Below are 46,074 nucleotides of genomic sequence, written 5' to 3'. Positions count from 1 at the left end.
CCGCGCGGCACCAGGTCGCCGCCGCAGCCCGCCAGCACGGCCGCCGTCAGGGCCGCAAGACCCGTGCCGCGAAGGATCGCATTCCCCCAAACCCGCTCGATCATGACGGCATGATTTACCACGTCCGGCTGGCCCAAGGGTTAACGGCCGACTCGTTTCATCGCATGCAGACATTCGGCTTGACTCTTTGGCCGGAAACTTTAGGGCGGCCGACGGGCCACGCGGTCCCAACGCCGCGCGTGCTCTCTGCAAGGAGAAGCATAACATGACTGATACGACCGCCGCAGACGCCACCATTGCGCCTACCGCCAAGCCCGCAACCAAGCCGGCTCGCCCCTATTTCTCTTCCGGTCCCTGCGCCAAGCCTCCGGGCTGGAGCGCCGACAAGCTGAGCGCCGAATCCCTCGGCCGCTCGCACCGCGCCAAGATCGGCAAGACCCGCCTCGCCTATTGCATCGACCTGATGCGCGAACTGCTGAACCTGCCCGAAACCCACCGCATCGGCATCGTCCCCGGTTCCGACACCGGCGCCTTCGAAATGGCGATGTGGACGATGCTGGGCGCCCGCCCGGTCACGACCCTGGCCTGGGAAAGCTTCGGCGAAGGCTGGGTGACGGACGCCGCCAAGCAGTTGAAGCTCGACCCCACGATCATCCGCGCCGACTATGGCCAGTTGCCCGACCTGAACGGTGTGAACTTCGCCCATGACGTGCTGTTCACCTGGAACGGCACGACCTCCGGCGTGCGCGTGCCGAACGCCGACTGGATTCCCTCGACACGCGAAGGCCTGACCTTCGCCGACGCCACCAGCGCGGTGTTCGCCTACGAAATCGACTGGACCAAGATCGACGTCGCCACCTTCTCCTGGCAGAAGGTGCTGGGCGGGGAGGGCGGCCATGGCGTGCTGATCCTCGGCCCCCGCGCTGTCGAGCGCCTGGAAACCCACACCCCCGCCTGGCCGCTGCCCAAGGTCTTCCGCCTGATGGCGAAGGGCAAGCTGGCCGAGGGCGTGTTCAAGGGCGAGACGATCAACACCCCCTCCATGCTGGCGGTCGAGGACGCGATCTTCGCGCTGGAATGGGGCAAGTCGCTGGGCGGCCTCTCCGGCCTGATCGCGCGCAGCAACGCCAATGCGGCGGCGCTGAACAAGATTGTCGAGGAACGGGACTGGCTGGGCCATCTCGCCGCCGATCCCGCGAGCCGCTCGACCACCAGCGTCTGCCTGACGGTCGAGGGCGCGGACGAAGCCTTCATCAAGAGCTTCGCCGCCCTGCTGGAGAAGGAAGGCGCCGCCTATGACGTCGCGGGCTATCGCGACGCCCCGGCGGGCCTGCGCATCTGGTGCGGCGCGACGGTGGAGACCGCCGACATCGAAGCGCTGGGGCCTTGGCTCGACTGGGCCTATGCCCAGACCAAGGCTGCCGCTTAACCTCATCCCACGCCGTGCTCCTGCGAAAGCAGGGGCCCAGGGCGGCTAAGTCCCGCCCTCGAACCCTGGGCTCCTGCTTTCGCAGGAGCACTGACATAAGGAATTCATCCCATGCCCAAAGTCCTCATTTCCGACAAAATGGACCCCCGCGCCGCCGCGATCTTCCGGGAGCGCGGCGTCGAAGTCGACGAAATAACCGGCAAGACCCCGGAAGAACTCAAGGCGATCATCGGCCAGTATGACGGCCTCGCCATCCGTAGCTCGACCAAGGTCACGAAGGACATTCTCGACCACGCCACCAATTTGAAGGTCATCGGCCGCGCCGGCATCGGCGTCGACAATGTCGACATCCCGGCGGCCTCGGCCAAGGGCGTGATCGTGATGAACACCCCCTTCGGCAACTCGATCACCACCGCCGAACATGCCATCGCCCTGATGTTCGCGCTGGCCCGCCAGTTGCCCGAAGCCAATGCGCAGACGCAGCAGGGCCTGTGGCCGAAGAACGGCTTCATGGGCGTGGAAGTCACCGGCAAGACGCTGGGCCTGATCGGCGCGGGCAATATCGGCTCTATCGTCGCCAGCCGCGCGCTCGGCCTCAAGATGAAGGTCGTCGCCTTCGACCCCTTCCTGACCCCGGAACGCGCCGTCGAAATGGGCGTGGAAAAGGCCGATCTGGACACGCTGCTGGCGAAGGCGGACTTCATCACGCTGCACACGCCGCTGACCGACCAGACGCGCAACATCCTGTCGAAGGAAAATCTCGCCAAGACGAAGAAGGGCGTGCGCATTATCAACTGCGCCCGCGGCGGCCTGATCGACGAAGCCGCGCTCAAGGAAGCGCTTGATTCGGGCCATGTGGCGGGCGCCGCGCTCGACGTGTTCGTGCAGGAACCGGCGAAGGAATCGCCGCTGTTCGGCACGCCCAACTTCATCTGCACCCCGCATCTGGGCGCATCGACCGACGAAGCGCAGGTCAATGTCGCGCTCCAGGTCGCGGAACAGCTTAGCGACTATCTGCTCGACGGCGGCATCACCAATGCCCTCAACGTCCCCTCGCTGTCCGCCGAGGAAGCGCCGAAGCTCAAGCCCTATATGGCGCTGGCGGAGGAACTGGGCAGCCTGGTCGGCCAGCTTGAAGGCGACCGCATCCAGAGCGTTTCGGTCGAGGTGGAGGGCCATGCCGCCGAACTCAACCAGAAGCCGATCACGGCGGCGGTGCTGGCGGGCTTGATGCGCGTCTATTCCGACACGGTGAACATGGTCAATGCGCCCTTCCTGGCGAAGGAACGGGGCCTGGATGTCCGTGAGGTCCGCCATGACCGCGAGGGCGACTATCAGACCCTCGTCCGCGTGACCGTGAAGACCGAAAGCGGCGACAAGTCGGTTGCTGGCACGCTGTTCGGCAATGCGCAGGCGCGCCTGGTCGAACTGTTCGGCATCAAGGTGGAAGCCGATCTGGCCGGGGACATGCTCTACATCGTCAACCAGGACGCGCCGGGCTTCATCGGCCGCCTGGGTTCGACGCTGGGCGAGGCGCAGGTCAATATCGGCACCTTCCACCTCGGCCGCCGCAACCAGGGCGGGGAAGCGGTGCTCCTGCTCTCGCTCGACGGCGCGGTGAACGAAGCGGTCCTCAGCGACATCTGCAAGCTCGCAGGCGTGAAGACGGTGAAGCTCCTCCGCTTCGCCTGATGGTTCGGGCCTGATATGGTTCGGGCTGGCCTTGCGCGCATAATCCGCTAAAGGCCAGCCCATGACCACGATTCCATCCGGCCTCCTGCCTGAAGGACTTTCCGACCGCCTGCCGCCGCTGGCGGAGGCTTCCGCCTGGCTTGCGCGCCGCGTGCTCGATACCGTGGCGAGCCACGGCTATGAACGCGTCATGCCGCCCATCGCGGAGTTTGAGGACACGCTGGTCAGCCGCCTCAAATCGATGAAGGCGCAGGATCTGGTCCGCGCCATCGACCCGGTGTCGCAGCGCAGCCTGGCCCTGCGCCCGGACATGACCGCGCAGGTCGGCCGCATCGCCGCCACCCGCCTGGCCACCGCGCCGCGCCCGCTGCGCCTGTCCTATGCCGGTCCCGTCATCCGCCTGCGCGCCAATCAGCTCCGTCCGGAGCGGGAGCGGTTCCAGGTCGGCGCCGAACTCATCGGCAGCGACAGCGTCGCCGCCGCCGTGGAGATCGTGAACGTCGCCATAGAGGCGTTGCAGGCGGCGGGCGTCACCGGCATCACCATCGACTTCACCCTGCCGGACCTGATCGACGCGCTCGCCGCCGGGCCGCTGCCGCTCGCGCCGGAAGAGATAGAGGCCGTCCGCACCGAACTGGACGCCAAGGATGCGGGCGCGCTCGCCGCGATCAGCCCGGCCGCAGCCGCCTATCTGCCGCTGATCGAGGGAACCGGCCCCTTCCACGCCGCGATGGAAAGGCTGGAGGCGCTGAACGCCGATCTCGGCGGCGCCATCGACAGCCGGATCGCGGGCCTGCGCGCCATCGCCAAGCCCATCGGCTGGGACATCAGCCTGACGCTCGATCCGACCGAGCGGCACGGCTTCGAATATCAAAACTGGTTCGGCTTCTCGATCTTCGCGGAAGGCTTCACCGGGGAGATCGGCCGGGGCGGCAGCTATGCGATCATCCGCGCCGACGGGTCGGAGGAACCGGCCATGGGCTTCTCCCTCTATCCCGATCCGCTGATCGACGCGGGCTTCGGCGGCGAGGCGCCCAGGCGCCTGTTCCTGCCCCTGCACCATGATGCCGCCCGCGCCGCCCAGTTGCGGGCGGAAGGCTGGCAGACGGTCGCCGCGCTGACCGGAGAGGAAAATGGCGAGGCGCTGCGCTGTTCGCACTGGCTGGATGGCACGGAACCGCGCCCTTACTGACCGGGTCTCAACTTTCGCTGAGGCGGCGGCAGACCGGCGGCACGGTGGCGCAGGCGGGCGTTCCGTCCTTGCCCGTGCCGTTCACGACGATTTCGATGATACCCCGTCCTTCGATGGCCCGCGTCAGCAGGTCTTCGTCCAGATCGTGAATGTCGATCTTCATCCGGCGCGACCATGGCGACGGCGGATCGCCGGCCAACTGGCCGATCCGAATATAGATGAAGCGCCGCACCGGCCCTTCGCGGCGGACCTGGTCGCCGAAAAATCTGGGCCCCGGCGCGATGCGGATCGGCAGGTCGAACGACAATGGCTCGCCGGTGCCGGACGCTTTCGGATCGAGCGGCCGGTCATCCTTGGCCTGAAGGCTGTGCAGCACGCCGATGACCGGCTGCTCGATGATGATCCGCAATCCGACTTCGATCTGATCCGCTTTCGCCATGGCTTTCCTGTAGCGTCGGAACAGGCGGCGGGAAAGGCCGCGACCGCCTCGTCCGCCTTGACGCGCCCGCCATGCCCGGCTAACGCGCCCCCGCAACTGGGCGACGCGCCCGCTTTATCCCACCGGCATGCCGAGTCCCGTCGAAGGGCATGGCCGGTCCGCGCGGCGGGCGGAGGACTGTATCTGTGGCAAATGTGACCGTGATCGGCGCCCAATGGGGCGACGAGGGCAAGGGCAAGATCGTCGACTGGCTGTCGGAGCGCGCCGACGTCGTCGCCCGCTTCCAGGGCGGCCATAATGCCGGTCACACGCTGGTCGTGGGGGAGAAGGTCTACAAGCTCTCGCTGCTCCCCTCCGGCATCGTGCGCGGCACGCTGTCGGTGATCGGCAACGGCGTGGTGCTGGACCCCTGGCACTTCCGCGACGAGGTGGCGAAGCTGAAGGGGCAGGGGGTGGAGATCACGCCCGACAACCTCCAGATCGCGGAAACCTGCCCGCTGATCCTGCCCTTCCACCGCGACCTCGACGGCCTGCGCGAAGACGCTTCGGGCGCGGGCAAGATCGGCACCACCCGCCGCGGCATCGGCCCGGCCTATGAGGACAAGGTCGGCCGCCGCGCCATCCGCGTCTGCGACCTGGCCCATCTGGACGACCTCGGCCCGCAGCTCGACCGGCTGACCGCGCATCATGACGCGCTGCGCGCCGGGTTCAACGAAGCGCCGATCGATCGCGACGCGCTGATGGCCGAACTGCGCGACATCGCCGGCTTCATCCTGCCCTTCGTCAAGCCAGTCTGGCTGACGCTCAACAAGGCGAAGGCGGAGGGCAAGCGCATCCTGTTCGAAGGGGCGCAGGGCACGCTGCTCGACATCGACCACGGCACCTATCCCTTCGTCACCTCGTCCAACACGGTGGCGGGCACGGCGGCGAGCGGCACCGGCCTCGGTCCCAATGGCGCGGGCTTCGTGCTCGGCATCGTCAAGGCCTACACCACCCGCGTCGGCTCCGGTCCGTTCCCGACCGAGCAGGAGAATGACGTCGGCCAGCGGCTGGGCGAGCGGGGCCATGAATTCGGCACCGTCACGGGCCGCAAGCGCCGCTGCGGCTGGTTCGACGCCGTGCTGGTGCGCCAGTCGGTCGCGGTGTCGGGCGTCACCGGCATCGCCCTCACCAAGCTGGACGTGCTGGACGGCTTCGACGAATTGAAGATCTGCGTCGGCTACAGGATCGGCGACCGGCACTTCGACTATCTCCCCGCCCATGCGCAGGACCAGGCGAAGGCGGAGCCGGTCTATGAAAGCATCGAAGGCTGGCAGGACACGACGGCGGGCGCGCGTAGCTGGGCGGAACTTCCGGCGCAGGCGATCAAATATATCCGCCGCATCGAGGAACTGATCGGCTGCCCGGTCACGCTCGTTTCGACCAGCCCTGAGCGCGAGGACACCATCCTCGTGCGTGATCCTTTCGCGGATTGACCGGCATGGCGGGCGATCGTTTCGAGCGGCACAAGCAGCCCTGGACGGCGGACGAGTTGCAGAAGCTCCACACGCTGGCGAAGAAGGGCATGGCGCTGAAAGCGATCGCCAAGGCGCTGACCCGCAGCGAGGAATCGGTGAAGGCCCGCGCCAAGCAGGACGGGCTGAACATCGCGAAGTTGCGCTGATTTTAGGCCGGGTGGACAATTTGGAATGTTGGGAGCGGCCGATAGCGGACGTCAATGCTTCCCCTCCCCTTCAGGGGAGGGGACTGAGGGGTGGGGGCGTGCCCCAAAGGAAAACCAAGCCTGTAAAGGCACACCCCCACCCCAACCCCTCCCCTGAAGGGGAGGGGCTTAATGGCCGCTCCCCACCCAAGTCCCTCAGTCCTGCGGGCCTGAAATTTGCCCACGCCGCCAGTTCGATAAACTGACATACCGCAAGACGCTGGACGCCATCGATCGCCGGTGCGACACTCCCCTCAACCCCTGAAGGGAGTCTCCCATGGCGCTCGACATCCTCGTTCTTTACGGTTCCTATCGCCGGGGCCGCCTTGGCATCCGTCTGGCGGAATATCTGATCAAGGGTTTCCAGGCCCTGGACCACAAAGCCGAACTCATAGATGCCCAAGCCATAGGGCTGCCCATGCTGGATCTGCGCTACAGCGACTATCCCGCGGGCGAAGCCCCCGCCGCCATGACGGCTCTATCCGAACGCCTTGCCGCCGCCGACGCCTTCGTCTTCGTCGCGGGCGAATATAATCGGGGCATGCAGCCGGGCCTCAAGAATCTCGTCGATCACTATCTCAAGGAATTCGACCGCCGCCCGGCGGGCATCGCCAGCTATTCCATGGGCCGCTATGCCGGGGTGAACAGCCATGCCGCCTGGACGGTGACGCTGAACGCCATGGGCATGACGGTGATCCCGGAGCGCCTGAGCGTCGGCCAGATCGGCGACACGCTGGATGCCGAAGCCCGTCCTCACGGAGAAAGCGGCGCGGCGCTGGAACGCGGCTTCGCCAGCTTCGCGCGGAGCCTGGTCTATTGGGGCTAGGCGGTGAAGAAGGTTTAGGAGGGGGTAACAAGCCGACCCATCCAAATCCTCCCCATCGAGAGATGGGGAGGGGGACCAGCCGCAGGCTGGTGGAGGGGAATGGGGCACGACCTCCGAATTTCCCCTCTACCATGCTTCGCATGTCGAAGAGAGTCACGCGCCTCTCTTCGACCCTCCCCACGCTTCGCGCAGGGAGGATCTAATGCCCGCTCACGCCCATGCTCAGCATAACGGGACCGCGACGTCCCACCCGCCTCAACCCCGCGTCTCCTCCTCCACCATGTCCGACGCCAGTTCCAGCCCGGCGCGGCCATGGGAGGGGGTATGTGCGGGCGCCTTGGGATGGGGCACATATTCCGGCTCCTCGACCTCCAGCATGCCTTCCCATTTGGTGATGACGGATGTGGCGATGGCGTTGCCCAGCACGTTGGTCGCGGTGCGGCCCATGTCCATGAAATGGTCGACCGCCAGGATGAAGGCCACGCCCTCCACCGGCAGGTCGAACTGGCCCAGCGTCGCGGCGACCACCACCAGCGATGCGCGGGGCACGGCGGCGATGCCCTTGCTGGTCACCATCAGCACCAGCAATATGGTGATCTGCGTCGCGATCGGCAGGTCGATGCCATAGGCCTGGGCGATGAAGATGGTGGCGAAGGTCGAATACATCATCGACCCGTCCAGGTTGAAGCTGTAGCCCAGGGGCAGCACGAAGCTGTAGATGCGCCGCGGCACGCCGAAACGGTCGAGCTGCTCCAGCATCTTGGGATAGGCGGCCTCCGACGACGCGGTCGAGAAGGCGATCAATATCGGCTCGCGCACATAGCGGATCAGCTTCACCATCCGCCTGCCCAGGAAGATCGATCCCGCCGCGAACAGCAGCACCCAGAGCGCGATCAGCGACAGGTAGAATTCGCCCACCAACTCGCCGAAGGTCTTGAGCACGCCCAGCCCTTCGGTCGTCACGACCGACGCCAGTGCGCCGAAGACGGCGAAGGGCGCGACGCGCATGACATAGCCCGTCACTTGCAGCATCAGTTCGACCATCGCCTCGATCACGGTGACGACCGGCTTGCCCTTCTCGCCGATGGCGGTCAGCGCGATGCCCACGAACAGGGAGAAGACGACGATCTGGAGGATAGAATTTTCCGCCATCGCCCCGACCATGGAGGTGGGGAAGACGTGCAGGATGAAGTCGCGGAAATTGAGCGCTTCGGTATTCACCCCCGAATCCGCGCCCGAGCGGACCAGGTTCAGCCCTTCGCCCGGCGCGAAGAAATTGACGAAGATGAGGCCGAGCGTCAGCGAGATCAGGCTGGCGATGATGAACCAGGCGAGGGCGCGCCCGCCGATCCGGCCCAACGCCGCGCTGTCGCCCATATGCGCGATGCCCGCCACCAGCGTGGAGAAGACCAGCGGCGCGATGATCATCTTGATCAGGTGCAGGAAGATGTCCGCCAGCAGATGGTAATAGCCCGCCACATCCTTGGCCAGCGCCTTGTCGCCACCCACCCAGATATTGGTGGCAAAGCCCACGACCACCCCCAGAACCATTCCCGTCAGGATGAACGCCGTCAGTCGATTTCGCATCTCGTTCCTTTAACCGGCGCGCGGGCGCACCGCATTCATGGTCTGTCCCAAATGGTGGCTACACCTAACAGCCACCCGCAGCGCCCGCAATCGAAGGCGCGTGAATGCCGTCATCCCGGTTAGACGAATGAGGAATCATATTCCGCGCCCCTTCCGGCGCTGGAAATAGACGAACTCAGGGGTAAAGCAGCCCTTCGCGCCAGCCCCCGCCCGTCCGTTCGAACAGGCGCCGCTCATGCAGGCGATGTTCGCGGTCCTGCCAGAATTCGATGCGCTCCGGCGCGACGCGAAATCCCGACCAGTGCGGCGGACGCGGCACCGGCCCGCCCTCGAAGCGCAGGCTGACCTCCTCATATCGCGCCATGAACAGGTTGCGCGATTCCAGCGGGCGCGACTGGTCCGACGCCCAGGCGCCCAACTGGCTGTCGCGGCTGCGCGTCGCGAAATAGGCGTCGGCGGTGGCGTCGTCCACCGGCCCGACCGGCCCTTCGATCCGGACCTGCCGCCGCAGCGACTTCCAGTGGAACAGCAGCGCCGCATGCGGATTGGCGTGCAGTTCCCCCGCCTTTCGCCCCTCGAAATTGGTGTAGAAGACGAAGCCGTCCGGCCCATGCCCCTTCAGCAGCACCATGCGCAGCGACGGCCGCCCGCGCGCGTCGGCGGTGGCCAGCGCCATGGCGTTGCTGTCGTTGATCTCGGTTTCGCGCGCCTCGGCATACCAGGCGTCGAACAGCAGGAAGGGATCGGTCATGCGCGGTGCTGTACGCCCCTCATAAAGCCATGTCGATACGGCTTTCCCACGCTTGAACGATCCCGCGCCTTTCGCCACATAGGACGCAAACGGCTTTTTTTGATCCAAAGGATATGTTGACGGCAATGGCTGATCCCTACTCCACCCTGGGCGTCGCGCGCGGCGCGAGCGAGGCAGAGATCAAATCGGCCTATCGGAAGCTCGCCAAGGAACTGCATCCCGACCGAAACAAGGACAATCCGAAGGCGGCGGAGAAATTTTCCGCCGTCACCGGCGCCTATGACCTGCTGTCGGACAAGGACAAGCGCGCCCGCTTCGACCGGGGCGAAATAGACGGCGAGGGCAATCCGACCGCGCCCTTCGGCTTCGGCGGCGGCGGGGCGGGGGGCTTTCGCGGCCGTCCGGGGCAGGGCGGCGGGTTCGAGTTCCAGGATGGCGGCGCCGATTTCGGCGACATATTCGAAGGGCTTTTCGGCGGGGCGGGCCGGCGCGGGGGAGCGGGCGGAGGCTTTGGCGGTTTCGGCCGGGGCGCGCCGCCGCAGAAGGGCGCGAACGTCACCTATCGCCTCGCCGTCCAGTTCGTCGACGCCGCGACCCTCGCGCCCCAGCGGATCACGCTCCAGGACGGCAAGACCATCGACCTGAAACTGCCCGCGGGGGTCGAGACGGGCACGCAGATGCGCCTTTCCGGCAAGGGCCAGCAGGGCCCCGGCGGCGCGGGCGACGCCATCGTCACCATAGAGGTGAAGCCGCACCCCTTCTTCACCCGCGACGGCGACAATGTGCTGCTGGACCTGCCCATCACCCTGGACGAGGCGGTGAAGGGGGCGAAGGTCAAGGTGCCGACGGTCGACGGCCCGGTGATGCTGGGCGTGCCGGCGGGCGCCTCCTCCGGCAAGACGCTGCGGCTGCGCGGCAAGGGCTTCACCGGCAGGAACGGGCAGCGGGGCGACCAGCTCGTCACCCTGCTGATCGACGTGCCCGCCGACGATCCGGCGATCAAGGCGCTGGTGGAAGGCTGGCGGGACAGCCGCGCCGTGCGGACCCATCTGGGCGTATGAGGGGTTAGGGGGGAATGCCGCATCCATCCCCCCTGTCGCCGGAATCCCGCCGCAAGCATATCGCTGAAGAAGCCCGCACCAAGTTCCACCGCCAGATCGCCCGCGTGCGGCCCGGCAGCCACGCGTTCGAAATCGCGAAGCGGGTGGCGGTCGGCACCTATAATGACGGCTTCATCCATGCCGGGAACCTTGCCTATCTCTCGCTGATGACGCTGTTCCCCTTCTTCATCGTGGCGGCGGCGGTGGCCAGCATCTTCGGCCGGTCGCAGGACGGGCTGGCGGCGGTCGGCGCCTTTCTGGAAACGGTGCCGCCGGGCGTCGCGGAGGTGGTGCGCCAGCCCATCGTCGACGTGCTGAACGCCCGCACGGGGCCGCTGCTCTGGCTGGGCGGGCTGGTGGGGCTGTGGACCGTCGGCAGCCTCATAGAGACGATCCGCGACATATTGCGCCGCGCCTATGGGACCAGGAGCACGCGCCCCTTCTGGCACTATCGCCTGACCGCCATCGGCATCACGCTGGTCAGCGTGTTCGCGGTGATGTTCGCCTTCTCCATGCAGGTGATCATCACCGGCATCGACCAGTTCCTGCACCAGATCCTGCCCTTTGCCGACCAGGCGATACAGATTGTCAGCCTGACGAAGCTGGCGCCCATGGCGATCCTGTGCGTCGCGCTTTATTATCTCTACGTTTCCCTGACCCCCAGCCTGTACAAGGATCCGCGCTTCCCGAAATGGCCCGGCGCCATCGCCACGGCGCTCTGGTGGTATGGCGTCACCCTGCTGCTGCCGGTCACGCTTTCCATGCTCGGCGGCTATGACATGACCTATGGCAGCCTGGCCGGGGTGATGATCACGCTCATTTTCTTCTTTCTTGTCGGGCTTGGCGTGGTAATTGGCGCGGAATTGAATGCGGCGCTGGCGGAGTTCCCGGAAGAGGAGGCCGCGGCCGCCGCGCAGGTCGATAAAGGGAATGGGACGACGGTATGACAGGCTTGATGGCGGGAAAACGCGGTCTGATCATGGGGCTGGCGAACGACAAGTCGTTGGCCTGGGGCATATCGAAGGCGCTGCATGCGCAGGGCGCGGAACTCGCCTTCTCCTATCAGGGCGAGGCGCTGGCCAAGCGGGTGAGGCCGCTCGCCGAGGAACTGGGGTCCGATTTCCTGATCGATTGCGACGTGTCGGACATGGAAAAGCTGGACGCCGCCTTTGCCGAGATCGAGGCGAAGTGGGGCGGGCTGGATTTCGTGGTCCACGCCATCGGTTTTTCCGACAAGAATGAACTGCGTGGCCTCTATGTCGACACCAGCCTGGAAAATTTCCTGCTGACGATGAACATCTCCGCCTACAGCTTCGTCGCCGTCGCCAAGCGGGCGCGAGCGCTGATGCCGGAGGGCGGCAGCCTGCTGACGCTCAGCTATTATGGCGCGGAAAAGGTGATCCCGCACTATAACGTCATGGGCGTGGCCAAGGCGGCGCTGGAAACCAGCGTCAAATATCTGGCGATGGACCTGGGTCCGGAAAATATCCGCGTCAACGCCATCTCGGCCGGGCCGATCAAGACGCTGGCGGCCAGCGGCATCGGCGATTTCCGCTACATCATGAAGTGGAACGAGCTGAACAGCCCGCTCCGTCGCAACGTGACGATCGAGGATGTGGGCGGCGCGGGCCTCTACCTTCTGTCAGACCTGGCGTCGGGCGTGACCGGCGAAATCCACCATGTCGACGCGGGCTACAACGTCATCGGTATGAAGGCCGAAGACGCGCCCGACATCGCATTGGACAAGTAACAAAACCCCTCTCCCACCGGGAGAGGGAGGGGCCCGCCGCGAAGCGGTGGGAGGGTGAGGGCGAACCACCTCACCCACGAAAGGCAGATATGAGCTTCAACACTTTCGGCCGCGTCTTCCGCTTCTCAACCTGGGGGGAATCCCATGGTCCCGCCATCGGCGCGATGGTCGACGGCTGCCCTCCGGGCCTGCCCCTGACCGAAGCCGACATCCAGCCTTTCCTCGACAAGCGGAAGCCCGGCACCTCGAAATTCACCACCCAGCGCCGCGAAGCCGATGAGGTCCGCATCCTCTCCGGCGTGTTCGAAGGGCGCACCACCGGCACTCCGATCAGCCTGATGATCGAAAATACCGACCAGCGGTCAAAGGATTACAGCGAGGTCGCCAAGGCCTATCGCCCCGGCCATGCCGACTATGCTTATGACGCCAAATATGGCTTCCGCGACTATCGCGGCGGCGGGCGATCCTCGGCGCGGGAAACCGCCAGCCGCGTGGCGGCGGGCGCGGTCGCCCGGCTGGTGATCCCCGATGTCGACATCTTCGCCTATGTGACCGAGATCGGCGGCGACGCCATCGACCCGGCCCGTTTCGACGCGAGCGAGATCGACAACAACCCCTTCTTCTGCCCCGATCGGCAGGCGGCGAAGCGCTGGGAGAAGCTGGTCGAGGACGCCCGCAAGGACGGTTCCTCGCTCGGCGCGGTGGTGGAATGCATCGCCAGCGGCGTTCCGGCCGGTTGGGGCGCGCCCCTCTATGCCAAGCTCGACAGCGAACTGGCCGCCGCGATGATGAGCATCAACGCGGTCAAGGGCGTGGAGATCGGGGACGGTTTCGCCGCCGCCCGCCTGCGCGGCGAGCAGAATGCCGATCCGATGCGGCCCGGTAATGAAGGCAACCCCGTCTTCCTCGCCAACCATGCGGGCGGCATTGCGGGGGGCATCTCCACCGGGCAGCCCGTCAAGGTCCGCATCGCCTTCAAGCCGACCAGCTCGATCCTGATCCCGGTCGAAACCGTCACCCGCGAGGGCGAGGCGTCGGACATCGTGACCAAGGGCCGCCACGACCCCTGCGTCGGCATTCGCGGCGTGCCGGTGGTCGAAGCGATGATGGCGCTGGTGCTGGCGGACCAGAAACTGCTCCACCGCGCCCAGTGCGGCGAGGGCTGATCCAGGCCGTGCCCTGCTCCTGCGAAGGCAGGAGTCCAGTCCTGCCGTCAGGTCCGGTTCTCGCGAGGCTCAAATGCCTTCCCCAGGAGCACGAAGGAGAATCCTGCTCGCCACCCCCCACAACGCGCCGAATCGAGCCATAATTCCGGCAAAGGCGCGATTCCGGCGAGACGACTCACCCAATCTGCGATACCATCGCCGTCACGGATCGCCCGCGGGAGGGCGAGCGGCAGCGCGTAAGCCTGGGGAGCGTCACCATGCCCCGCATGGATTGACGGTCAAAACGTCCCCTTCAGCCGCGAACACGGGCCAGCCATGCAACCATGGCTGGCCCATTTCGTTGAAGCAGGACGCGAAAACGCGATCCGGGGCACAAGACGCATGCATTTCATCACCGCGCTGATCGGCATCTATGGCGCGGAGATCGGGCTTGTCATCCTCGCCCTGATGTTCGTCGCCTTCGTGCGCGAACGCTATTCGCCCACTGTCGTGTCGGTGGTCGGGGCCTGCGCCTTCGCGCTGCTGGGCCTGCTCGACGAAAAGGATCTGTTCTCCGTTTTCTCCAACAGCGCGCCGCTGACGGTCGGGGCGATGTTCGTGCTTTCCGGCGCGCTGATCCGCACGGGGACGATCAACCGCGTCGCCGACCTGGTCATGGCCCGCGCCCAGCGCCACCCCCGCTTGGCGCTGGCCGAAGTCACGCTCGGCACGGTCGTCCTTTCGGCTTTCCTCAACAACACGCCGGTCGTGATCCTGCTGATCCCGATCATGTTCAAGCTGGCGCAGGCGACCGGCTATCCGGTCAAGAAACTGCTGATCCCGATGAACGCCGTCGCGGTGATGGGCGGTTGCGTGACGCTGATCGGCACATCGACCAACCTGATCGTCGCGGGCATCGCCGCCGACCAGGGCATGGCGCCCTTCGGCATATTCGACATCACGCCCTATGGGTTGGCCGGGGTCGCGGCCGGCATCGCCGCGCTGGCCGGCCTGTCCTTCCTGCTGCCCAGCGATCCGCCCTCCATCGCGGGGGAGGATGGCGGCAATGTGCAGGATTATCTGACCGAACTCATCCTGTCGCGGGACAGCGACCTGATCGGCCGCACCGTCGGCTCCCTGTCGATCTTCGGCCGCTCCGCCAGCCTGCTCGGCCTCAAGCGGGCGGGGGAGATACGGCGCCGGGGGATAGAGGAAGAGGAACTGCACGCCGGCGACCACCTGCTGGTCCATGCCGACGGCGCGACGATCATGACCCTGCGCGAATCCGGCGACTTCGAAATCGGCCTGGCCGCGGCGTCGGAAACTCCCGGCGGCGGCACCGTCATCGAAGCGATGATCGCGCCCAGCCATCCGTCCATCGGGGAACGGCTGATCGACATTCCCTTCCTCCACGCACTGCGGGTGCGGATCATCGGCATTCACCGGGCGCGCCACCTGCCCGGACCCGACCTCAGCGAAACCCGCGTGCGCGGCGCGGACCGCCTGCTGATCGCGGGCAGCGACGACAGCATCCGCTCGCTCAAGGACAATGCCCATCTGATCGGCGTCGACATCAGCCGCGCCCGCGCCTTCCGCCCGCGAAAGGCGTGGATCGCCATTCTCGCCCTGACGGCGGTGGTGCTGCTCTCGGCCATCGACGTCATCGGCATCGGGCTGGCCGCCTTCATCGCGGTGGGCGTGATCCTCGTCACCCGCTGCATCGATCCGGAGGAGGCATGGGCCGCGATCGACGGCGACGTGCTGATCCTCATCTTCGCGATGCTTGCGGTCGGACTGGCGCTCGAACAGGCGGGCAGCGTCGCGCTGATGGTCGGCTGGATCGATCCGCTGCTCGCCGCCGCGCCCGCATGGTCGCTGGTGTTCCTCATCTATTTCTTCGCGCTGCTCCTGTCCGAACTGCTCAGCAACAATGCGGTGGCGGCGCTGCTCACGCCGCTCACCATCGCGCTCGCCCATCAGTTAGGCGCCGATCCGCGCCCGCTTGTGATCGCGCTGATGATCGGCGCGTCGGCCTGCTTCGCCACGCCGATCGGCTATCAGACCAATGCGCTGGTCTATGCGGCGGGCGATTATCGCTTTTCCGATTTCGTGCGGATCGGGATTCCGCTCAACCTCGTCGTCGGGCTGGCGGTCTGCACCGCGCTCGTCCTGCTGGGATGAGGCCCTGGGCCGCGCCAAGCCATTTTCGGCCGACCGGCCCTGTCCCGGCACCGGGCGCATCGCCATGATGATCGGCAGATCAAAGGATTGCCCGTGACCAGCCTGCCCATCATCCAGGTCGACGCCTTCGCCGACGCGCCCTTCACCGGCAATCCGGCCGCGGTCATGCCGCTCGGCCAATGGCTGGACGATGCGACGCTTCAGGCGATAGCGGCGGAAAACAACCTCTCCGAAACCGCCTTCACCGTTCCCACCCCCGACGATCCGGAGGCGGACTATGCGCTGCGCTGGTTCACGCCGGCCGTGGAGGTCAAGCTCTGCGGTCATGCCACGCTGGCGAGCGGCCATGTGCTGATGGGCGGGCGCACCGCCGTCCGCTTCCGCACGCGGCAGGCGGGCATCCTCAGCGTGTCGCGCGACCGCGACGGCTATGCCCTCTCCCTTCCCGCCTGGCCCACCGGACCCAGGCCCTTGCCCGAACTGGCCGAGGCCATGGGCGGGGACATCCTGGAAACCCAATGGCGCGAAGGGGGCTATGCGATCTTCCTCTATCGCGACGCGGCCGCGATCCGTGCGCTGGAACCGGACTTCGCGACGTTGAAGAAGGCCGGTCCCATCCTGCTGATCGCCACCGCGCCCGGCGATGACAGCGACATCGTCAGCCGCGTCTTCGTCCCCGGCGCGGGCATAGACGAAGATCCCGTCACCGGCTCCGCCCATTGCCTGCTCACCCCTTATTGGGCGAAACGGCTGGACAAGGCCGCCCTCACGGCCTTTCAGGCATCGCGGCGCGGCGGGCGCCTGTCGTGCCGGCTTTCCGGCGACAGGGTGATCCTGACCGGCGCCTGCCGCACGGTGATCGAAGGCAATTTCCTGCTTTAGGTGACCTTCAATCCTCCCCGCGCGTGGGGAGGGTCGAAGAGAGGCGCGTGACTCTCTTCGACGTCGGCGCAGCCGATGGTGGGGGGGGGTAATTGGGAGGTCATGCCCCATTCCCCTCCACCAGCCTGCGGCTGGTCCCCCTCCCCATCTCCCGATCGGGAGGAATAGGAGAGGTGTGCTCTCCACCCCTCACCGCGCATAAAGCCCGACGAGCTTCGCCAGTTCCGCCTTCAGCGCGGCGCGCTCCTCCTTGCGGGGCGACATGCCCAGCCGCACGACCGTCAGGCGCTGCGAGGGCGAAACCAGTATATATTGCCCGCCATGGCCGACGCAGCCGAACAGGCTGCGCGGCGCCCGTCCCGGCATCAGCGCGCTGTCCTCGCTGTCCCGGTTCAGCCACAGATGCGCCCCATAGGCGGCATTGCGGGGCGAAGGCTCGCGCATATGGTCGATCCATTTTTCCGGCACGATCTGGTGCCCCGCCGCGCCGCGCCCATGGTTGCGCAGCAATTCCCCGAAACGGGCATAGTCCCGCGCCGTCATATGCATGAAGCTGCCGCCGATCATCGTCCCTGCCGCATCATATTCCACGGTCAGGCTGTCGAGCCGCGCCGGGATCTTCAGCCGGCCGTCGATGAACATCTGCATCGCCCGCCGCCGCACGTCGGGATCGGTGCTGTTGGTCAGCATCCGCGCCATCAGGTCGGCCAGGATGACGCTGTTGCCGGTCGAATAGGAAAAGGCGGCGCCCGGCGCATGGGCCAGCGGCTTTGCCTCCGCAAAGGCGCCCATGTCCTGCGCGCCGTCAGTGAACAGCATCCTTATCGTGTCGGCCTCCGCCAGCGGTTCGGCATCCTCGACATGGTCCAGGCCGGACGTCATGGCCAGCAACTGGCGCAGGGTGATGCGCCCCCTGGGATCGCCCGGCTGGCCCCAGGCCGCCACCGGCACCGGCGCATCGAGCGCCAGCCGCCCGTCCGACACCATCAGCCCGATCAGCACCGCCGTCACGCTCTTGGCCGCGGACCAGGACGGCAGCTTCGTCCGCGGCCCATAGCCGGGCGCATAGCGCTCCGCTACGATCTCTCCGTCATGCATGACGACCAGCGCCCGCGTTTCGCCCACCGCATCGTCGAACAGCGGGTCGATCGCCGCCCTCAGCGCCGCCGCGTCCGCGTCCGAATCGCCCGCGACATGATAGACCGGCTCCGGCCCGGCGGCGGCGCGCACGGTCCACAGCCCGGCCACCGCCAGCACCGCCAAAATCCCGCCCAACGCGCCAAGGCGCTTTACGCTGTTCCGCTCAAGCCTCATAAGCCGCCGCCTTAGCATGGTGCGCGGGAAAGGGGAGCATGTCCGGTCGCCGGAAATGGATTTACGGAGTTTTGGCGGCGGTGCTGCTGCCGCTGGCGCTGCTGGCCTGGAACTGGAGCGCCCTGCGTGCCCAGGCGCAGGTCGGCGCGGGCTTCGGCGCGCGCGTAACCTGCTCCTGCCGCTATGTGGAAGGGCGGTCGATGGAAAGCTGCAAGGGCGACAAGGAACCCGGCATGTGGGCGGTGTCGCTGAAGGACTTGCCCGAATCGCAATCGGTCAACGCGGCGGTTCCCCTGCTCGCCTCCCGCACGGCCCGCTATCGCAAGGGCTGGGGCTGCCTGCTGGACCCTTGAGGCCCCATCCGTCCCATGAGTCCCCCATCCGTCATCCCAGCGAAAGCTGGGATCTCGTGCCGCCAGGCAGTGCCCTATCTCCTGAGATCCCAGCTTTCGCTGGGATGACGATAGCGGGAAGCTGGTCCCGGCCTCCTCAAATCGCTACAGCCCCTCCCCATGCGTCCCGACATCCCGACCCTGCTCCACGATATTTTCGGCTTCCCCGCTTTCCGGGGCGTGCAGGAACAGGTGGTCGGCCGCATCATGGCGGGGCAGCCGACGCTGGCGATCATGCCGACCGGCGCGGGCAAGTCGCTCTGCTACCAGCTTCCCGCCGTGGCGCTGGACGGCTGCTGCGTCGTCGTCTCCCCGCTGATCGCGCTGATGCACGACCAGTTGCGCGCCGCCCAGGCGGTCGGCATCCGCGCCGCCAGCCTCACCAGCGTCGATGCCGACTGGCGCGAGACGCAGGACCGGCTGCGCAACGGCGATCTCGACCTGCTCTACGTCGCCCCGGAGCGCGCCAGCGGGGAGGGGTTCCGCACCCTCCTGCGCGCCGCGAAGATCGCCCTCTTCGCGATTGACGAGGCGCATTGCGTCTCCGAATGGGGCCATGATTTCCGCCCCGACTATCGCCTGCTGCGCCCGCTGCTGGACGAATTTCCAGTCGTTCCCCGCCTCGCGCTGACCGCCACGGCCGACCATCACACCCGCGACGACATCCTCGTCCAGCTCGGCATTCCCCGCGAAGGGCTGATCATCGCGGGCTTCGACCGGCCGAACATCCGCTACGCCGTCCACCCCCGCGACGGCCTGCCGCGCCAGCTTTCCGATCTGATCGCCAGCCAGACCGGCCCCGGCATCGTCTACGCCCCCACCCGCGCCGCGACCGAGAAGCTGGCCGAAACCCTCGGCAAGACCGGCCGCCCGACCCGCGCCTATCATGCCGGGCTGGACCCGCGCACCCGCGCCGCCAACCAGGCCGCCTTCATCGCCAGCGAGGACATGGTGATGGTCGCGACCATCGCTTTCGGCATGGGCATCGACAAGCCCGACGTCCGCTTCGTCGCCCATGCGGCGCTGCCCAAGTCGATCGAGGGCTATTATCAGGAATCGGGCCGCGCAGGCCGCGACGGCGAACCGGCCGAAGCGCATCTCTTCTGGGGCGCGGACGATTTCGCCCGCGCCCGCCAGCGCATCGGCGAACTCGATCCCCTGCGCCAACAGGGCGAGCGCGCCCGCATCACCGCGCTGGGCGGGCTGGTGGAGACCGGCACCTGCCGCCGCGCCATATTGCTCCGCCATTTCGGGGAAAATCCGTCGCCCACCTGCGGCAATTGCGACAATTGCCTGAACCCGCCGCCCAGCGTCGACGTGACCCAGACCGCCCGCAAATTCCTGTCCGCCGTCTACCGCACCGGCCAGAGCTTCGGCGTCGGCCATATCGAGCAGGTGCTGACCGGCGCCGTCACCGACAAGATCCGCGAGCGCGGCCATGACAAGATTTCGGTCTACGGCATCGTCGACGGGGAGGAGACGGCGCTGCTGCGCCCCGTATCTCGCGCCTTGCTGGTCCGCGACGCGCTCCAGACCAACGAACATGGCGGGCTGGAATTCGGCCCCAATGCCCGCCCGATCCTGCGCGGGGAGGAAGAGGTCAGCCTGGTCCTGCCGCCCCGCAAGGAACGCCGCCGCAAGAGCGCCCGCAACGGCAGCGCCGAAAATCCCGTGGGCGATCCGCTGTTCGACGCGCTGCGCGCCTGCCGCCGCGAACTGGCGCAGGAGGCGGGTGTGCCGCCCTATGTCATCTTCCATGATTCGACCCTGCGCGAAATGGCGGAGCAGCGCCCGACGAACCTCACCGAACTCGGTCACATCAGCGGGGTAGGGCAGCGCAAGCTGGACGCCTATGGCGATGCGTTCCTGGCGGCGATCCGGCCTTATCTTTAAGCTTGAGATCACCGTGCTCCTGCGAAGGCAGGAGCCTGGGCCGCGTGGACAAATTCAAGACTCGCCTGACTGAGGGATTGGGGTGGAGAGGGGCCATTCCCCTATTCGTCACCCCGGGCTTGACCCGGGGTCCCGCTGCCTTGGGCTGGGCGCGSACTCAGAAAGAAAGCGGGACCCCGGATCAAGTCCGGGGTGACGGTAAATGATGTCCGCTCATGGCCATTTCCCGACATTCCGAATTTGTCCACGCGGCCTGTTGCTGACGTCTGAACTGGGCTCCTGCCTTCGCAGGAGCACGTTGCTCTTTGGCCAACCCCCTTGAATCCCGCCGCCCACAGGCGCAAGGAGGCCCGCAAAGGAGTCCGCCCATGTTCCGCCAGCTAACCAAAAGCCTCTACGTCTCCCCGCAGATCAGCGTCGATCAGGTGGCGGAGGCAAAGGCGCTGGGCGTCACCGTCATCATCAACAACCGCCCCGACGACGAGGAGCCGGGCCAGACCAACGGCGCGGAGATCGAGGCCGCCGCCAAGGCCGCCGGCATCGCCTATGCCGCCGTGCCCGTGGCCCATGGCGGCTTCGCCCCCTGGCAACTCGACGGCATGGCCGCCGCGCTGGAACAGGCGGGCGAGGGCAAGATCCTCGCCTATTGCCGATCCGGCACGCGCAGCACATTGCTCTGGGCGCTGACCCGCGCCCGCGCAGGCGATCACCCGGCGGCGCTGGCCGAGCAGGCCGCCTCGGCCGGATATGACGTCGCGCCCGTCCGCCAGATCATGGACGCGCTCGCCGCCGGTTGATGCCCGCAACACCGGAAACCTATGACGCCATCGTCCTGGGCGCTGGCGGCGCCGGCCTCATGTGCGCGGCCATGGCGGGCCAGCGGGGCAGGCGCGTGCTGGTCATCGACCATGCCGACCAGCCGGGGAAGAAAATCCTGATCTCCGGCGGCGGCCGCTGCAATTTCACCAATATCCACACCGCGCCCGACCGCTATCTGTCGGCCAACCCCCATTTCGCCAAATCGGCGCTGGGCCGCTACACGCCGCAGGATTTCCTCGCCCTTGTCGAACGCCACGGCATCGCCTGGCACGAAAAGACGCTGGGCCAGCTCTTCTGCGACCAGAGCGCCCGCCAGATCGTCGCCATGCTGCTCGCCGAATGCGAGGCAGGCGGCGTCGCGATCCGCCTCGGCCACGCCATCACCGCCGTCACCCATGCCGATGGCCGCTACAGCGTCACCCATGGCGGCAGGACCGCCACCGCCCCCGCGCTGGTCATCGCCACCGGCGGTCCGTCCATCCCGAAGATCGGCGCGACCGCCTTCGCCTACGATCTCGCCCGCCAGTTCGGCCTGAAGGTGGTCGAACCCCGCCCCGCGCTCGTCCCCCTGACGCTCGGTGGCGAAGACCTGTTGTTCCGCTCCCTCTCCGGCGTCTCGACCGAGGTCGTCGCCCGCCATGGCAAGACCGCCTTCCGCGAAGCCGCCTTGCTCACCCATCGCGGCCTGTCCGGCCCGGCGATCTTGCAGATTTCCTCCTATTGGCGGCATGGGGACGCCATCGCCCTCGACTTCCTGCCCGACCGGGCGCCGGGCTGGCTTACGGAGGCGAAGCGCGGCAAGCCCCGCGCCACGCTGACGCAGAGCCTGCGCGGCCACCTGCCCGACCGTCTGGCCGACGCGCTGGCGGAGCGGCTCGCGCTGCCCGGCGATCTCGGCAATATCCCGGACCGCAAGTTGCAGGATGCCGAACGCCGCCTCTCGGCCTGGTCCTTCACCCCCAACGGCACCGAAGGCTTCGCCAAGGCGGAAGTCACCATCGGCGGCATCTCCACCGCCGGGCTATCCTCGCAGACGATGGAGGCGCGCCACCTCCCCGGCCTTTACGCCATAGGCGAAGCGGTCGACGTCACCGGCTGGCTGGGCGGCTATAATTTCCAATGGGCCTGGGCAAGCGGCTGGGTAGCGGCCCAGTTTCTTTGATCCCTCCAAAAAAGCAGCCCCGGCGCAAGGGAACGCCGGGGCCACAAAGAGGGATGTCCCGGCGGGAGGGGGGGGAGAGCCGGGACAAAAGGGAAATAGGAAGGCCTATTTACGTTTCAAGATGCTACGGAGAATTTTCTCGCGCATGCCTCGCCCTGTCTGGACGTTCCCGCATGCATCTCCGAAACCCGCCTACCCGCACTCCACCGTCACATGCTCCATGCGCGGCAGGGCGCGGACCTGGCGGCGCACGGCGGCGGCGTCCGCGCCGGGGGCCAGGCTGACGATGGCGGCATGGGCATGCGGCCCGATGCGCCAGACATGCAGGTCGCGGATGGTCGCCCCCTCCGCCTCCACCAGTCCCTTGATCCGCGCCGTCAGCGCCGGTTCGGCGGTGTCGAGCAGGATCGCGGCAGTATCCTTCATCAGCCCCCAGGCCCAGCGCGCGATCACCGCCGCGCCCAGCAGGCCCACGGCCGGGTCAAGCCACCACCAGCCCATATAGCGCCCCGCCAGCAGCGCCGCGATGGCCAACACCGACGTCAGCGCGTCGGTCAGCACATGCATATAGGCGGCGCGCAGATTATTGTCGGCATGGCCCTGCTTATGATCATGGGCATGGCCGTGATGCCCGTGATCATGGCTATGGTCATGCCCCAGCAGCAGGGCGCTGATCAGGTTGATGACCAGGCCGATCACGGCCACCAGCGTCGCTTCGCCGAAAGCCACCTGCACCGGATCGAACAGGCGCATCGCCGATTCGACGGCGATGAACAGCGCCGTGAAGGCCAGGATCAAAGCGGAGGCGAAGCCGGACAGATCCCCCACCTTGCCGGTCCCGAAAGTATAGCGGGGATTGCGCGCATGCCGCCGCGCATAGCCATAGGCGGCCGCCGCCACCGCCAGCGCGCCCGCATGGGTCGCCATGTGGAAACCGTCGGCCAGCAGCGCCATCGACCCGCTCAGCCAGCCGAAGACGATCTCCACCACCATGGTCGCCGCCGTCAGCCACACGACCCACATCGTCTTGCGGGCATTCTCGTCATGCCCCCGGCTCAGATAGATATGGTCGAAATAATGGCTTTCCTCGCCCTCGTCCGCGCCGGTCGCGGGCATGGCACGGGCATGATCATGCTCCTCGGGATGATGGCCATGGTTGTGATCGTCGTGCATGCTCATTTCCCGTAGCGCCGGATCAGCGCCAGCATCTCCTCCGCCGCGGCCTGTCGCGCCGCGTCGCTGATGCCCGGCCGGGCGACATGTTCGCGCATATGCTGGTCGATCAGCTCCTCCATCAGGCTGCCCACCGCTCCCCGGACGGAGGCGACCAGTTGCAGCGTTTCCGAACAGCCCGCATCGCCCGCCAATTGCCGTTCGACCGCGCCGATCTGCCCGGCGATGCGCCGCACCCGCGCCAACAGCTTGTCCCGATCCGCCACGATATGCATAGGATACCCCCCTATACTATATCCCCCGGAAAATCAATCCGTGCATTTCCTCGCGAAGCCCCTAAGAGTCTGTTTGGAAAATGCGCATATGTACATTTTCGGCGCCGCACCAGCCCACTCCCCCACCCGGCCACCTATAGAATACTGCCGTTGGGTGGCCGGGTGGGGGAGTGGGCCGGTGCGGCAAATCCGGCTTCGGCCGGATTTCCGAACAAGGGGTGCGATGGCGACCATGACCGATTGCGACCTGGCGATAGTGGGCGGCGGCCTGGCGGGCAGCCTGACCGCGCTCGCCTTTGCCATGCGCCATCCCCATGTCTCCATCCGGCTGCTGGAAAGCGGCGATACGCTCGGCGGCAACCATATCTGGTCCTTCTTCGACAGCGACGTGGATGCGGGCGACCGCTGGCTGGTCGAGCCGCTGGTCGCCCATCGCTGGCCCGAAGGCTATGAGGTCCGCTTCCCCGGCCACAGCCGCCAACTGGCCGCGCCCTATAACAGCATCACCTCGACGCGCCTCGACGCCCATGTCCGGGAAGTGCTGGGCGAAGCCGTGCTGACCGGCGCGCAGGCCGTCGAACTGACGCCCACCACCGTCACCTTGTTCGATGGCCGCACCATCCGCGCCGGAGCCGTGCTGGACGCCAGGGGAGGGGGCGACCTTTCCGCGCTGCGCTGCGGCTGGCAGAAATTCGTCGGCCAGACCCTGAGCCTGACTGCCCCCCACGGCCTGACCCGCCCGGTCATCATGGACGCCACGGTCGAGCAATTTGACGGCTACCGCTTCGTCTACCTGCTGCCCCGCGACGAGCGGACGATCTTCGTCGAGGATACTTATTATAGCGACACCCCGGACCTCGGCATCCCCGCGCTGGAGGCGCGCATCACCACCTATGCCGGGGCGCAGGGCTGGCAGGTCGAGGCGGTCGTCCACAGCGAAAGCGGCGTCCTCCCTGTCGTCCATGGCGGCGATTTCGACCGCTTCTGGCCGCGGCATGACCCGGTGGCGCGGATCGGCGTGAGGGCGGCGATGTTCCAGCCCATGACCGGCTATTCCCTGCCCGACGCCGTGCGCTTCGCCCAATGGCTGGCGGACGAATGGCCGATGGAGGGACGGCTGCTGGCGCATGCGACGCGGGAATGGGCCGCCCTCCATTGGCGGCAGGGGCGCTATTACCGGCTGCTCGGCCGCATGCTGTTCGGCGCGGCCCGCCCCGCGCAGCGCTGGCGCATCTTCGAACGTTTCTATCGGCTCAGCCCCCCCTTGATCGGCCGCTTCTACGCGGGCCGCTCGACGCTTCGGGATCGCATCCGCATCTTGTGCGGGCGGCCCCCGGTGCCCATAAGGGACGCCATGCGTGCATTGATGAGCCCTCCCGCCTGATGAAGCGAACCCGATGAACCGGAAAGCGATCGTCATCGGCGCGGGCTTTGGCGGCCTCGCGCTCGCCATCCGCCTGCAATCCGCCGGAATGGACACCACGCTGGTCGAGGCGCGGGACCGGCCGGGCGGGCGCGCCTATATGTGGGAAAAGGACGGCTTCGTCTTCGACGCCGGGCCGACCGTCATCACCGATCCCGACTGCCTGGGCGAATTATGGCGCCTGTCCGGCCACGACATGGCGGAGGATGTCAGCCTCGTCCCCGTCTCCCCCTTCTACCGGCTCAACTGGCGCGACGGCACCAATTTCGACTATTCCAACGACGAAACCGCCCTGCGCGCCCAGATCGCCAGGCTCAATCCCGAAGATGTCGCGGGCTATGAGAGCTTCCTCGACTATGCGGGCGGCGTCTATGAAGAGGGGTATCGCAGGCTCGGCTCGGTCGCTTTCCTCGACTTCGCCTCCATGGTCCGCGCCGCCCCCGCGCTGATGAAGCATCAGGCGTGGCGCTCCGTCTATTCGGTCGTCTCCTCCCATGTGAAGAATGAGAAGCTGCGCCAGGCGCTCTCCTTCCACACGCTGCTGGTCGGCGGCAATCCGATGCAGACCAGCTCCATCTACGCGCTGATCCACAAGCTGGAGAAGGACGGCGGCGTCTGGTTCGCGAAGGGCGGCACCAACCGCCTCGTCCAGGCGATGGCGACGCATTTCGAACGCCTCGGCGGCACGCTGCGCCTCGCCGATCCGGTGGTGCAGATCGAAACCTATGGCGACCGCGCGGTCGCCGTGCGCACCGCTTCGGGCTGGCGGGGGGAGGCGGACGCCGTCGCCTCCAACGCCGACCTGATGCACAGCTATCGCGACCTGATCGGCCATCATCCGCGTGGCCAGAAACAGGCGGAAAAGCTCGCCCGCAAACGCTGGTCGCCCAGCCTGTTCGTGCTGCATTTCGGCATCAGGGGAAGCTGGCCGGGCATTCCGCACCATATGATCCTGTTCGGCCCGCGCTATGACGGGCTGCTGACCGACATTTACGACCATGGCGTGCTGCCGCAGGATTTCTCGCTCTATCTGCATCATCCGACCGTCACCGATCCGTCGATGGCGCCGGACGGCCATTCGACCTTCTACGCGCTCGCGCCGGTGCCGCATCTGGGCAAGCTGCCGATCGACTGGGACAGGTTCGCGCCTGCCTATGCAGAGCGCATATTGGACGAGATCCAGCATCGCCTGATCCCCGACATCCGCTCGCGCATCGTGACGCAGTTCCATTATGCCCCGCCCGATTTCCGCCGCGACCTGTCGGCGCATCTGGGCAGCGCCTTCAGCCTGGAGCCTTTGCTCACCCAAAGCGCATGGTTCCGCGCCCATAATCGCGACGATGTCATTCCCAACCTCTATCTGGTCGGGGCGGGCACCCATCCCGGCGCGGGAATCCCCGGCGTGGTCGGCAGCGCCAAGGCGACCGCCGCGCTGATGCTGGAAGATCTGGCGTAAAGAGGACATATGAAGAGACTGGCAGTCTATTGCGGCTCGGCCACCCCGGCTGACCCCGCCCATGTCGACGCCGCCCGCCATGTCGGGCGCGTGTTGGCTGAGCGCGGCATCGGCGTCGTCTATGGCGGCGGCCGCCTGGGCCTGATGGGCGCGGTGGCGGACGCAGCGCTGGAGGCGGGCGGTGAAGTGATCGGCGTCATCCCCGAAGCGCTGGTCGGCGCCGAAGTCGCCCATCGCGGCTGCACGGAACTGCACGTCGTCCAGACCATGCACCAGCGCAAGCAGCTTTTCACCGACCTGTCCGACGGCTTCGTCACCCTGCCTGGCGGCGTCGGCACGATGGACGAATTGTGGGAAGCGATCAGTTGGGCGCAGCTTGGTTATCACCGAAAGCCGGTGGGCCTGCTCAATGTCGCAGGCTTCTACGACCAGCTCATCGCCTTCAACCAACATATGGTGGAGGCAGGCTTCATCCGCGCCCAGCACGCCAATATCCTGATCCACGCCAACGCCGTCGAAGCCTTGCTCGACAGGATGGCGGCCTATCAGCCCCACGAAACCGTCTTCGCGATGAAGGCGGATCGGCTGTGATCAAGACCCGTTCGTTTCGAGCGGAGTCGAACAATGGCTGGGCCGCGTAGACGATCCGGAATGTCGGCAAATGGCCAAATTGCCGACATTTTCGAATTTGTCCACGCGGCCTGGTTCCGCCGTCTGATAAATGCACGACCGTCTGGACTGGGCTCCTGCCTTCGCAGGAGCACGGCTTGGGATGGGGCCATGGCCCTTGCCCTCCCCGTCCCAGCGGACTAGGGCGCGGCCATGCGTCGCGACCTTGCCCATGTCGACACCTGGATCTTCGATCTGGACAATACGCTCTACCCGGCGAAGGCGGACCTGTTCGCGCTGATCGACGTGAAGATGGGCGAGTTCATCCAGGGCCTGCTCGGTTGCGATCCGGTGGTCGCGAAGCAGACGCAGAAACGCTATTTCCTGGAGCATGGCACCACCCTGTCCGGCCTGATGCACCATCATGGCATCGAGCCGCGCGCCTTCCTCGACTATGTCCACGACATCTCCATGGACCGGCTGGAGGTGGACGAGGCGCTCAACGCCCATATCGCGGCGCTGCCGGGGCGGCGGCTGATCTTTACCAATGGCGATGCCGCCTACGCCACGCGGGTGCTGGACCGGCTGGGCCTGAGCGGCGCGTTCGAGCTGATCCACGACATCCACGCCTGCCAATATATTCCCAAGCCCGATCCGTCGGGTTATGCGGAACTGTGCCGGGTGCACCATGTCGATCCCGCCCGCGCCGCCTTTTTCGAGGATATGGCGCGCAACCTGAAGCCGGCCAAGGCCATCGGCATGACCACCATCTGGGTCAATAACGGCTCCGAAGCGGGCGACCACGGGCATCATCCCGACTTCATCGATTTCGAAACCGACCATCTGACGCCGTTCCTGGCGGATATTTTTGGGGAAAAGCCATGAGCAACGAACTGATCGCGACTATCGACGCCGCCTGGGAGGGCCGGGCCAATGTGAGCCTGTCGACGCAGGGGGCCGTGCGTCAGGCGGTGGACAAGGCGCTGGCGATGCTGGACAGCGGCGAACTGCGCGTGGCCGAACCGACGGCAGAAGGCTGGCGGGTCAACCAGTGGGCGAAGAAGGCGGTGCTGCTGTCCTTCCGCCTGAACGACAATGTCATGATCGACAATGGGCCGGGCGCTGGCCATTGGTGGGACAAGGTGCCGAGCAAGTTCGCCGGTTGGGACGAGGCCGCCTTCCGCGCCGCCGGTTTCCGCGCCGTGCCGGGGTCGTTCGCCCGCGCCGGGGCGCATATCGCGAAGAATGTGATCCTGATGCCCAGCTTCGTGAATATCGGCGCCTTCGTGGACGAGGGCACGATGGTCGATACCTGGGTGACGGTGGGAAGCTGCGCGCAGATCGGCAAGAATGTCCATCTGTCGGGCGGCGTCGGCATTGGCGGCGTGCTGGAGCCGTTGCAGGCCGATCCGGTGATCATCGAGGATGACTGCTTCATCGGCGCCCGGTCCGAAGTGGTGGAGGGCGTGCGCGTCGGCAAGGGATCGGTGCTGTCGATGGGCGTGTTCATCGGCCAGTCGACCAAGATCGTCGACCGCGCCACCGGAGAAGTGTTCATGGGCGAAGTGCCGCCCTATTCGGTGGTGGTGCCGGGGTCGCTGCCCGGCAAGCCGCTGCCCGACGGCACGCCGGGGCCGAGCCTCTATTGCGCGGTGATCGTGAAGCGGGTGGACGCGCAGACGCGGTCGAAGACCGGGATCAATGAATTGTTGCGGGATTAAGGCTGCCTCACTCCCCTCCCCTTCAGGGGAGGGGCAGGGGGTGGGGGCGCGCCTCCACCCTCAGCGCTTGGGGAGATCCCCCACCCCCCTGAAGGGGAGGGGCTTATAAGTGGCATTTGGCGCAAGCTCGCCTTACATAACCTCCATGCCGCCATCCACGCCCGACAACAGCCCCCTTCCGCCCGTCTGGGCGACGATGCGGCGTTTCTTTCCCTATCTCTGGCCGGCCGACGCCCCCGCGCTGCGGCGGCGCGTCGCCGTCGCCATGGCGCTGGTGCTGGTGGCGAAGGCCGTCAGCCTGGCCATGCCCTTCGCCTATAAGGCCGCGATCGACCGCATGGCGCCGGGCATGGAATCCGGCGCGGGCCTGGCGATCGCGCTGGTCGTCGCCTATGCGGGGGCGCGCTTCGGCGGCGTGCTGTTCGACAATCTGCGCAACGCCATTTTCGAGCGGGTCGGGCAGGAGGCCGGGCGGCGGCTGGCCGACGACGTGTTCGTCCATCTGCACCGGCTGTCGCTGCGCTTCCATCTCGACCGGCGCACCGGGGCCGTCACCAAGATCGTGGAGCGCGGCACCAAGAGCATCGACACCATGCTCTATTTCCTGCTGTTCAACATCGCGCCGACGGTGCTGGAACTGGCGGCGGTTTGCGTCATCTTCTTCGTGAAGTTCGGTCCCGGACTGGTCGCGGCGACGCTGGTCATGGTGGCGCTCTACATCTGGTTCACCCGGACGATCACCGAATGGCGCAACCAGTTGCGCCGCGACATGGTGGACATGGACACCAACGCGGTCGCCCATGCCGTCGACAGCCTGCTGAATTTCGAGACGGTCAAATATTTCGGCGCGGAGGAGCGCGAAGCGGCCCGCTATGCCAAGGCGATGCGGCGCTATGCCAATGCGGCGGTGAAGTCGGAAAATTCGCTGGCCTGGCTGAATATCGGCCAGTCGCTGATCACCAATCTGATGATGGCGGGGGCGATGGGCTATACCGTCTGGGGGTGGAGCCGGGGGCAGTTCTCGACCGGCGACGTGGTGCTGGTGAACACGCTGCTGAGCCAGCTTTTCCGGCCGCTCGACCTGCTGGGGATGGTCTATCGGACGATCCGGCAGGGGCTGATCGACATGGAGGCGATGTACAGGCTGATCGACACGGAGGCGGAGATCAGCGACGCGCCGGGCGCGCCGATGCTGCATGTCGAGGCGGGCGAGGTGCGCTTCGACCATGTGCATTTCGGTTACGATCCGGAGCGGGAGATATTGCACGGGGTCAGCTTCACCGTTCCGGCGGGCAGGACGCTGGCCATCGTCGGACCTTCGGGCGCGGGCAAGTCGACCATCGCCCGGCTGCTGTTCCGATTCTACGACATTCAGGGCGGGCGGATCAGCATCGACGGGCAGGACATATCGGCGGTGACGCAGCAATCCCTGCGCTCCACCATCGGCATCGTGCCGCAGGACATGGTGCTGTTCAACGACACGGTCGGCTATAATATCGGCTATGGCCGCGAAGGCGCGACGCAGGAAGAGATTGAGGCGGCGGCCAGGGCGGCGTCCATCCACGACTTCATCATGGGCCTGCCCCAGGGCTATGACACGCGGGTGGGCGAGCGCGGGCTGAAGCTGTCCGGCGGCGAGAAGCAGCGAGTGGCGATTGCCCGGACGCTGCTGAAAGACCCGCCGGTGCTGGTGCTGGACGAGGCGACCAGCGCGCTCGACAGCCGGACCGAGACGGAAATCCAGGACGTGCTGCGCACCATATCGCGCAGGCGCACGACGCTGGTGGTGGCGCACCGGCTGTCCACCGTGGTCGACGCGGACGAGATCATCGTCATGGAGAAGGGGCGCATCGTCGAACGCGGGCGGCATGGCGATCTGGTGCGGGCGGACGGGCTGTATGCCGCCATGTGGGCGCGACAGGCGACCGAGCGGGACGACATGCCGGTCGAGCCGGGGATCGAGGATATTTTCGAAGTGGTGGACGTGCCGGGCGGCAGGGGGTGACTTCTCCTATTCCTCCCCATCGATAGATGGGGAGGATTTAGACCTCCGTTGATTTCGGACGCTTTTGCGTCTATCCTCGCCCTCGCGGACCGGGCCCCTCTGGCGCGCTTTTTTCAGCGCGTGATGTCGGACCGCATCGGACTATCCGATGCGCATGGCGGTCTGGCTTATCCTCTCCCCCATGGCTGGCACCGGATTTCTCCGATCGACCTTTGTCGTTGATCAAGAGGAGCATATCCCATGGAATTTCTTTTCGCCGACTGGCTGGGGACGCCCGCATGGTTCTGGCTCGCCTTTTTCTCCATCGTCGTCGCGCTGACCGCCTTCGACCTGGGTTTCCTGCACAAGGAGAATAAGGAGATCGGCATCAGGGAGAGCCTGAAGCTCTCCATCTTCTACATCGGCATCGCCTGCGCTTTCGGCGCCTGGGTCTGGTTCGTGCGCGGGCCGGAGCCGGGGATGCAGTATTTCACCGGCTTCTTCATCGAAAAGGCGCTGTCCATCGACAATGTCTTCGTCATCAGCCTGATCTTTTCCTATTTCGCGATTCCAGCGAAATATCAGTATCGGGCGCTGCTGTGGGGCATTATCGGCGTGATCGTGCTGCGCGGCCTGATGATCGCGGGCGGGGCGATGCTGCTGCACCAGGCCTATTGGGTGCTGTACCTGTTCGCCGCCTTCCTGATCTTCACCGGCATCAGGATGATGTTCGCGGGCGACGAGCCGATGGATGTCGGCAAAAATCCGCTGATCCGCTTCATTTCCAAGCATATGCGGGTGACGCCGGAGCAGCATGGCGAACATTTCCTGGCGCGCATGACCGATCCGAAGACCGGCAAGGTCGTCATGGCGGCGACGCCGCTGCTGCTGGCGCTGGTGGTGATCAACTTCGCGGACCTGGTGTTCGCGGTGGACAGCGTGCCCGCCATCTTCGCGATCACGACCGACATGTTCATCGTCTACACGTCGAACGTGATGGCGATATTGGGCTTGCGCGCGCTTTATTTCGCGCTGGCGGCGATGGTGCATCGCTTCCACTATCTGAAATATGCGCTGGCCGCGATATTGGTGTTCATCGGCGCCAAGATATTCGTGGCGGACTTCGTGATGGACGGGGGCAAATTCCCGCCCGTCATCAGCCTGGGCGTGACCTTCGCGCTGATCGGCGTGGGGGTGGGCTGGTCGCTGTGGAAGACGCGGGGCGAGGAAAAGCTCGCCTAGGGCATTTTCAAGTTGACCGTTCACGGTCAACGGCTCGGAAAATGCGACATCAAAGGACCAGAGCGTTTTCGCTCATTGCGAAAACGCTCTAGCCTTCGAAGAAGCGGGCCGCGACGTCCGGGGGCACCCGGAGGATGCGGCCCGTCTTCAGGTCGATGATCGCCCAGGTGGACTTGGCCGACACCTTCACCCTGCCGTCGGGTCCGGTGAATTCCATGTGCCGGTCGAAGCGGGCGCCGCGAGGCCCCTGCGGAATCCAGGTGCGGGCGGACACGGTTTCGCCCTGCTTCACATTGCCGCGATAGTCGATCTCATGCCGGGTCACGACCCAGGCATAGGCGTCCAGATGATCCGGCGCGGCGTCGCGGGCCCAATGTTCGGTCGCGACCTGCTCCATCCACTGGACCCAGACGGCGTTGTTCACATGGCCGAGCATGTCGATATGTTCGGGACCGGCGGTGAACTGGGTGGCGTAGGTGGAGGCCATTATCCTCTCCCTCCGTTCGGGCTGAGCCTGTCGAAGCCTCTTCCTTCTTCAAGAAAGGAGAGGCCCCCTTCGACTGCCTGCAGGCAGGCGCTCAGGACAGGCTTCGACAGGCTCAGGGCGAACGGAGGAGAGCCTGCCTTCTTCATGCTTCCTCGACGCCTAGCTGCCAGAGGATGAAGGCGAATTCCTCCGCCGTTTCGTGGAGGCTTTCGAAGCGGCCCGACTTGCCGCCATGGCCCGCGCCCATATTGGTCTTGAGCAGCAGGATATTGTCGTCCGTCTTCGTGGCGCGCAGCTTCGCCACCCATTTGGCCGGTTCCCAATAGGTGACGCGGGGGTCGTTGAGCCCCGCCGTCACCATCAGCGGCGGATAGGGCTGCGCGCTGACATTGCTGTAGGGGTCGTAGGACAGGATCGTCTCGAACGCCGCCTTGTCCTCGATGGGATTGCCCCATTCGGGCCATTCGCCCGGCGTCAGCGGCAGCGTTTCGTCCAGCATGGTGTTGAGCACGTCGACGAAGGGCACATGCGCCACCACCGCGCCCCACAGGTCGGGATCGCTGTTGATGACCGCGCCCATCAGTTCGCCGCCCGCCGATCCGCCGGAGATGCTGATCCGGCCCTTCGACGTGTAGCCCCGCTCTATCAGCCCCTTGGCCACGTCCACAAAGTCGGTGAAGGTGTTGGTGCGCTTGTCCAGCTTCCCGTCCAGATACCATTGCTGGCCGAGGTCGTCGCCGCCCCGGATATGGGCCAGCGCGAAGGCGAAGCCGCGGTCCAGCAGCGACAGGCGGCTGGTGGAGAAGCCCGGCTCCATCGCGATGCCATAGGCGCCATAGCCATAGAGGTGCAGCGGCGCGCTGCCGTCGCGGGGCAGGTCTTTGGGATAGACGATGGACACCGGGATCGGCGTGCCGTCGCGGGCCGGGATCATGAGACGCTCGGTCGCATAGCGGGTCGCGTCATAGCCGGACGGGATTTCCTGCACCTTCAGCACTTCCAGTTCGCCGGTGTCGAGATGATAGTCGTAGATGGTGTCGGGCGTGACCATCGATTCATAGCCGATGCGCAGCTTCGTCACGTCATATTCGGGATTGTCGTCCAGCGAGGCGGAATAGCTCGCCTCCGGGAAGGGAATGCGCCTGGGGCTGTGCGTGGCGTAATCGCGCAGTTCGATCTGGTCGAGGCCGTCCTGCCGCCCCTCGGTGACGTAGAAGCCTTTGAACAGCGTGAAGTCGGTCAGGTAGAAATGCGCGTCCGGGGCGATGACCTCCTCCCACGCGCCGGGGCTGGCGAGCGGCGCCTTCACCAGCCGGAAATTGGGATGGGTGTCGTTGGTGCGGATGTAGAGCGTGCCGTCATGCTCATCGACGTCATATTCGCGGCCGGGCTTGCGCGGGGCGACGAGCAGCGGCGGGGCGGCGGGATTGTCGGCGGGGAGCAACCAGACCTCGCTGGTCACATGGTCGCCGGTCGCGATCACGATCCACTTTTCCGACGAGGTGAGGCCGACCGAGACGCGGAAGCCCTCATCATCCTCATGGAAGAGTTCGGCGTCGCTTTCCACCGGCTGGCCCAGCCAGTGGAGCCGGGCATTGTCGGTGCGCCACTGGTCGTTGGCGACGCCGTAGAGCAGGCCCCTGCTGTCGCTGGTCCATACCAGCGACGACAAGGTGTCGGGGATGATTTCCGGCAGGATCTCGCCGGTGAACAAGTCCTTGATCCGCGCCTCGAACCGTTCCGATCCATTATTGTCGATGGCATAGGCGAGGTAGCGGCCGTCCGGGCTGACCGACAGCGCGCCGAGGCGGAAATAATCATGCCCCTCCGCCAGCGCGGGTTCGTCCAGGATCAACTGGTCCTCGCCGTCCTCGTCTTTGGCGGCGGCGGGCCTTCGATACCATTTGCGATATTGCGCGCCGACCTCGAACGCGCGCCAGTAGATATAATCGCCGTCCTTCTGCGGGACGGAACTGTCATCCTCCTTGATGCGGCCCTTCATCTCCGCGAACAGCCGGTCGGTCAGCGCCTTGCGCGGCTGCATCGCCGCTTCGAAATAGGCGTTCTCCTGCTCCAGATAGGACAGCACATCCTTGTCCTTCACCTCCGGATAGCCGGGGTCGCGCAGCCAGGCATAGGGATCCTCCACCATGATCCCATGATGCGAGAAGCTGTGCGGGCGGCGGGCGGCGACGGGGGCTTTTGGGGATGCGGTCATTCAATGTCCTGATCTGGCGAAACGATGCTGCTTTGCTTATGTTGGCGGCCATAGGCCCTGCGCAAGAGGGCCGACAAGTCCAAGGGAAATTTGATGTCCACTTATGAAGATCGCCTGAAAGCCCTGCGCGCCCAACTGGTGCGCGTGGCGCTGGACGGCTTCGTCGTGCCGCTGACCGATGAGCATATGAGCGAATATGTCGGCGCCTATGCGCAGCGGCTGGCCTGGCTGACTGGATTTCAGGGGTCGGCGGGCAGCGCGGTGGTGCTGCCGGAGGAAGCGGCGATCTTCGTGGACGGCCGCTATACGCTGCAGGTGCGGGAGCAGGTGGACGGCGCGCACTGGCAATATGAGAGCGTGCCGCAGACCTCCGTCGCGGCCTGGCTGGGCGAGCATGTCCCGGCGGGCGGGCGCATCGGTTACGATCCGTGGCTGCACACGCGCGCCTGGGTGAAGGCGGCGGGCGAGGCGCTGGCCGAGCGCGGCGCGGAACTGGTGGCGGTGGACACCAATCCGGTCGACGCCGTGTGGCCGGACCGGCCCGCGCCCAGCGACGCCAAGCTGGTGGTGCATGAAGACCGCTATGCCGGTCAGTCGGCGGCGGAAAAGCGGCAGGCGATGGCCGATTGGCTGGTGGCGAAGCGTGCCGACGCGGCGGTGCTGTCGGCGCTGGATTCGCTGGCCTGGACCTTCAACATCCGGGGCAAGGATGTGGAGCGGACGCCGGTGGCGCTGGCCTATGCCATCGTCCATGCCGATGCGACGGCGGACCTCTATGTCGCGCCGGAGAAGATCGACGAGGCGGTGGTGCAGCATCTGGGCAATGCGGTGCGCGTGCATGACCGCGCCGATTTCGCCGGGGCGCTGGCGGCTTTCGCAGGCAAGACCGTGGTCGCCGATCCGGAGCGGGCGGTGGCCGCCATCTTCGAGGCGCTGGAGGCGGGCGGCGCGAACATATTGGCGCTGCGCGATCCGGCGGTGCTGCCCAAGGCGGTGAAGAACCCCGTCGAGATCGCCGGGCACAAGGCGGCGCAGGCCCGCGACGGCGCGGCGCTCAGCCGGTTCCTGCACTGGATCGCGACCGAGGCGCCCAAGGGCGGCGTCGATGAACTGGGCGCGGCGGCGAAGCTGGAGGCGTTCCGCAAGGAGACCGGGCTGCTGGAGGATCTGTCCTTCGACACCATTTCCGGCGCGGGGCCGAACGGCGCGGTGGTGCATTACCGGGTCGAGGAAAGGACCAACCGGCCCATAGAGACGGGCAGCTTCTATCTCGTCGATTCGGGCGGGCAATATCGCGACGGCACCACCGACGTGACGCGCACCATCGCCATCGGCACGCCGAGCGAGGAGATGAAGCGGCGCTTCACGCTGGTACTTAAGGGGCATATCGCGCTGGGCCGCGCCCAGTTCCCGAAGGGGACGCGGGGCGGGCAGCTCGACGTGCTGGCGCGGCAGTTCCTGTGGGCCGAAGGGCTGGATTACGCCCATGGCACCGGCCATGGCGTCGGCAGCTTCCTGTCGGTGCATGAGGGGCCGCAGCGGATCGCGACCTTCGGCGGCGGGGACGAGCCGCTCCAGCCGGGCATGATCCTTTCCAACGAGCCGGGTTATTACAAGACAGGCGAATATGGCATCCGCATCGAGAATCTGGTGCTGGTCGAACTCCGCGACGTGCCGGGCGCGGAGCGGGAGATGCTGGGCTTCGAAACGCTGACCTTCGCGCCGATCGACCGCAACGCGATCGCGACGGAGATGCTGACGGGCGAGGAGCGCGCATGGCTGGACGCCTATCACGCCAGGGTGCTGGAGGTCGTCGGGCCGCAACTGGAGGGCGGGGCGCTCGACTGGCTCAAGGCGGCCTGCGCCCCGCTGTAGCGGAACGGGATCACCCCTTGGCGTCGTCCGGGCGCCGGGGGTTTTCCGCGTCGCGCGATTCGCGGGACTGGGCCTTGCGGCGACGCAGATTGTCCCGCAACGCCTGCGCCAAGCGCTCTTTCCGTTCGTCCTGACCGTTTGTCATGGCCCGCCCATAATCAAATTGCATCTTCCGCCGCAAGCCGCCTTGACATGGCGCGAGGAGGCAGCCATAGGCCCGGCTCCGCCGGCGCGATAAGCCGGATGGAACTGAAATAGTGCTGCCGTAGCTCAGTGGTAGAGCGCATCCTTGGTAAGGCTGAGGTCGCGAGTTCAATCCTCGCCGGCAGCACCATTTTTCCCTAGCAGAACAGCCATTTGGACAGCCGGCATGCGATGGCGGCAGGCGCGGTTCCGCCGTCAGCTCTTGCCCGCGCCATCCTGCGGGGGCAGGTCGGCGTCGGCTGCATCCAGCTTCGCCCGCATGCCGAAATCATCCCACGCTGTAGCCGCTTTCTATCCACGCGGGACGCGTCGAACCGCTGGCGGGCCGGTTTTACGCGCCACCGTCGGCGCCGGCCTGGTTCATGGCGCAATGGTGAACGATATGCGCATTATGAAATTTCTGTGATAGATATTCGCAACGGGTGAACGCTTTCGCAAGGCGGCCTAGGGTGTGTAGGGATTCAGTTCAGGGCGCGGCGAAAATAGTGGATTTCGAGAACCGGCGCGCAGCGTACTTCAGTACGTGAGCACCGGAAGCGCAGGAAGCCGCTATTTGCAGCCCGCCATGGACTGAATCCCTACACACCCTAGACCAGGTGAATGTTCTTCGCAGGATCGATCATGAGTGAATGGCTTTCGCAACCAGTGACTGACTTTCGCGGGCGGCCGCTTGCCGAGCCGGGAACGCCCGCCGGCTACGCGGCGCTGATCGAACGCTATGGCCTTCGCCTGCCGCTGCCCGCCCGCCTGGCCGCGATCGCCGAGCGGCATCATCCTCGATCCACCGCCGAATGGCAGATGATGACGCCGCGGCACATGCCCGACGCGACACTGATCGGCCATCTGACATTTGCTTTCCGCTATGAAGGCATCGATCTTTCCGTTCTTGCCCAGCTTTTCCGGGCCGAGGAGCCGGCTGCGTTCGCCCGGATCGTGCGCGATGCGCCGACGGGCAGCTTCGCTCGCCGGATCTGGTTTCTCTACGAATGGATGACCGGCGACCGGCTGGACGTGCCGGATGCCGGCAAGGTGCGCCTGGTGCCGGTCGTCGATACAAGGCTGCAACTGGCGCTGGCGGACGGTGTTGCGTCGCCGCGCCATCGCGTCGCCAACAACCTGCCCGGCACGCCGCGATATTGCCCGATGGTGCGCAGGACCGACGCGATCCTCGCCTATGAGGCGCAGGCATTCGATGAGCGCGCCCGCGCCGTGGTCGGGCGCATTCGCGCCGACCTCGTCGCCCGCGCCGCCGCCTTCCTGCGGCTCAACGATTCGAAGTCCTCCTTCGCCATCGAAGGGGAGAAGCCTTCGGGGACGAGAGCCGCCCGCTGGGGACAGGCGATCGCCGAAGCCGGGTCGCGGCCGCTGAGCCTGGCGGAGTTCGACCGACTGCAGCGCATCGTCATCGGCGATCAACGCTTCGTCCGGCTGGGCCTTCGCGAAGAGGGTGGGTTCGTCGGCGTCCACGACCGGGAGACGGGATTGCCCGTGCCCGACCATGTCAGCGCCCGCGAAAGCGATCTGCGCGATCTCGTGGAGGGTCTGGTCGCCTATTCGGCGCGAGCCGTCGCCGGCGGCATGGACCCGGTCGCGGCGGCGGCCGTGCTCGCTTTCGGCTTTGTCTACATCCACCCCTATGTCGACGGAAACGGCCGCCTGCATCGCTGGCTCTTTCACCACGTCCTGGCGTCCGCAGGCTTCAATCCGCCGGGCATGGTGTTCCCGATCAGCGCGGTGATCCTGCGCCGGATCGACGCGTACAAGGGCACGCTCACCTCCTATTCGGGACCGCTGCTTCCCTTCATCGAATGGGAACCGACGCCGGAGGGCAATGTGCGGGTGCTGAACGACACGGCCGACTTCTACCGATTTTTCGACGCCACCGCGCATGTCGAATTCCTGTACGCCTGCGTCCAGCAGACCATCGAGGAGGACCTGCCCCGCGAAGCTCGCTTCCTCGAAGCCTTCGACAGCTTCAACGAGGCGGTGCAGCAGATCGTCGACATGCCCACCGCCCAGGTCGAACTGCTGCTGAAGTTTCTGGAGCAGAATGAGGGACGCCTGTCGCAGCGTGCCCGATCGAGGGAATTAGAGGCGCTCACCCCCGCCGAAGTCGAACAGGTGGAGGCAATCTACGCAGATAAGTTTGGGCCTGAAAAAGTAAATCCCCACAAGCCTTAGTCGTTTGATGCCGCATTTTCCGAGTCGTTGACCGTAACCGGTCAACTTGAAAATGCTCCAGCGCGGAAAAAAGAGCTGTTGGCGCAGGCGAATTCATTGCATCCGGCGCTCCCCGCATCCAGCGGTGAAAACGCCTTTCACGCGACCAACTGAAAGTTGGAGAGGTCCAGCCGGATGAGCAGCCGATCGCGCAGAACCTCATATTTCTTGTTGCACATATAGGCCCGGCGCTTCGAGGCGAACTTTAGGCCATCCACGCTCACAATATCCAGGGCATAGTTCGCAATTCTATGGCCGCCGGCGATGTCGAGCGTATAGTCTTGGCGCCGGATGAGCATATCGTCGCCGAAATAGAATTCCTGCGCCCGGCTATGGGTCGCGATTTCGTCCGGCATGACGACACGAACGCCCTGCCAGAGCTCCCCATCCTCTTCAAGCGGATCAATGTCCCACACCTGCACTCCCGGCATCGCGAGGGAGAAGGGCACGGTCAAATAGCTCCACATCGCATAGCAGCCGAAATAGGTGCGATGCAGCGGATCCCAGGGCGTATCCAGTTCATGACCGTTGAAGGCCGCGCGCGGGTCGTGCCGCTCTGCGACCAACGTCCCCTCCGCGGTTTCAATCGCTACCCGGCCCGGTTCCAGAATCGTGATCATGTCACCGTCGATCGGACCCATGCGGCATTCCTGGCGCTGCGTCTTGGCCGTTATCCGCAGCGTGCCGGAACCGGGAGCCGTTTTCCGGTCAAGCAATTCGCCGCCGGTCACCACATCGACCTGCACCGATTTGAGCGCTTCCCATCGCTCCCACCCTCCATGGGCGTCGATGGCATTCGCGATCAGCTTGTTCATATCGGCTTCCTTTCGTGGGCATTTGCCAGGCCCCTAACCATCGGCGGCGGCCGATTGGAGGGCGGGCACCCGAGACAGTTCATGGTTCGATTGCTCCATACCCGCGACCGGCACCATTTCGCCCGCGCGCTCGCGGATGCGATCGATGCCGGCGAGTATCCGTTCGGGCGCATGGGCGTCGGCACCCACGTAAAGGCCCTGGGTGAGCGTAATATGCGCGCATTCGAAGCTGCCGGCGCCTGCGCACAGGATCATGCCGTTAGGCGCATCGTCGCATACCAGGGCAAGCATTCCGGGGGCGACGAGAGCCGGGTCCAATGCAGCGAGCGCCTGTTCCTCAAGAATTCCCTCTGTCATGCCGGTCGCGGCCGTGGGCGCCAGGCAGTTGACGCGGACATCGTTCCTGCGCCCTTCCAGGGATAGCGTCTTCATCAATCCTACAAGGCCCATCTTGGCCGCGCCATATTGGGATTGACCGAAATTGCCGTAGAGCCCGGACGAAGAGGTCGTCATCACGATACGGCCATAGCCCTGCTCGATCATTTCACCCCAGACAGCCTTGGTGCAATTGACCGAGCCCATGAGATGCACTTCGATGACAAGGCGAAAATCGTCCAAACTCTGCTTGGCGAAGGTTCGGTCGCGCAAAATTCCCGCATTGTTCACCAAAATATCGATCCGGCCCCACGCCGCCTTGGCCTGCTCGACCATCGCGGCCACCTGGTCGACGTCCGTGACATCGGCACCGTTCGAGATTGCCTCGCCACCGTTGCGGCGAATCTCCTCCGCCACTGCTTCGGCCGCGGCGGACCGCCCGTCGCTGGCGCCACCCAAGTCGTTGACCAAGACCCGGGCGCCACGCTTTGCCAACAGCAACGCATGTTCCCTGCCCAGTCCGCCACCGGCGCCGGTGACGATCGCAACGCGGCCTCGAAGATCAATTGCCATTCAAACCTCTGTCCATATGTTTGCGCCCAACGCTTTTTGCCCCGGACCAGCCCTGCCCCGATCATGGAGGACGGGCGTGAACCCTCGCCTTTCACCGCAGGGCCGATATTCCATCCTCACCGCCGCCACCGGACGGGAAATCACCGGCCAACTTGCAAATCGGGCTCTATGTCCCTCAGATGGCCACTCCGATTTCCGCCTTTGGCATCAGGTGCCTGCGCCGCCGCTCCCGCTGGATGCGAGATGCTCGCGCACGATCCCCCACGCATCGATATTCTTCTTCAAAACCTTGCCGTTCGGCGCCAGCGGCAATGCTTCCAGCTCCACGACATGCCTTGGATATTTATAGGGTGCGACCCGGCCCTGCACGAATTCCCGAAGGGCCAGCGTGTCGATGGGCTCTTTGCTCTTGCGGACGACGAAGGCAACCACTTCCTCGCCCAGACGGCTATCCGGAATGCCCATGACGGCGGCGGTCTTCACATCGGGATGCTCGTAAAGAACCGCCTCCACCTCGCCGGGCGAAACATTGAATCCACCTCTTATGATGAGTTCCTTCTTGCGATCCTTGAAGAAATACTGCCCATCAGGCGTGCGCAGTCCCAGATCTCCGGTATAAAGCCAGCCGTCCTTGAGCGCTGCGGCGGTAGCTTCCGGATTCTGGTAATAGCCGGTCATTACCGCGGGGCCGCGGACCACGATCTCCCCCACTTCGCCATCCGGGAGAGGATCGCCGCGATCATCGACGATCCCCAGTTCGATGTTGAACATGGGCGTGCCGACTTCGCCCAGGGCAAGCTCCGTCTTGTGGGCGGTGAATGTGGCGGCGGTGCCGCATTCGGTCATGCCATATCCCTGCCCCATGGGACAGCCGAAAGTCGCAACCGCCCGGCTCACGATATCAGGAGGGATGGAGGCTGCTCCGCCGCCAGCCAGCCTCATCGCGGGGAATTCCAGCGCCGGCGTACGATTCTCCGCGACATCCAGCAGGGCGCCGAACATCGTCGTGACCGCCGTCAGCACCGTGATCTTGTGCTCGGAAATCGCCTCAAGCGCCGGCTCCGGCAGAAATCTGGGAATGATGACCAAGCTGCCGCCGACCGACATCGTCGTGTTCAGGACAACGATGAAGCCGAAAGAATGGAACATCGGCAGCATGGCGATCTGCCGGTCGTCGGAGGTGAGGGCGAATTTCTCGACCCAGGCCCGGATCGCCGCCGCGAGAGCGCCATGAGACAGCATCGTCGCCTTGGGGTCGCCCGTCGTACCCGAAGTATAGAGAAAGGCCGCTATGTCATCTTTCCGCGCCTGCGGCCAGTCATTCGCGGGCGTACTGCGCTCCAGAGCCGTCTCGAACTCGACGAAGCCTTCGGCCACGCCCCCCGCGACGAAAGCCGCTGCAGCAAGGCCGTCCGGGCGCGCCTGTTGCAGTTCCCGCGCGGAATCGGGCGCGAGAATGGCGACCTTCGCCTGCGAATGGTCGACCAGCATCGCCAGTTCGCGACCCTTCAGCAGGGGATTAGCCGGCACGATGGTCGCCCCTATGCGCAGGATCCCATAGAGGATGATCGGGAACAATGCGCTGTTCGGAAGGGCAACCAATATCCTGTCGCCTGCAGCGACATCCTGCTCGCGAAGGAAGCCGACGACCTTGCGAGCGAGATCATCGACCTCTCCATAGCTCAGCCAATTTCCCCGATCATGCAGGAACTTCTTGCCGCGATGCTCGCGAACGGCCTTGTCGAACATGCCAAGCAGCGTGTCCTCATCCATCTCCCGTTCCTTTTCCTTACGCGAGGCGAACCAGCTGCTTGCCCAGATTGCCGCCGCTGAGCATGCTGATGAAGGCTTCCGGGGCCGCGTCCAGACCCTCGGCCACGCTTTCGTTGAAGATGATCTTGCCCTGCGCGATCAGCTCCACAAGCTCCTCCACCGCGCTATTCCAGAGGTCCATTCTGTCGGTGCAGATGAAACCCTGCAGGCGGGCGCGGGTGATGATCGCCTGCGTCAAATTGTAGATCGGCGCCGGCTTGGACTGATATTCGGAAATTGCGCCGCATAGCGGCACGCGGGCGAAGTTGTTGAGCCTGGCGAAGACCGCGTCGCTCACCGGGCCGCCGACATTGTCGAAATAAACGTCGACGCCATCGCCCGTAGCTGCAGCGAGCTGATCCGCGAAGTCATCCGCGCGATAGTCGACCGCTGCGTCCGCGCCCAACTTGTCGACGATATAGGCGCATTTGGCCGCGCCGCCGGCGATGCCCACGGTGCGCGCGCCGGCATTCTTCGCCAGTTGGAGCGCGACGCTCCCCACCGCGCCCGCGGCCGCCGAGACCACGACCGTCTCGCCCGGCTTGGGTTCGCCGATCAGCCGCAATCCCATCCAGGCGGTCACGCCAGGCAGGCCGGCGGCGCCGAGATACGCCGATGGGGACACGCCGCCGGTCGCCGGAATCATTTGCAGGTGCTTGGCCCGCGCAATGGCCTTCTCCTGCCATCCGAGATAGCCCGCAACCATCGTGCCGACGGGGAGCGCGTCGCTCTGCGATTCCAGCACCTCGCCCACGGTGGCAGCTACGATGACATCGCCGATGTCCATGGGCTTGGCGTAGCTCTTGCCTGTCTTCATGCGGCCGCGCTGATAGGGGTCGATGGAGATATAGTGATTCTTCACAAGAACCTCGCCCTCCTTCAGTTCCGGGAGCGTCTCCTCCACGAAATTGAAGGCGCTTCTCGTGACTTCTCCGGTCGGGCGCTCCGCGAATATTATTTTTCTGTTCGAATAGGTCATGTCGAATCCTTGTTAGAACCAGGAATCCTGCATTTCGAGTGCGGTGGAATCCAATCGTTCGAGTATAGCGAGCCAGTGGTTGATCTTGGGCAATTCCCAATCGAAGAAATATCGGGCCGCCTGGCGCTTCCCGAGGATGAAGTCCTCTGAGACGTCGGTCGCGCGATCGAGGGCGTCGACCTGTTCGAGCCATATCCAGGCGATGATGACGTGACCGAATGCGTCGAGATACAGGCCGGCATTGGCCAGCCGACGTTCGACATCCTGTTCCCGGCTCAGCCCTTCAGTGACGCGCTGGATATCCTGCCAGGCGCTGCGCAGGCGCTTCGCCCACTCCTGCGTGTCCGGATTGGCACTGCCAGCCGCAGAAGTGCAGCGGTCATCGATCACGGAATCCAGATAAGCTATCGCCTCGCCGTTCAGGACCTTCCGCCCGAGCAGGTCAAGCGCCTGGATACCGTGCGTGCCCTCATGGATCGCGTTGATGCGGTTGTCGCGATAGAATTGCTCGACCGGGAAGTCATGGGTGTAACCGGCGCCGCCATGCACCTGGATCGCCAGATTATTGGCCTCCAGACACCATTTCGCGGGCCAGGATTTGCCGATGGGAGTAAGCAGGTCGAGAAGCAGATACGCCCGGCGAGCGGTCTCCTCGTCGCCCGTCGACTGATCGTCCAGCAGCTTTGCCAGGTAGAGACACAGAGCAAGCCCGCCCTCAACATAGGCCTTTTGCGTAAGAAGCATCTGGCGGACGTCCGCATGCTGGATGATCGCCACCGGATCCCCGCCCTTCTGGGTCAGCGCGCGCCCTTGCGGACGATCGCGCGCATATTGCACGGCATGCAGATAGCCGGTGTAGCCGAGCATCACCGCGCCCAGGCCGACGACGATGCGCGCCTCGTTCATCATATGGAACATGTAGGAGAGGCCACGATTTTCCTCGCCGATGCGATAGCCCACCGCTCCCGCCTGGCCGTCGACGGCAAATTGTCCGTCGCCGAGGCTCAGGACGCAGTTGGTCGTCGCCCGGTTGCCCATCTTGTGATTGAGCCCGACCAACGCGATGTCGTTGCGCTCCGCCGGATTTCCATCCCGCACGATGTGCTTGGGTACGATGAACAGCGACAGTCCGCGCACGCCATGTTCGGCCGGACCCGTCCGGGCCAGCACGAGATGCACGATTGTCTCGCTGAGTTCGTGATCCCCGCCCGAAATCCACATCTTCGTGCCGAAGAGCCTGTAGCTGCCGTCAGGCTGAAGTTCGGCGCGGGTGCGGATGTCGCCGAGCGACGAGCCTGCCTGCGGTTCCGACATGCACATGGTGCCGGTGAAGCGCCCGGCCAGCATCGGCAGGGCGAAGCGGTCGATCTGTTCGGGCGTGCCATGGGCCAGCAGAAGATTGGCCGCGGCGCATGTAAGGAAGGCGTAGCCCGATGTCGCGATATTGGCCGCCAGGAAATAGGCGATGCACGCCCGGTCGATGACGAAGGGCAATTGGAGTCCGCCATATTGCGCGTCATTGGTCGTCGCCAGGAACCCGGCATCGCGGAAGGCGCCATAGGCCTTCGCGATCTCCGGGATCAGCACGACCTTTCCATCTTCCATATAGGGCTCGTGCTTGTCGCCCTTGGCATTGTGATTGGCGAACCAGTCGGTGGCGATCTTTTCAGCCGTATCGATCATCGTGCTGAAGGTCGCGCGATCGTGATCCGCGAAACGCTCCCGTCCGGTCATGGCTTCAGCTTCGAGCCAATCATAGAGAAGGAAGTCGAGATTCGTCCTTGAGAGCAGTTTCGAGTTCAGGGTTGTCATAAATTCTCCATGGCGGACCGATTGGTCCAATCCGCAAAGTTGGAATGGGTTGAAACGAGGTGCTGAAGCAGGGGCGCGGGCCGCCAGAAAGCCGGGTCACGCGTCTGGAGCCGTTCGAAGACGGTCATGCGTTCGACGACCTTGTCGAGGCCGACGCTGTCGGCATGGAACATCGGTCCGCCGCGGAAGTCCGGGAAGCCGTATCCCGCGAGGTAGACGACATCGATATCGCTCGCTCGCTGGGCGATCCCTTCCTCCAGGATCTTCGCGCCTTCGTTGACGAGAGCAAGGACGCAACGGTCGACGATTTCGGATTTTGAAATCTCGCGCCGCGCTATATTTTGAGACTGCGAGAAGGCGGCAATCGACCGTTCAACCTTCGGATCCCGCACGGCCGTGCGGCCATCGGCATAGAGATAGACTCCGGCCTTGGTCTTCTGGCCGAATCTTCCCTGCTCGCAAAGCCCGTCGAGCACGGGCGAATAGGGCATGTCGGGCCGTTCCTGCGCGCGCCGCTTCCTGATCGACCAGCCGATATCCAGCCCGGCAAGGTCGGCGACCTTGA

Annotated in this window: 40 protein-coding genes and 1 tRNA gene (1 of these 41 cut by a window edge); 26 read left to right on the top strand and 15 right to left on the bottom strand. The window is 65.6% G+C overall.

Annotation, left to right across the window (positions count from 1 at the left end):
* Positions 1–265: 265 nt before the first annotated feature.
* From L286_RS39765 to L286_RS39755, 3 genes are all read left to right on the top strand, one after another.
* Positions 266–1,429 (top strand): phosphoserine transaminase, encoded by a 1,164-nt coding sequence (locus L286_RS39765; RefSeq protein ID WP_020820251.1) that lies wholly within the window; start codon positions 266–268, stop codon positions 1,427–1,429.
* A 111-nt stretch (positions 1,430–1,540) separates the two neighbouring features.
* Positions 1,541–3,121: a phosphoglycerate dehydrogenase gene (gene serA, locus L286_RS39760; RefSeq protein ID WP_020820252.1), complete on the top strand. Its 1,581-nt coding sequence runs from the start codon at positions 1,541–1,543 to the stop codon at positions 3,119–3,121.
* A gap of 61 nt (positions 3,122–3,182) precedes the next feature.
* Positions 3,183–4,313 carry an ATP phosphoribosyltransferase regulatory subunit gene (locus L286_RS39755; RefSeq protein ID WP_020820253.1) on the top strand — a complete coding sequence of 377 codons (1,131 nt, stop codon included), beginning with the start codon at positions 3,183–3,185 and terminating at the stop codon, positions 4,311–4,313.
* A gap of 7 nt (positions 4,314–4,320) precedes the next feature.
* Here L286_RS39755 and L286_RS39750 read toward each other — a convergent pair whose 3' ends face one another.
* Positions 4,321–4,752: a DUF5990 family protein gene (locus L286_RS39750; protein ID WP_013038825.1), complete on the bottom strand. Its 432-nt coding sequence runs from the start codon at positions 4,750–4,752 to the stop codon at positions 4,321–4,323.
* Between the two features lie 185 nt (positions 4,753–4,937).
* Here L286_RS39750 and L286_RS39745 point away from each other — a divergent pair, with 185 nt between their 5' ends.
* From L286_RS39745 to L286_RS39735, 3 genes are all read left to right on the top strand, one after another.
* Positions 4,938–6,227, top strand: a complete 1,290-nt coding sequence (locus L286_RS39745) for an adenylosuccinate synthase (RefSeq protein WP_007685463.1) — start codon at positions 4,938–4,940, stop codon at positions 6,225–6,227.
* Positions 6,228–6,232: 5 nt separating this feature from the next.
* Positions 6,233–6,415, top strand: coding sequence for a hypothetical protein (locus L286_RS39740; protein WP_007685461.1), 183 nt, complete (start codon positions 6,233–6,235; stop codon positions 6,413–6,415).
* 316 nt (positions 6,416–6,731) lie between these two features.
* Entirely contained in the window at positions 6,732–7,280 is a 549-nt protein-coding gene (locus L286_RS39735) for an NADPH-dependent FMN reductase (protein WP_020820255.1), read from the top strand.
* Positions 7,281–7,535: 255 nt separating this feature from the next.
* On the opposite strand, the gene L286_RS39730 is transcribed toward L286_RS39735, so the two are convergent.
* Complete coding sequence (locus L286_RS39730) at positions 7,536–8,867, bottom strand: dicarboxylate/amino acid:cation symporter (RefSeq protein WP_020820256.1); 1,332 nt, start codon at positions 8,865–8,867, stop codon at positions 7,536–7,538.
* 175 nt (positions 8,868–9,042) lie between these two features.
* Positions 9,043–9,618, bottom strand: a complete 576-nt coding sequence (gene pdxH / locus L286_RS39725; RefSeq protein ID WP_020820257.1) for a pyridoxamine 5'-phosphate oxidase — start codon at positions 9,616–9,618, stop codon at positions 9,043–9,045.
* A gap of 125 nt (positions 9,619–9,743) precedes the next feature.
* On the opposite strand from pdxH, the gene L286_RS39720 reads away from it, so the two are divergent.
* From L286_RS39720 to L286_RS39695, 6 genes are all read left to right on the top strand, one after another.
* Entirely contained in the window at positions 9,744–10,679 is a 936-nt protein-coding gene (locus L286_RS39720; protein ID WP_020820258.1) for a DnaJ C-terminal domain-containing protein, read from the top strand.
* Between the two features lie 14 nt (positions 10,680–10,693).
* Positions 10,694–11,665, top strand: a complete 972-nt coding sequence (locus L286_RS39715) for a YihY/virulence factor BrkB family protein (protein WP_013038821.1) — start codon at positions 10,694–10,696, stop codon at positions 11,663–11,665.
* Positions 11,662–12,468, top strand: a complete 807-nt coding sequence (gene fabI, locus L286_RS39710; RefSeq protein WP_020820259.1) for an enoyl-ACP reductase FabI — start codon at positions 11,662–11,664, stop codon at positions 12,466–12,468. Before L286_RS39715 ends, fabI begins: the two co-directional genes overlap by 4 nt.
* An 89-nt stretch (positions 12,469–12,557) precedes the next feature.
* Positions 12,558–13,634 (top strand): chorismate synthase, encoded by a 1,077-nt coding sequence (gene aroC, locus L286_RS39705; RefSeq protein WP_020820260.1) that lies wholly within the window; start codon positions 12,558–12,560, stop codon positions 13,632–13,634.
* Between the two features lie 381 nt (positions 13,635–14,015).
* The gene (locus L286_RS39700) at positions 14,016–15,794 is read left to right on the top strand and encodes an SLC13 family permease (RefSeq protein ID WP_007683136.1); all 1,779 of its coding nucleotides are present in this window, start codon (positions 14,016–14,018) and stop codon (positions 15,792–15,794) included.
* A gap of 93 nt (positions 15,795–15,887) precedes the next feature.
* A complete protein-coding gene (locus tag L286_RS39695; RefSeq protein ID WP_007683138.1) occupies positions 15,888–16,676 on the top strand; it encodes a PhzF family phenazine biosynthesis protein in 789 nt (262 codons plus the stop codon).
* A 189-nt stretch (positions 16,677–16,865) separates the two neighbouring features.
* Here L286_RS39695 and L286_RS39690 read toward each other — a convergent pair whose 3' ends face one another.
* Positions 16,866–17,990, bottom strand: a complete 1,125-nt coding sequence (locus L286_RS39690) for a serine hydrolase domain-containing protein (RefSeq protein ID WP_021223677.1) — start codon at positions 17,988–17,990, stop codon at positions 16,866–16,868.
* Between the two features lie 38 nt (positions 17,991–18,028).
* Between L286_RS39690 and L286_RS39685 the strand changes: the two genes are divergently transcribed.
* From L286_RS39685 to L286_RS39670, 4 genes are all read left to right on the top strand, one after another.
* Positions 18,029–18,343, top strand: coding sequence for a hypothetical protein (locus L286_RS39685; RefSeq protein WP_025160460.1), 315 nt, complete (start codon positions 18,029–18,031; stop codon positions 18,341–18,343).
* A gap of 159 nt (positions 18,344–18,502) precedes the next feature.
* Entirely contained in the window at positions 18,503–20,275 is a 1,773-nt protein-coding gene (gene recQ, locus L286_RS39680) for a DNA helicase RecQ (RefSeq protein ID WP_020820262.1), read from the top strand.
* Positions 20,276–20,643: 368 nt separating this feature from the next.
* A complete protein-coding gene (locus L286_RS39675) occupies positions 20,644–21,072 on the top strand; it encodes a TIGR01244 family sulfur transferase (RefSeq protein ID WP_020820263.1) in 429 nt (142 codons plus the stop codon).
* Entirely contained in the window at positions 21,072–22,256 is a 1,185-nt protein-coding gene (locus L286_RS39670) for an NAD(P)/FAD-dependent oxidoreductase (protein ID WP_020820264.1), read from the top strand. Before L286_RS39675 ends, L286_RS39670 begins: the two co-directional genes overlap by 1 nt.
* Before the next feature lie 192 nt (positions 22,257–22,448).
* On the opposite strand, the gene dmeF is transcribed toward L286_RS39670, so the two are convergent.
* Both dmeF and L286_RS39660 read right to left on the bottom strand, forming a co-directional pair.
* Entirely contained in the window at positions 22,449–23,435 is a 987-nt protein-coding gene (dmeF, locus tag L286_RS39665; protein WP_021223676.1) for a CDF family Co(II)/Ni(II) efflux transporter DmeF, read from the bottom strand.
* Positions 23,432–23,704, bottom strand: coding sequence for a metal/formaldehyde-sensitive transcriptional repressor (locus L286_RS39660; RefSeq protein WP_007686869.1), 273 nt, complete (start codon positions 23,702–23,704; stop codon positions 23,432–23,434). Before L286_RS39660 ends, dmeF begins: the two co-directional genes overlap by 4 nt.
* Before the next feature lie 223 nt (positions 23,705–23,927).
* Between L286_RS39660 and crtY the strand changes: the two genes are divergently transcribed.
* The 7 genes from crtY to L286_RS39625 all read left to right on the top strand — a co-directional run bounded on the left by crtY (position 23,928) and on the right by L286_RS39625 (position 32,139).
* Positions 23,928–25,088: a lycopene beta-cyclase CrtY gene (gene crtY / locus L286_RS39655; protein WP_020820266.1), complete on the top strand. Its 1,161-nt coding sequence runs from the start codon at positions 23,928–23,930 to the stop codon at positions 25,086–25,088.
* Between the two features lie 13 nt (positions 25,089–25,101).
* Positions 25,102–26,583 (top strand): phytoene desaturase, encoded by a 1,482-nt coding sequence (locus L286_RS39650; protein ID WP_020820267.1) that lies wholly within the window; start codon positions 25,102–25,104, stop codon positions 26,581–26,583.
* 9 nt (positions 26,584–26,592) lie between these two features.
* Complete coding sequence (locus L286_RS39645; RefSeq protein ID WP_020820268.1) at positions 26,593–27,174, top strand: TIGR00730 family Rossman fold protein; 582 nt, start codon at positions 26,593–26,595, stop codon at positions 27,172–27,174.
* Positions 27,175–27,405: 231 nt separating this feature from the next.
* Positions 27,406–28,077, top strand: coding sequence for a pyrimidine 5'-nucleotidase (locus tag L286_RS39640; RefSeq protein ID WP_020820269.1), 672 nt, complete (start codon positions 27,406–27,408; stop codon positions 28,075–28,077).
* On the top strand, positions 28,074–28,913 hold the full coding sequence (gene dapD, locus L286_RS39635; protein ID WP_020820270.1) for a 2,3,4,5-tetrahydropyridine-2,6-dicarboxylate N-succinyltransferase: 840 nt from the start codon (positions 28,074–28,076) through the stop codon (positions 28,911–28,913). The genes L286_RS39640 and dapD overlap by 4 nt, the downstream gene beginning before the upstream one ends.
* Before the next feature lie 145 nt (positions 28,914–29,058).
* Entirely contained in the window at positions 29,059–30,918 is a 1,860-nt protein-coding gene (locus L286_RS39630) for an ABCB family ABC transporter ATP-binding protein/permease (protein ID WP_020820271.1), read from the top strand.
* A 240-nt stretch (positions 30,919–31,158) separates the two neighbouring features.
* Positions 31,159–32,139 (top strand): TerC family protein, encoded by a 981-nt coding sequence (locus L286_RS39625; protein ID WP_020820272.1) that lies wholly within the window; start codon positions 31,159–31,161, stop codon positions 32,137–32,139.
* 88 nt (positions 32,140–32,227) lie between these two features.
* On the opposite strand, the gene L286_RS39620 is transcribed toward L286_RS39625, so the two are convergent.
* Together L286_RS39620 and L286_RS39615 are read right to left on the bottom strand one after the other, a co-directional pair.
* The gene (locus L286_RS39620) at positions 32,228–32,626 is read right to left on the bottom strand and encodes an acyl-CoA thioesterase (RefSeq protein WP_020820273.1); all 399 of its coding nucleotides are present in this window, start codon (positions 32,624–32,626) and stop codon (positions 32,228–32,230) included.
* Between the two features lie 142 nt (positions 32,627–32,768).
* On the bottom strand, positions 32,769–34,844 hold the full coding sequence (locus L286_RS39615; RefSeq protein WP_025160584.1) for a S9 family peptidase: 2,076 nt from the start codon (positions 34,842–34,844) through the stop codon (positions 32,769–32,771).
* A gap of 93 nt (positions 34,845–34,937) precedes the next feature.
* Between L286_RS39615 and L286_RS39610 the strand changes: the two genes are divergently transcribed.
* Positions 34,938–36,719 (top strand): aminopeptidase P family protein, encoded by a 1,782-nt coding sequence (locus L286_RS39610; protein ID WP_020820275.1) that lies wholly within the window; start codon positions 34,938–34,940, stop codon positions 36,717–36,719.
* 10 nt (positions 36,720–36,729) lie between these two features.
* Here the strand turns inward: L286_RS39610 and L286_RS49610 are convergent, their stop codons facing one another.
* A complete protein-coding gene (locus L286_RS49610; RefSeq protein WP_257787142.1) occupies positions 36,730–36,864 on the bottom strand; it encodes a hypothetical protein in 135 nt (44 codons plus the stop codon).
* 114 nt (positions 36,865–36,978) lie between these two features.
* Between L286_RS49610 and L286_RS39605 the strand changes: the two genes are divergently transcribed.
* Positions 36,979–37,053: transfer RNA gene (locus tag L286_RS39605), tRNA-Thr, on the top strand.
* A 491-nt stretch (positions 37,054–37,544) separates the two neighbouring features.
* Positions 37,545–39,104: a Fic family protein gene (locus L286_RS39600; RefSeq protein ID WP_235181719.1), complete on the top strand. Its 1,560-nt coding sequence runs from the start codon at positions 37,545–37,547 to the stop codon at positions 39,102–39,104.
* Positions 39,105–39,241: 137 nt separating this feature from the next.
* Here L286_RS39600 and L286_RS39595 read toward each other — a convergent pair whose 3' ends face one another.
* The 6 genes from L286_RS39595 to L286_RS39570 form a co-directional block, all read right to left on the bottom strand.
* Positions 39,242–39,958: a hypothetical protein gene (locus L286_RS39595; RefSeq protein ID WP_020820277.1), complete on the bottom strand. Its 717-nt coding sequence runs from the start codon at positions 39,956–39,958 to the stop codon at positions 39,242–39,244.
* 33 nt (positions 39,959–39,991) lie between these two features.
* Positions 39,992–40,906 carry an SDR family NAD(P)-dependent oxidoreductase gene (locus L286_RS39590; RefSeq protein WP_007685118.1) on the bottom strand — a complete coding sequence of 305 codons (915 nt, stop codon included), beginning with the start codon at positions 40,904–40,906 and terminating at the stop codon, positions 39,992–39,994.
* 207 nt (positions 40,907–41,113) lie between these two features.
* Entirely contained in the window at positions 41,114–42,679 is a 1,566-nt protein-coding gene (locus tag L286_RS39585) for a class I adenylate-forming enzyme family protein (RefSeq protein ID WP_020820278.1), read from the bottom strand.
* Between the two features lie 16 nt (positions 42,680–42,695).
* Positions 42,696–43,697 carry an NADP-dependent oxidoreductase gene (locus L286_RS39580; RefSeq protein WP_013038798.1) on the bottom strand — a complete coding sequence of 334 codons (1,002 nt, stop codon included), beginning with the start codon at positions 43,695–43,697 and terminating at the stop codon, positions 42,696–42,698.
* A 12-nt stretch (positions 43,698–43,709) separates the two neighbouring features.
* Positions 43,710–45,509 (bottom strand): acyl-CoA dehydrogenase, encoded by a 1,800-nt coding sequence (locus tag L286_RS39575; protein WP_020820279.1) that lies wholly within the window; start codon positions 45,507–45,509, stop codon positions 43,710–43,712.
* A protein-coding gene (locus L286_RS39570; RefSeq protein WP_025160762.1) for a 3-hydroxyacyl-CoA dehydrogenase NAD-binding domain-containing protein crosses the window boundary here: on the bottom strand, positions 45,506–46,074 show its end. Its footprint extends 1,549 nt past the window's final position; only the last 569 of its 2,118 coding nucleotides appear in the window; its start codon lies off the right edge, out of view — the gene reads right to left on this strand; its stop codon occupies positions 45,506–45,508. The genes L286_RS39575 and L286_RS39570 overlap by 4 nt, the downstream gene beginning before the upstream one ends.

Source organism: Sphingobium sp. HDIP04, from assembly GCF_000445085.1.
GTDB lineage: Bacteria > Pseudomonadota > Alphaproteobacteria > Sphingomonadales > Sphingomonadaceae > Sphingobium > Sphingobium indicum.
Note: the sequence above shows the minus strand (reverse complement) of the source record. Positions and strands in the feature narration are given on the sequence as shown.

Coding starts and splice junctions, on each gene's coding strand:
- L286_RS39740 (WP_007685461.1), top strand. CDS start 6,233: ATGGCGGGCGATCGTTTCGAGCGGCACAAGCAGCCCTGGACGGCGGAC.
- L286_RS39670 (WP_020820264.1), top strand. CDS start 21,072: ATGCCCGCAACACCGGAAACCTATGACGCCATCGTCCTGGGCGCTGGC.
- L286_RS39620 (WP_020820273.1), bottom strand. CDS start 32,626: ATGGCCTCCACCTACGCCACCCAGTTCACCGCCGGTCCCGAACATATC.
- dapD (WP_020820270.1), top strand. CDS start 28,074: ATGAGCAACGAACTGATCGCGACTATCGACGCCGCCTGGGAGGGCCGG.
- L286_RS39660 (WP_007686869.1), bottom strand. CDS start 23,704: ATGCATATCGTGGCGGATCGGGACAAGCTGTTGGCGCGGGTGCGGCGC.
- L286_RS39595 (WP_020820277.1), bottom strand. CDS start 39,958: ATGAACAAGCTGATCGCGAATGCCATCGACGCCCATGGAGGGTGGGAG.
- L286_RS39625 (WP_020820272.1), top strand. CDS start 31,159: ATGGAATTTCTTTTCGCCGACTGGCTGGGGACGCCCGCATGGTTCTGG.
- L286_RS39690 (WP_021223677.1), bottom strand. CDS start 17,990: ATGAGGCTTGAGCGGAACAGCGTAAAGCGCCTTGGCGCGTTGGGCGGG.
- L286_RS39575 (WP_020820279.1), bottom strand. CDS start 45,509: ATGACAACCCTGAACTCGAAACTGCTCTCAAGGACGAATCTCGACTTC.
- serA (WP_020820252.1), top strand. CDS start 1,541: ATGCCCAAAGTCCTCATTTCCGACAAAATGGACCCCCGCGCCGCCGCG.
- recQ (WP_020820262.1), top strand. CDS start 18,503: ATGCGTCCCGACATCCCGACCCTGCTCCACGATATTTTCGGCTTCCCC.
- pdxH (WP_020820257.1), bottom strand. CDS start 9,618: ATGACCGATCCCTTCCTGCTGTTCGACGCCTGGTATGCCGAGGCGCGC.
- L286_RS39715 (WP_013038821.1), top strand. CDS start 10,694: ATGCCGCATCCATCCCCCCTGTCGCCGGAATCCCGCCGCAAGCATATC.
- L286_RS39755 (WP_020820253.1), top strand. CDS start 3,183: ATGACCACGATTCCATCCGGCCTCCTGCCTGAAGGACTTTCCGACCGC.
- L286_RS39645 (WP_020820268.1), top strand. CDS start 26,593: ATGAAGAGACTGGCAGTCTATTGCGGCTCGGCCACCCCGGCTGACCCC.
- L286_RS39700 (WP_007683136.1), top strand. CDS start 14,016: ATGCATTTCATCACCGCGCTGATCGGCATCTATGGCGCGGAGATCGGG.
- L286_RS39765 (WP_020820251.1), top strand. CDS start 266: ATGACTGATACGACCGCCGCAGACGCCACCATTGCGCCTACCGCCAAG.
- L286_RS39610 (WP_020820275.1), top strand. CDS start 34,938: ATGTCCACTTATGAAGATCGCCTGAAAGCCCTGCGCGCCCAACTGGTG.
- L286_RS39685 (WP_025160460.1), top strand. CDS start 18,029: ATGTCCGGTCGCCGGAAATGGATTTACGGAGTTTTGGCGGCGGTGCTG.
- L286_RS39600 (WP_235181719.1), top strand. CDS start 37,545: ATGAGTGAATGGCTTTCGCAACCAGTGACTGACTTTCGCGGGCGGCCG.
- L286_RS39750 (WP_013038825.1), bottom strand. CDS start 4,752: ATGGCGAAAGCGGATCAGATCGAAGTCGGATTGCGGATCATCATCGAG.
- L286_RS39615 (WP_025160584.1), bottom strand. CDS start 34,844: ATGACCGCATCCCCAAAAGCCCCCGTCGCCGCCCGCCGCCCGCACAGC.
- L286_RS39650 (WP_020820267.1), top strand. CDS start 25,102: ATGAACCGGAAAGCGATCGTCATCGGCGCGGGCTTTGGCGGCCTCGCG.
- L286_RS39735 (WP_020820255.1), top strand. CDS start 6,732: ATGGCGCTCGACATCCTCGTTCTTTACGGTTCCTATCGCCGGGGCCGC.
- L286_RS39585 (WP_020820278.1), bottom strand. CDS start 42,679: ATGGATGAGGACACGCTGCTTGGCATGTTCGACAAGGCCGTTCGCGAG.
- dmeF (WP_021223676.1), bottom strand. CDS start 23,435: ATGAGCATGCACGACGATCACAACCATGGCCATCATCCCGAGGAGCAT.
- L286_RS39630 (WP_020820271.1), top strand. CDS start 29,059: ATGCCGCCATCCACGCCCGACAACAGCCCCCTTCCGCCCGTCTGGGCG.
- L286_RS39720 (WP_020820258.1), top strand. CDS start 9,744: ATGGCTGATCCCTACTCCACCCTGGGCGTCGCGCGCGGCGCGAGCGAG.
- crtY (WP_020820266.1), top strand. CDS start 23,928: ATGGCGACCATGACCGATTGCGACCTGGCGATAGTGGGCGGCGGCCTG.
- L286_RS39675 (WP_020820263.1), top strand. CDS start 20,644: ATGTTCCGCCAGCTAACCAAAAGCCTCTACGTCTCCCCGCAGATCAGC.
- fabI (WP_020820259.1), top strand. CDS start 11,662: ATGACAGGCTTGATGGCGGGAAAACGCGGTCTGATCATGGGGCTGGCG.
- L286_RS49610 (WP_257787142.1), bottom strand. CDS start 36,864: ATGACAAACGGTCAGGACGAACGGAAAGAGCGCTTGGCGCAGGCGTTG.
- L286_RS39580 (WP_013038798.1), bottom strand. CDS start 43,697: ATGACCTATTCGAACAGAAAAATAATATTCGCGGAGCGCCCGACCGGA.
- L286_RS39640 (WP_020820269.1), top strand. CDS start 27,406: ATGCGTCGCGACCTTGCCCATGTCGACACCTGGATCTTCGATCTGGAC.
- L286_RS39730 (WP_020820256.1), bottom strand. CDS start 8,867: ATGCGAAATCGACTGACGGCGTTCATCCTGACGGGAATGGTTCTGGGG.
- aroC (WP_020820260.1), top strand. CDS start 12,558: ATGAGCTTCAACACTTTCGGCCGCGTCTTCCGCTTCTCAACCTGGGGG.
- L286_RS39590 (WP_007685118.1), bottom strand. CDS start 40,906: ATGGCAATTGATCTTCGAGGCCGCGTTGCGATCGTCACCGGCGCCGGT.